Origin of the sequence: Rhodococcus sp. IEGM 1408 (assembly GCF_033142235.1) — a bacterium.
In the GTDB taxonomy this organism is placed as follows: domain Bacteria; phylum Actinomycetota; class Actinomycetes; order Mycobacteriales; family Mycobacteriaceae; genus Dietzia.
Genome location: NZ_JAWLRW010000007.1, coordinates 56,578 through 102,205 on the forward strand (window position 1 = coordinate 56,578; position 45,628 = coordinate 102,205).

Genomic DNA, 45,628 nt, shown 5'->3' on the forward strand with positions numbered 1-45,628 from the left:
GGTTTAATCGCAGGCATGGCGCTTCTCTTTGACCCGATCCGAATCCGCGACCTCGAGATCCGTAACCGCGTCTGGCTACCGCCGATGTGTCAGTACTCGTGCGAAGCCCGCGACGGGGTCCCGACGCCGTGGCATCTGGTCCACCTCGGGGCGCGGGCGCAGGGCGGGTTCGGGCTCCTGATCGCGGAGGCGTCGGCCGTGGTGCCGGAGGGCCGCATCAGCCCCGAGGATGCCGGGCTGTGGAACGACGCGCAGCGCGACGCGTGGGCCCCGATCGTGGACTTCGTCCACTCGCAGGGGGCGGCAATCGGTATCCAGCTGGCGCACGCCGGTCGTAAGGCGTCGAACTACCGGGCGTGGCCCGGTTACCCCTCCGGCTCGATTCCCGTCGAGGAGGGCGGGTGGAGCACGGTCGCTCCATCGGCGATCCCGTTCGGCGACATGGCCACGCCGGTGGCGCTGGACCCGGCCGGGATCGCCGCGGTGGTCGACGCCTTTGCAGCTGCTGCCCGACGCGCCGACCAGGCCGGATTCGACGTGGTCGAGATCCACGCGGCCCACGGCTACCTCATCCACGAGTTCCTCTCTCCGCTTTCCAACGAGCGGACGGACACCTACGGCGGCTCGCGGGAGAACCGCTCGCGCCTCCTGCTGGAGGTCTGTGACGCGGTGCGGCACGTCTGGCCCGAGGGCAAGCCGCTGTTCGTCCGGATCTCGGCGACGGACTGGGTGACCGGCGGCTGGACCCCGGAGGATTCCCGCTGGCTGGCGGGCCGCCTGGCGGAGCACGGCGTCGACCTGGTGGATGTCTCCTCGGCCGCCAACACTCCGGACAAGCCGCCGGTACCGCTCGAGCAGGGCTATCAGGTGCCGCTGGCCGAGGAGGTCCGGGCGTCCGGTGCGGTGCTGGTCGGCGCGGTGGGGCTGATCAGCGACCCGCAGTACGCCGAGCAGCTACTGGCCGACGAGCGCGCCGACGTCGTCTTCCTGGGCCGAGCCGCCCTGCGCGAGCCCGCCTGGCCTCAACGCGCGGCCGCCGAGCTCGGGCTGGACTGGCGAGACGCGCCGTACCCACCGCAGTACACCCGGGGGAAGTGGGCCTGATGACCCTGTTCGAGGCGCTCAGGGATCGCTGTCGCCCCGAGTGGGAGGCATACACCCGGCACGAGTTCGTGGAGCAGCTCGGGCAGGGTTCTCTGCCGCTGGCGGTGTTCCGCGACTACCTGATCCAGGACTTCCACTTCCTCGTCCAGTTCGCGCGCGCCAACGCGGTGGCGACCTTCAAGAGCCGCACCCTCGCGGACATCACCGCCGCCCACCGGGCGACCGGGGCGATCCTCGCCGAGACCGAGCTGCACCTGCGGCTGACCGAGCGTTGGGGCATCCCGCGCGCTGAGCTCGAGGCCGCCGCGGAGAAGCAGGCCACCGTCGCCTACTCCCGCTACGTGCTGGACTGCGGGATGGCCGGGGACCTGCTCGACCTCCACGTCGCCCTGGCGCCGTGCACGATCGGCTACGCCGAGATCGGGGCCCGGCTGCAGCCGCGGCTCACGGAGCACGGCGGGCCCGACGGGGAGGGCGACGAGCACCCGTATGCCGAGTGGATCAGCGAGTACTCGGGTGCGGAGTTCACCGCCGCGTCCCGCGCCTCGAGCGCCCAGTTGGACCAGCTGGCCGCGGGCGGACTGACCGAGCGAAGGCTCGACGAGCTCACGTCCGTGTTCTGTACGGCCACCCGCCTCGAGGCCGATTTCTGGCAGCAGGCACTCGACAGCGCGGGACCACCTTCATCGGTCGGGGCCCGCCCGGGCTCGATCGATGTACGCTCAGCTCATCCTTAGTCGGCTAGTGAAAGGACGAGAAGATGATCATCCTCGGTGCAATTCTGTTGATCCTCGGATTCCTCTTGGACATCCCCATCCTCTGGACGGTCGGTATCGTGCTCGTGGCGATCGGCGTCATCCTCTTCCTGCTCGGCGCAGCAGGCCGCACGATCGGCGGGCGCAAACACTGGTTCTGACCACCGGGCCCGGGTCCCCTCCAGGGTTCGGGCCGTCGACCAGAGCGTCCGGCGCACGTTCCGCGAGTAGCGGGTGCGCCGGACGCTCTTTTCGTTGGTCGACGGTCGGTCAGATTCGGCCGGGGGCGGGTCCGCCGGAGGCGAGGGTGACCTCGTCGTCGTCGCCGGGTTGATTGCCACCGGGTCGCTCACCACCGTGCGGGTCGCCGCCCGCCGGGTCGGTGCCGGCTCCGGGTGCAACCGGCACGGCCTTGCCGTCGTCCCACACGGCCTCGCCGCGGGCGACCATGCCGGCCTCGTCGCTGAGTTTGACCTGGGGCAGGAAGAACGAGAAGAGCAGGGCGAGTCCGAGCACCGGCACGATGTACCAGAGCGCGGGGGCCAGGGCGCTGGCGTAGGAGTCGACGATGCCCTGGTGCAACGGCTCGGGCAGGTTGGCCACGAAGGCCGGCGTGACCGCGCTCGGGTTGAGCCCGGAGGCGATCGCCTGCTCGGGATTGGCGGCGACGGTGTCGGTGAGGTTGGTGATGAGCCGGTCGGTGAACAGCGAGCCGAACCACGCCGTGCCGATAGCGGCGCCGATCTCGCGGAAGTAGTTGTTCGAGCTCGTGGCCACGCCGACCTCGCGCGGATCCACCGCGTTCTGCACCGCCAACACGATGACCTGCATGACCAGGCCCAGCCCGGCGCCGAAGAACAGCAGCATGCCCATGATCTGCCAGACCGGGGTGGAGCCGGTCATCTGGGTCATCACCATGACGGTGAGCACGGTGAGGCCCAGGCCGACGATCGGGTAGATGCGGTAGCGCCCGGTCTTGGCGATCGCCAGACCCGAGCCGATCGAGGTGGCCATGAGTCCCACCATCATCGGGATCATGAGCAGGCCGGATCCGGCGGCGGAGGTGCCGGTGGCCATCTGCAGGAAGGTGGGGATGAAGCCGATCGCCGCGAACATGGCGACGCCCAGCGCGAAGGCGATGAGGGTGGCGATGACGAAGACGCGGCCGGTGAACAGGTGCAGGGGCAGGATCGGCTCGGCCGCGCGGCGCTCGACCAGGATGAGCGCGATGATGCTGGCGACCGTGCCGACGATCATGGCGATCATGCCGGGGGAGTCCCAGGCCAGCTGGTCGCCGCCGAGGTCGGTGACCAGGACCAGGCCCGAGGTGCCCAGGACCATGAACAGGATGCCGGCCCAGTCCACCTTGGCGGTGCTCTTGCGGGTCGGCAGGGTCATGTACTTCCACGCCACGAAGAACGCGATGACGCCGACGGGCACGTTGATCCAGAAACACCAGCGCCAGTGTGCGGAGTCGGTGAAGAAGCCGCCGAGCAGCGGGCCGGCGACTGCGGAGATGCCGAACACCGCACCCATCGGGCCCATGTACTTGCCGCGCTCGGAGGCGGGCACGATGTCGGCGATGATCGCCTGCGACAGGATCATCAGGCCGCCGCCGCCCAGGCCCTGCACACCGCGCCACGCGACTAGCTCCCAGAAGCCGGCCTCGGTGGCGGGGTCGGTGAAGAGGCCGGCTGACCCCGAGCCGACCGAACCGATCGTGAAGATCGCGATGGCCAGCAGGAAGAGGTTGCGGCGGCCCACGAGGTCGCCGAACTTCCCGTACAGCGGCATGGTCACGGCCACGGCGAGGATGTAGATGGTGATGATCCAGGCCTGCGACTCGACGCCGTTGAGCTCGCCGACGATCGTGGGCAGCGCCGGTCCCAGGATCGACTGGTCGAGGGAGGCGAGGAACATCCCCGCCATGAGGGCTCCGAAGATGATCCAGACCGTGCGCGGAGTGAGCGTGATCGGATCGCTCTCGGCAGACGCCGGTGGCGTCGTCGAGGTTGTGGTCATGAGGTCGTGCCTTTCGTGAACGGGGAGCGGGGAGCCAGTGCGGACTCGAGGAGGTCGAAGTAGTGGGCCACGCGGTCGGCGATGGGTGCCTGGGACCGGCCGTCGCGGGCGTCGAGCATGGCGGTCTGGGTGAGCCCCAGCGCGACGCTGAGCCCCACCCGCGCGAGCTCCTGGTCGCGGACGGTCGCGTACCGCGAGGCGATGGCGGCCTCGAACTCGGCGCCGATCGTGTTCATGGAGGCGTGCAGGGCGCCGAACAGGGACGGGTCGCGCTCGAGCGCCGAGCGCATCAACTCGTCGTCGGAGGCGGTGCCGGGGTCGGCCTCCCCGAGGAACCGCAGCATGACGTCGCGGATCTGCAGGACGGGATTGGCGGATAGTTCGCCGTCATCGGCGAACAAGCTGCTGAGCAGGCACCGGAACCGGTCCGTGCTCAGGTGGACGACCGCGTCGTCCTTGGAATCGAAGTAGTTGAAGAACGTGCGCGGGGAGACCTCCGCGCGGGCGGCGATGGCCTCCACCGTGGTGGTCTGCATGCCGTCCTCGGCGACCAGCTGGAGCGCGGCGCGGGCCAGCGAGGCCCGGGTGCGGGCCTTCTTTGCCTCGCGCAGCCCGGCGGGGGCATGGTCGGCGCCGGGCAGGTCGGCGCCGGACCGGTCAACGCCGGTGGGGTCGTGAGTGGTCACCGGACGATGATGCGCGGTTATTGCATCATGTGCAAGTTTGCAGATCGTGCACGGTTGTTGAGGCGGGCCCGCTCAGAACAACTGCCGCAGATTCGCCCTGGCCAGGTCCACGAGCTCGTCCCCGCGCCCGGAGAGGACCGTCCGCAGGGAGTAGAGGGTGAACCCCTTGGCCTGCGCGGCACTGATGGTGGGCGGGATGGTCAGCTCCTGCCGCTCGACCACCACGTCGAGCAGCGCCGGCCCGTCGTGGGCGAGGAACTGCTCGACGGCCCGGGGCAGGTCAGCGGACTCCTCGACCCGGAAACCCCGGATGCCGACGGCGTCGGCGACCCGGGAGAAGTCGGGGTTGGTGAGATCGGTGCCGAAGTTGACGAACCCGTCCGACTTCATCTCTACCTCGACGAAGTTGTACGAGGAGTTGTTGAACACCACGATTTTCAGGGGCAGCTCGTGCTGCACCACCGTGAGCAGTTCGCCCATCAGCATGGCGAGCCCGCCGTCTCCGGCCAGCGCGATCACCTGCCTGTCGGGCGCGGCCATCTGGACGCCGATCCCCTGGGAGAGGGCGTTGGCCATGGACCCGTGGGTGAACGAGCCGACGATCCGCCGGCGGCCGTTCATGGTCAGGTACCGGGCCGCCCAGATCACCGGGCTCCCGACGTCGGGCAGGAACACCGCGTCACCGCTCGCGGCGTCGTCGATCAACCGCGTGAGGTACTGCGGGTGAATGGTCCGCTTGGAGGGGGTGGCCAGGTCGTCGAGCCGCCGCCTGGTGGAGGCGTAGTGCTTGACGGCGTCGTCGAGGTGCGACCGGTTCTGGTGGGTACGCAGCATCGGTGCGAGCGCCCGGACGGTCTCGGCGACCCCGCCGACGAGCGGCACGTCCACGCGGGTGCGGCGGCCGATGTTCTCGCCCCGGATGTCAACCTGCACCACCGTGGCGTCCGGGTAGAACTGCTGGTAGGGCAGGTCCGAACCCAGTACGAGCAGGGTCTCGGCGGACATCATGGCGCGGTAACCGGAGGCGAATCCGAGCAACCCTGTCATGCCCACGTCGTACGGGTTGTCGAACTCCACCCACTCCTTGCCGCGCATCGAGTGGACGATCGGCGCCTTGAGCAGCTCGGCGATCTGCAGCAGCTCGGCGTGGGCGCCCGCACACCCGGCACCGGCCAGGATGGTCACGTCGTCGCATCCGTCGAGCACGTCGACGGCGCGACGGAGATCCTCCTCGGACGGGACCACCTGGCTGGAGGTTGGTCTGATCGCGGTCACCTCGGCGGTGACGTCGTCGAGCGCCACGTCCCCGGGGAGCACGAGAACGGCCACGCCGCGCTTCTCGATGGCCGCGCGCATCGCGATGTGCAGCATCCGCCGCATCTGCGCGGCCGAGGAGACGTGTTCGACGTAGACGCTGCACTCGCGGAACAGGTCCTGCGGATGCGTCTCCTGGAAGTAGCCGGATCCGATCTCTTCGGTGGGGATGTGGGCGGCCAGCGCCAGCACCGGGACCCTGGAACGCTGGGCGTCGAACAATCCGTTGATGAGGTGCAGGTTTCCGGGCCCGCAGGAGCCGGCGCACACTGCGAGCTCGCCGGTCAGAGCGGCCTCGGCCGAGGCGGCGAAGGCGGCGGCCTCCTCGTGCCGGGTGACCACCCAGTCCACGTCCCCGGCCTGCCGGATGGCGTCGGTGACGCCGTTGAGCGAATCCCCCGGCACGCCGTACACGCGCCGGACGCCGGACTCCCGGAGGGTGTCGAGGATGTGTCGTGCGACCGTGCTGGTCCGTGCGGTCATGATGCCTCCGCGTCTTCAGGCGATCTCGTCGCCGCCGGACCGGGCCGATCCGCGGCCACCACGAGCGTATGTGCGCCAGTCCCCGAGGGATACCGGTCGCCGGGACCGGCCCTACAGCGGCAGGACATCGACCTCGGTGCCGGCGGGCAGGTCGGTCACGTCCGCCGGGATCTCGACCAGCACATCGGCCCGGGCCATCGAGGCCACTAGGTGCGAACCCGGCCCGGAGACCGGCTCCGCGGCGAGCGAGCCGGTCTCATCCCGCATCAGCGCCGCCCGGAGGTACTGCGTCCGGCCGCCGGGGGAGGCGACGGCCCGCGAGAGCCGGGCGCGGCGGGTCCCGAGCGGGGCGCGGCCCACCGCCTCGAGGATCACCGGACGCACCAGCACGACAAAGGACACGAGTGCGCTCACCGGGTTGCCCGGCAGACACACCACGGGCGTGCCCCGCCACGTCGAGATCCCCTGCGGGCCGCCGGGTTGCATGGCGATCGGGGCGAAGCGGGCACCATCCCGATCCTCGAGGACCTGGCGCACCACCTCGGCATCGCCCATCGACACGGCCCCGACGGTCACCACGAGGTCGGTGCCTCTGGTGGCGGCGTCGAGCGCGGCGGTGAAGTCGTCACGGGCGTCGCTGCTGACCACGGTGGTGGTGACCTCGCACCCGCAGGCCTTGAGCGCGGCGGCGAGGGTGATTGAGTTGGATTCCCAGATCTGGCCGGGCTTCAGGGGTCGACCGGGGGCGACGAGTTCAGAACCCGTGGCCACCACGCCGACCCGCGGGCGAGGCCGGACGTCGAGGCCGGACATCCCGAGGGAGGCGGCGGCGGCCAGATGCCGCGCCTCGAGCCGGACCCCGGCGGGCAGCACCACGTCGCCGGCGCGGACGTCGTCGCCGGGGCGGCGGATGAACTCGCCGGCCCCGCGCGGCGCGTAGACCAGCACGGATGTCGTCCCGCCGGCTGAGTCGTCCGCCACCTCGACGGTGGTGTCCTCCACGGGGACCACACAATCCGCGCCCTCGGGAACCGGCGCACCGGTCATCACCTTGCGGGCCTCGTCGTCGTCGATCCCCGGTCCCGGACCGTGGCCGGCGTGGGTCGTCCCCACCACGCGCAGCCGCGCCGGCACGTCCGGACGGGCCCCGGCGACGTCGGCCGCCCGCACCGCATACCCGTCCATCTGGGAGTTGACGAACAGCGGCAGGTCCACCGACGCGCGTAGATCCGCCGCGAGCACCGACTCCGCGCACGCCGCGATCGGCAGGTGGGTGCTCCGCGTCGCCCGCTCCAGCATCGGCGCCACGTGCGCGCGGAGGAGCTCTCGGTACTCGGTGGGCGACGGGCGGGTCGACCGGTCGGGATGGGAAGCCATGACCCCACGGTAACTCGCGGTAGCGTGCCTACCGGCGCGCTCGGTGTGCGGCCGTTGGAACCCGAGGGAGTGTGGGAGAAGTGGCACGCAAGGTACTGGGGTCGGAGCCGGGGTCACGAGCGCCGGGGTCACGAGCTCTGGGGTCACGAGCTCTGTGGTCGGTTCACGGCGACGGCAAGAACATCAGACCCGGCGAAGTGGTCGCCCCCATGGAACGCCTGAGCTGGCCGCGGACCATCGGGATCGGCGCCCAGCACGTGGTCTCCATGTTCGGCGCGACGTTCGTCTTCCCCATCATCATGGGGCTCAACCCGCAGCTCGCGATCCTGTTCTCCGGCGTGTGCACCCTGCTGTTCCTGGCCGTGGTCAAGGGGCAGGTCCCCAGCTATCTCGGCACCTCCGTGGCGTTTGTCGGGGCGGTCGCCGCGATCCGCGCGCAGGGGGGCACGAGTGCGCAGGTCACCGGCGCGATGCTGGTCGCGGGTGTGGTCCTCGCCGTCGTGGGCGTCATCGTGCACATCGTGGGCGGACGGGTGGTCACCGCGATCCTCCCGCCCGTCGTCACCGGCGCGGTAGTCATGCTGCTCGGCTTCAACCTCGCGCCCGTCGTGGCCGAGACCTACTGGCCGCAGGACCAGTGGGTGGCACTGACGGTGATGATCGCGCTGATCGGAATGACCGTCGGACTGAAGGGGTTCGCGGGGCGGATCGCGATCTTCCTCGCGCTGATCTTCGGCTACGTCCTCTCGTGGGTCCTCGACCTGGTCGTCGGCCCCATCACGTCGTTCAACGCGGGAGTGGGAGAGGTGACCGAGCACCTGCGAGTGGACTGGTCGGGCGTCGCCGAGGCGGCGTGGCTCGGCCTGCCGCCCATGACCGACGAGGCCGCGGGAGTGGTGGGCATCCACGCGCCGGACTTCTCGCTGGCGTTCGTGCTGCTGATCGTGCCCGGGATCATCGCCCTGATCGCGGAGAACGCCGGGCACGTCAAGGCGATCGGCGAGATCACGCGCACGGAAACCGACGGGCTGATGGGCCGCGCCCTGGCCGCCGACGGCGTGGGCACCGTGTTGGCCACGTCGTTCGGTGGATCGGCGACGACGACGTACGCCGAGAACATCGGCGTGATGGCCGCGACCAAGGTGTACTCGACCGCCGCCTACGTGGTGGCCGCGTTCACCGCGATCCTGCTGGGCTGCTCGCCCAAGCTCGGCGCCGTCATCTCGGCGACCCCCGGCGGCGTGCTCGGCGGGATCACGGTGGTGCTCTACGGCATGATCGGCCTGCTCGGCGCCAAGATCTGGAAAGAGAACCGGGTCGACTTCGGCAACCCCCTCAACCTGGTCCCGGTGGCGGCGGGCGTGGTGATCGCGATCGGTGACACGACCCTGCACGTGACCGAGGACTTCCAGCTCAGCGGCATCGCGCTGGGCACGCTGGTCGTGGTGATCGGCTACCACCTCGGCCGGGTGATCGCACCGCAGCTGCGCGACCAGGCCCGACGTGACGAGATCCACGAGCTCACGCTCCTCGGGCCGAACCCGGACGTGGGGGGCACGGCCCGGCCCTAGTCGGAGGTGATCCCTAGCGCACCCACACAAACAAGGGTTGCGCGCATAGACTCGCCGGGACTACTGCCGAGGGGAGGCGCCCGGAATGACGACCCTGGATGCGCACGCCCCCCGCCCCGACACTCCGCTGCTCGTAGACACCTTCGGCCGCACCGCCCGCGACCTGCGGGTGTCCCTCACCGAGAAGTGCTCGCTGCGGTGCACGTACTGCATGCCGGAGGAGGGGTTGCCGCCCATCCCGGACGCAGCGCGGATGACGACGGACGAGGTCATCAGGCTGGTGGCGCTGGCGCATCGGGAACTCGGCGTCCGCGAGGTCCGCTTCACCGGGGGTGAGCCGCTCATGCGGCCGGACCTCGAGCGGATCGTCGCCGGCACCCGGGCGGAATGCCCGGACCTGCCGATCGCGCTGACCACCAACGGGGTCGGACTCGAGCACCGCGTCGGGGCGCTGGTCAGTGCCGGACTCAGCCGGATCAACATCTCCCTCGACACGGTGAACCGCCTCGAGTTCGCCCAGCTCACCCGCCGCGACCGGCTGCCGTCCGTGTTGCGTGGGGTGCGGGCCGCGGTCGAGGCGGGACTGGACCCGGTCAAGGTCAACGCCGTCCCCCTGCGGGCGACCCTCCACGGGGCACCGGACCTGCTCGAATGGGCGTTGGCCGAGGGCGTCCAGCTCCGGTTCATCGAGGAGATGCCGCTCGACGCGGACAACACCTGGTCCCGGGTGGAGCTGGTCACCGCGCAGGACGTGCTCGACTCCCTGGCCACGCGGTTCGAACTCGTACCGGCGGGTCGTGAGGATCCCTCGGCCCCGGCCGAGCTGTGGGAGGTCGTCGGCCACACCCTGGCGGGTGCTGCCGCCCACGTCGGGGTGATCGCCACCGTCACCCGCAACTTCTGTGCGGCGTGCGACCGGACGCGGTTGACAGCCGAGGGAACGGTGAGATCGTGTCTGTTCAGCGACGACGAGACCGACGTCCTGGGCGTGCTGCGTTCGGGTGCGGACGATCTCGAGGTCGCCGGGGTGTGGCGGGGGGCCATGTGGGGCAAGCAGGTCGGTCACGGGATCGGCGGGACGGCGTTCCACCGGCCCCGACGGTCGATGGGCGCGATCGGAGGCTGACATGTCGGACTTCCCGGATAAGGTCGTCGATGTGAACAGCACTCCGAGAACGGTCCCGCAGACGGACCCGGGCCAGGCCCCGAGAACGCTCACCGTGGGGTACTACGCTGCCGCGGAGGACGCCGCGGGGTCCGCCCGCGAGCGCATCCACACGCACGCGACGACGGTGGGGGAGCTGGCTCGCGAGATCTGCGAGCGGCACGGGGAGCCCCTGGCCGGCATCGTCGCGGTGTCGTCGTTCCTGGTCGGCGAGGAGACCACGCGCGATCCCCACGCGTCGATCGTCGGCGTCTCGGTGATCGACGTCCTGCCCCCCTTTGCCGGGGGCTGACCGGTGATCGGACGTCGGGTGACCGCGGTGTTGGTTGTGGCTCTGGCGTGCGGGGGAGTCTCCGCATGCACGGCGGAGGAATCGGAGCCCACCGTCATATCGATCGGGGTCGCGGCCGCGCCTTCGCTGTCCGGGGCGTTCACCGAGCTCATCGGGATCTTCGAGCAGGAGAACCCCGACGTCCGGGTGCACCTCGAACTGGGCCGGTCCCATACCATCGCCGAGGGACTGGCCGACCGGACCGACATCAACGTCTTCGCCTCCGCGAGCGAGCAGGCCATGACGCTCGCGCTGGAGCAGGGCACGGTCACGGACACTCAAGTGTTCGCCCGGAACCACGTCGTCGTGGCGGTCCCGTCCGGCAACCCCCGGGAGGTCACCGGACTGGCGGACCTCTCCCGCCCGGACCTCCGGGTGGGACTGTGTGAACTGGAGGCCCCGTGCGGCCAGGCGGCCGACCTGCTGCTCGGCGCCGCGGGCGTGGTCACCCCGGACGTCGACCGGGATGAGGGCTCGCGCGGACTCGCCGCCCGTCTGGCGGACAACGAGCTCGACGTGGGGCTCGTCTACCGCACCGATGTCGCCTCCTCGAACGGCTGGGTGACCCTGGCCGACGTCGACGAGCGGGATCGCGCGTTGATCCAGGCGACGGGGATGACCCGGTACGTCCTGGCCCGCGTACCCGGCGGGGAGGACGGGCCGGACGCGGGCGCTGAGCGCGCCGCGGCCGGCGCGTTCCGCGAGCTGGTGACCTCGGACCGCGGACGCCGCGCGCTCGAGAACGCCGGACTGGACGCACTGCCGGACTGACCGGGGGTAATTGACGTATCACGGAATAGGCGATGGGTCTCGTCGGTTGACATAGATGACACATCACTAAGAACGTCGACCGCCATCTAGGAGAACCTCATGCCCGTCTACGTGCAGAACCCCGATCCCCGCAGCCTCGTCGAGCGGCCCGCCGACGACCTGCTCGCCCCTGCCACCCGCATGGGCGCAGTGGAGTTGCTGGTCCGCGACCTCGAGGCGATGATCTCGTTCTACTCCGACGGCATGACCCTCGAGGTGCTGGAGCAGGTCGGCGACACCGCCGTGCTCGGCCGGGCCGGGCGACCGATCGTGCGGATGCGCCGCATGGCTGAGCTGCCCCCAAAGAAGCCCGGCCAGGCAGGCCTCTTCCACACCGCGGTCCTCTACGACGACGAGCCGTCACTCGCCGCGGCCGTCGCGTCCGTCGCGCAGCACGCGCCCAGCGCGTTCACCGGTAGCTCCGACCACCTCTACAGTCAGGCCTTCTACTTCGATGATCCCGAGGGCAACGGCGTCGAGATGTACGCCGACCGTCCCCGCGAGACCTGGGCGACCGAAGCCCACGGCCTGCTCAAGGTGGCGACCAATCCGCTGGACCCCAACGCCTTCCTGCGCACCCACCTCGCGCAGCCGATCGCCGGACCGCCGCCCGCCACGCTGGGGCACGTGCACCTGCAGGTCGGCGACATCGGCGTGGCCCGCGACTTCTACGTGGACGCGCTGGGCTTCGAGGTGAGGAGCGACGTCGGCTCCGCGCTGTTCATCGCCGCCGGGGGGTACCACCACCACATCGCCGTCAACACCTGGGGCACCGCCGGGGCCGGGGCCCGCGCCGCCGCGCTGGGGCTCGGCCAGGTGAACATCGACCTCCCGACCGACGACGACGTGGCCGCCCTGCAGCAGCGGTTGGCCGACCACCGGGTGGACGTCCGCCACGACGGCGCGGTCCTGCGGTTCGACGACCCGTGGGGCACCCTCATCCAGGTCGGTGTGGACGCGCGTTGAGCACGGCGTTCGCGTGCCGCCGCAGGGAGCTGTCAGAGCCAGTCGACCGACAACGGCGAACGCCGTCCCCAGCCGACGGTCTGCAACAGCGGTTCGTCCAGCTCCAGGGCCGGATAGCCGAGGCACAGGTACGCCAGGGGGCGCGCCCCCTCCGGTAGCGGCACGCTCTCGGAGAGATGGTCGGGCTCGACGAGGCTCACCCATCCCATTCCCAGGCCCTCGGCCGTCACCGCCAGCCACAACAGGGTGATAGCGGCGACCACGCTGTACTCGGTGGCGGCCGGGACGCTGGTGGTCCCGAGGGTCGGACCCGGCGGCAGGACGTGGCTGACCACCAATCCCACGGGCGCCTGGAGGATGCCTTCGAGTCGGAGCGAGTCGTAGAGTTCGCGTCGCTCGCCGGTGAACCGCTCGGACTCCGCCGCCCGGACCGCCCGGAAGCCCGCGTGGACAGCCTCTCGGGCGCCCCGGTCCCGGACCACCGTGACGTGCCACGGCTGGCTCAAACCGACACTCGGTGCCACGGCAAAGACCGCGAGCAGTCCCTCGATGGTCTCGCGGGGGACCGGCGTCGGGTGGAAGTGGCGATGGTCCCGCCGCGTGGCCAGAGTGCGCCACAGCGCGGCGCGGTCGGCCCCACGATCGTCACCGGGGGCGCCGCCCTCTCCGCCCGCCGACACCTCCGTTTCTGCAGCCATGCCCAGAGTGTGGCATGCGCCTACACTGGCGCTCCCCCGACACATGGAGGTGCACGATGGGATTCCTACGCAACGCACTGCGAAGCGGAGTCGCGATCAAGGCCGTTCAGGTGGTCAAGCGCGAGGCCTCGAAGCCCGAGAACCAGCGCAAGGCCCGCGAGTTCGCGGAGAAGGTACGCAACCGCAACCGCCGACGCTGACGATCCGAGGGCGGGAGTCGAACGACTCGGGTGTGGGACGGAAAGTTACGCCCGTGCGGGCCCCGCCGAGGTGATCACCTCTGTCGGGGCCCGCAGCCGGGGACTACAGCAGCCAGTCGTTGGGCGCGAACAGCTCCGCGTGGAGTCGCTCCTCCGGGACGCCGGCGCCGACGAACGCCGGCCGCAGCGACTGGAGGAAGGCGCTCGATCCGCAGAGGAAGACGTGCGCACCCTCGGGGATGGCGACCGTCGAGAGGTCCATGAAGCCCTGGTGGACCGCGCCCGGTCCGGAGACGGTGTCCGCGCCCTGCTCGTACCAGGTGTGCACCTCGGCGTCGGTGAGCAGCGAGGACTCGCCGGCGACCTCGTCGGCCAGGACGTGCTGGTCGGGCGAGCGGTCGGCGTGCAGGACCAGCACCCGGCGGGGATCCTCTGTGGCCGACAGCTGGGCGAGCATGCCGAGCATCGGGGTGATCCCGATGCCGGCCGAGCACAGGACCACCGGGGCGCCGTCGTCGTCGGCTCCGATCCCGGCTGCATCCAGGACCAGGTCACCGAACGGCAGCGTGACCTGGAGCGTCGTGCCCACCGAGGCGTTGGCGTGCAGCCAACCGGAGACCTCGCCGGCAGGACAGCCGGAGACCTCGCCGGCCGGGCACCCGGTCCCGCCCCCGGTGACGGCATCCACCCGCCGGATGCCGATCCGCCACGTCCCGTCACCGGGCGCGGTGGACAGCGAGTACTGGCGCAGCTGGCGCGCGCCGTCCGGCAGGACCGCCCCGACCGAGGTGTACTGGCCGGCCCGGAAGCCGGGGAGCGGCTGGCCGTCCGGCCCACCGAGGGTGACCACGGCGACGGAGTCGGTGACGTCCTCGCGGGCGATGACGGTGGCGGTCCGGAAGACGTCACCGGGCTCCACCTCTGCCTCGGCGTACAGGACCTTCTCGTAGTCCACCAGGACCGCGGCCATGATCCAGTAGACCTCGTCCCAGGCGGCGGCGACCTCCGGGGTGACCGCCTCGCCCAGTACCTCGACGATCGCGGCGAACAGGTGGTCGTGGACCACCTGGTACTGGTCCGGGGTGATGCCCAGGCTCGCGTGGCGGTGGCCGATTCTGGCCAGCATGTCGACCGGGCTGTTCCCGTCCACCAGGAGGGTGGCGAAGGTGGCGATCGAGGCCGCGAGCGCGCGCTGCTGGGCGCCGAGCTTCTGGTTGCCGCGGTTGAAGGTGTCGCGCAGCAGTTCGGGGTGCTCGTCGAACATGGCCGAGTAGAAGACCGGGGTGATCTCGTCGATGTGGGCACCGATGACCGGGAGGGTCGCGCGGACGACGGCGACGTGCTCCGTTGAGAGCTGGCGGGGATGGGCGAGGATCGATTCCAGCGTGGCGAGCGAGGTGGTCATCAGAGATCTCCTTCTTCCTGTGGGCGTGACGGGGTGGTCCGAGCACCAGACGGGTCGGACTGCGATGGGGAGTGGATGGGTGGTCGGCGGGCTGCGGCCCGTCGGTGGCCAGGGCTGTGGGACTAGGGGTCGGGCCCGGATCCCGGACCTGGGCCGGAGCTAGGGCTGGAGCTCGGGCCGGAACCCAGGCTGAGCAGAATCTGCCGGGTCGGGGAGTAGACGATGCCGGCGACCGTGAGGGGGTCGAGGGCGGCGAAGAACGCCTCGCGGGCAGCGGCCAGGGCTCGCCGCAGACCGCAGTTGCCGGCCAGCGGGCAGGGCGTCGGGCCCTCACACTGCACGACCTCGCCCGGTCCCTCCAGCTCCCGCAGCAGTCGCCCGACGGACGCCTGCCGCCCGGCCTCCGTGATGGCGAGTCCTCCACCGCGGCCGCGCCGGGATTCGGCCATGCCGAGCTCGACGAGCCGGGAGACGATCTTGGCCACGTGAGAAGTCGAGGCGTTCACCGACTCGGCGATCCCCGCAGCGGTCATGCGGTCTCCGCGCTCGTCGGCGACGGCGAGGCGCATGAGAGCGCGGAGCGCTAGATCGGAGGACCGGGACAACTGCACGAAGCCCAGCGTGCCATATTGCGAACCGGCCCAGCGCATTTGAGGGCGGTGACCTTAAATACCTTCTGAACTGGTCATTTGCGGAGCCGTCCCGTCGTCGGAGGCGAGGAGGGGCTCATGGCGAGAACTCGAGGTGCCCCGTTTTTCGTCAGAGAAGGGCGTGGTGGTCTCCGTGGCTGGCGTGGTAAATTCCTAAAGAAATTTTAAAGAAACGGAGTTCCAGCGTGACCTCTCGCCGCCTGCCCGTCGTCTTGACCTCACTGTTCGCTGTAGTCGCACTGGTTGCGGCGGGCTGCTCGTCGGACTCTGATGGTGCTTCAGCCACCACCTCGACCTCGTCACCGCCGGCCGGGTCCGCTGCCGGGGTGGACGTGCCGGACGCGTTCACCGCGCTCACGCTCATCCCGATCGGTGATTCGCCGCTGCCCTTCCGGGGAACTGACGGCAAGTATCACCTCGCCTACGATCTGCAGCTCACCAACGCCACCAAGGTGCCGGCAAGTCTGGAACGGCTCGATGTGGTCGACGGCGCCGATCCGACCAGAGTCATCGCCACCTTCTCCGGTTCGGCACTGGTTGATCCGACGTGCGTCTTCGGTGACTGCAACCGCCTGCGAGACCTGCCGGCGGGATACGTCGACAGCGACTCGATCCCGCCCCAGGAGAGTCGGGTCCTGTTCATCGACTTCAGCTTCAACGCGCTCGACGAGGCGCCCAAGGCGGTCGCGCATCACCTCTACGGGACCGGCGCCGCCTCTCCAGCCTTTGGTGAACCGGTGCCGATCGACTATCTGACGACGCCGGTCGCCTTCTCCACGCGAACTGTGCCGACCATCGCGCCGCCGGTCCGTGGTGACAACTGGGTAGCGCTCAACGGGTGTTGTGAGCCGGGTTTTCCGCATCGCAGTTCGGTGATGTCGGTCAACGGCAAACTGAACAACAGCCAGCGCTTCGCGATCGACTGGAAGCGCACCAACGACCGGGGCGACTTCTACGCCGGTGACAGGACCCGCAACGAGAGCTACGTCGACTACGGAGCGGAGATACTCGCCGTCGCCGACGCCACGGTGGTCTCGATCCTCGATGGTATGGAGGCCAACGCGCCGGGCGTACTCCCCGCCAGCGACCCGGCACTGGCGGCCGAGTTGACTGTCGAGAACGTGGACGGGAATCACGTCGTGCTGGATCTGGGTGACGGCGTGTACGCGATGTATGCCCACATGATCTCGGGATCGGTCACGGTCAAGCCGGGTGACACGGTGACCGAGGGGCAGGTGCTCGGAAAGCTCGGGAACACGGGCAACGCCAACGCCTCCCACCTGCACTTTCAGCTGATGAACGGGCCGAGTCTGCTCGAGGCGGATTCGTTGCCCTACGAACTGACGAGTTTTGACTACGACGGACAGGTCTCCCCGCAGCGGATAGCCGATGCAGACGACTACCTGTCCGGCACCTTCGTCGACCAAGCGGTGCTCCGGCGGGAACCGCGGACCAACCAGATGCCGCTCAACCTGGCGGTCGTGAACTTCCCCTGGTGAGGCCGGTGAGGCCGGCGAGGCGGGTGAGCTCGGTGGCTGGTCAGATCCAGTCGATCACCTCCACTTGATCGGCCCGGTCGGCCTCGGCCGCGTCGGGGACCACGGCCAGGGCCGGCGCTCCCGCCAGATCGGCCAGGTGAGCGGTGCGGACCCGATCCGCGAGTGCCCAGCCGCCGGTCCCGTCCGGGCGGGCGGGCAGCACCCGGGCGCGTCCCGGCGCGGCGAGAGCGGCCAGTCCGTCGACCCGCGTCAGGACCCGGGCGCGCTCCCGGCCGGTGAGCGCATCGACCAGCGCGCGCCCGGTGGTGGCGGCCGCGCACACCGCGGCGAGCGGGTTGCCCGGCAGACCCAGCAACACCCGACCGTCGGGGAGCACCGCGACGATCTGCGATCCCCCGGGCCGGACCCGGACGCCGTCCAGCACGACTCGGGCACCCGCGCGCGTCAGGGCCGGTCGGAGGTGATCCGCCACGCCCCGCCCGGTCGCGCCCACGAGCACGAGGACGTCCCCGTGTCTTGCCCGTACCACCGCGTCGGGGGCGCCGCTGACCAGTGCATGCACCGCCTCGGCGGTGTCCGGGCAGTGCGCGTCGAGGTCGTCGGAGTCGGCGCCGGCGGCCGATCGGCTGAATCCCGCCCGGGCGAGCACTGCGCCCAGCAGGGGCCCCACCGTGTCGCGGATCCGGCCCGGCGGCAGCGGCGAGGGAGTGTCGGCGGGCACGACCTCGTCGCCCGTCGTCACGATCACCGCGCGCACCGGCCCCCGGACCGTCACCTCGGCCACGCCCGCCGACAGCGCGGCGGAGGCGAGCGCGGCGTCGAGCGTGGTCCCCGCACGGGTCAGCTCGTGCCCGGCGGGCCAGTCCTCGCCGACCGGGCGCAGATCACTGATCCCGTCGGCCTCCGGGAGAGCGGCGACGGTCGCCGGGACGGGATCGTCGCAGTTCACCTGCACCAGCTCGTGACGGAGCACGCGGTCGGCGCCGCCCGGGACGAGTGCGCCGGTCCCGATGGCCACCGCCGTGCCCGGGGGCAGGTCGCCCTGCGGGCCGTCGCCCGCGCGGCGGGCGGGTCCGGTCAGCCGCCAGGGCCCTGTCCCGGCCAGGGCGTAGCCGTCCATCGCGGAGACCGGGGCGCGGGGCATCGGATCGGCCGCGAGGAGCGGTTCGGCGAGCACGGCGCCCACGGCGTCGAGGGGTGCGCGCGCGGTCGGTGGCAGCGGGGTGAGCTCGGACCGGAGCACCGCGGCGACGTGGGCGAGCGCGACGGGGCCGCGACTCGCCAGGTCGGACCACGTGTCGACGTCCCGCGCGGCGTCGCCCACGGTCACGCGCGCGACCACCTCGTCGTCGTACAGGGCTCGAACCGGTCGCCCGCCCAGGCCGCCGGACCGCTCCAGGGCGTCCAGTCGCGCGGCGAGGGCGCGCCGGTCCCACGCCGCGAGGAGGTATTGGTCGCGGCCCGCGGCGTCCACGGCGAGCACGGACCCACGACCAGCGCCCGCCGGCCCGCGGAGGGTGGCGACGACGGCGCGCAGAGTGGCGGCGTCGAGGTCGGGGAGGTCACAGGCGACGACGACGACGAGGTCGGCCGACCCCGGGAGCGCCGCCAGCCCCGCGGCGATCCCGGCGACCGGCCCCGAGAAGGGCGGGTCCTCGCGGGTGTCGCCGCCGGGGCCCACCGTGATGACCGGGTCGGCTACCGCGGCGGCGGCGCCGACCACGGTCTCGACCATCTGTCGGCCGGCCACCGTGATCCGCGCTTTGTCGATCCGCGCCTCGTCGGTCCCGCCGAGTCGGCTGCCGCGGCCCCCGGTCAGGACGATCGCGCCGACCGGGCCGGTCACGAGTCGGCGCCCGCGGCGCCCGCGCCGGTGAGCCGGCCGCGGAGGAAGTCGTCGACCAGGGTCTCGACGTCGGCGGCCGAATACGGGCGCAGGCCGATCATCCGGGCCAGCACGACCGGCCCCGCCAGCTGGGCAACCGCCAGGTCGCGGTCGCCGGGGGTCAGCGTGCCGTCTGATTCGGCGGCGGTGAGCACCGCGTGCAGTGGTTCGGCGTAGGAGTCCACGACGCCGCGGCGGAGTTGGCCGACCTCGTCGTCGTCGCTCGCTCCTCGGCCCATCGCCAGCCACCCGAGCATGGACTGCTGCAGCGGAGCCTCCTGGATCAGCCGCGTCATCGACGTGCACAGGTGTAGGAGCTGCTCGCGGACCGGGATATCGGCCGGCGGCGGGTCCGGGGTGGGCAGCAGGCGGCGGAAGGCCGCGGCGATGAGCGAGTCGGTCGACGGGAAGTTGCGGTACAGCGTGGTCCGGGCGACCCCGGACAGGCGGGTGACCGCGTCCACCGTCACCGCGGCGGCGCCACCGGAGACGAGCAGAGACGCCGCGGCGTCCAGCAGCTTGCTCCGGGAGCGGGCGCGTCGCGGGTCGGTGGGGGAGTGCATGAGCCCATTGTGGCAACCATCTGCGGCAACCATCGGGGGTTACGGTGGGCGGTCCGAAGCGATACCATCAGTATCGTTTCTGGTCCGAGTCTCGAACCGCACCCACCTATCGCAGGGAGTCCCCGTGCTGGAACTGACCGCCGGACGGCGCCGCTGGCTGCTGTGCGTCAACATCGTGGCGGTGTCACTGGTCGTGGCCACCATGTCCGCGCTCTACACCTCGCTGCCGGACATCGCCGTGGCCACGGGCGCGACGCAGGCCCAGCTCACCTGGATCGTCGACTCCTACACCCTCGCCCTGGCCGCGCTCGTGCTCACCGCCGGCGCCCTGGGCGACCGCTTCGGCCGCCGGGCCACCCTCATCGTGGGGCTGGCCCTGTTCACCGTCTCCTCGGCCCTGCCCATCTGGCTGGACTCGCCACTGTGGGTGATCATCCTGCGCGCGGTGGCCGGGGTGGGCGCGGCGTTCGTCATGCCCTCCACGCTCTCCCTGCTCACCGCCAGCTTCCCGTCGGAACGGCGCGGCTCCGCCGTGGGCCTGTGGGCCGGGTTCGCGGGGATCGGCGGGATCGTGGGCCTGCTCAGCTCGGGGCTCATGCTGCAGGTGTGGTCGTGGAAGTCGATCTTCGTGGTCTACTCGGCCATCGGTCTGCTGGTGCTCCTGGCCGCCTTCACGATCGGGGAATCCGTGGCCTCCCGGCACGGCCGGCCGGACGTGCCGGGGGCCGTGTTCTCTGCGCTGGCGGTCGGCGGGGTGGTCTTCGGGCTCATCGAGGGCGCGCACACGAGCTTCGCCGAACCCCTCGTCGTCGTCGCCCTGATCGTGGCGGTCGTGAGCCTGATCGGCTTCGTCCTGGTCGAACTCCGGGCCACCGACCCCTTGCTGGACGTCCGGTACTTCCGCCGCCGGGGCTTCACCACCGGCTCAGTGGCGGTGGGCATGCAGTTCCTCACGATCTTCGGGTTCTTCCTGCTGATCGTGCAGTACCTGCAGCTGGTCAAGGGCTACGACGCGATCTCGGCGTCCCTGGCACTGGCGCCGATGGTGATCCCGGTGATGGTCTTCTCGCTGCTCTCACCGCGGATCACCGCGTTGGTGGGCCTCCGCGTGGTCACCGTGCTGGGGCTGGCCGCGATCGCGGCCGGCTTGGTCCTGCTCTCGCGACTGGGGGTCGACTCGAGCTACTGGGACATCCTGTGGCCGATGGTCGTCACCAGCGTGGGCCTGGGCCTGTCGACCGCCCCGGCCACCTCGGCGATCGTCTCCGACATCTCCGCGGACGAGCAGGGCGTGGCGGCCGCGGTCAACGACGCGATGCGCGAGGTCGGTGCCGCGATCGGCATCGCGCTCTCGGGCAGCATCCTGGCCGGCCGCTACGCCTCCGGGATCGTGGACGTCCTGCCCGCCGTGCCCGAGGCCGGGCGGCAGGCGGTGGAGAGTTCGTTCGCGGGCGCGGTGGAGTTCGCCGCCGTGGCCGGACCCGGGGCGCAGGGCATGGTCGACGCCGCCGCCGCCATCTTCGCGGGCGGGATCTCGGACGCGCTGTTCGCGCTGGGGCTGGTGGCGGCGGGCGCGGCCGTGCTGCTGATCTTCGTGGCCCCGGGACGGGGCTACGTCCCGCACGGGGAATCGGAGACCGCGGATACAGCCGCCGCGGCTGCTGCGGCAGATACCGGGGTTGGTAGCGCCGGCGCCGGCGCTGACGACGCCCGGGCGGACGTTCCCGCGGGCATGCAGTAGCGTCCCGCCGGACGTAGCACCCACCCCGGCAGCGCGGGACGCTTCCCGCCGCCCGCCGATCCGCCTGCTAGCGCGCGCTACGCGGCTCGAACCGGACGGTCACCGCCTTGAAGCCCGGCGTGTTGGACTCGCGCGCTACGAGTCCGCGGTGCACCAGGTTATTGGCCTCGGGGAAGTACGCCGCGCAGCATCCACGGGCCGTCGGGTAGGACACCAGCCGGAACTCGTCGGCGCGACGCTCGCTGGTCACGCCGTCCGAGCCAGTGAACACACTCACCACGTCGACGAGTTGCCGGTCCTCCAAGCCCAGGTCACGCAGATCGTCGGGATTGACGAGAATCACCCGCCGGCCCTCGGAGATGCCGCGGTAGCGGTCGTCGACGCCGTAGAACGTGGTGTTGTACTGGTCGTGCGACCGCACGGTCTGCAGGATCAGATGCCCGGCCGGCGCCTCCAGCCACTCCAGCGGGGACACCGTGAAGTGCGCGTGGCCCGACGGGGTGGCGAAGGACCGGGTGTCGCGCGGCGGGTTGGGCAGCACGAAGCCGGACTTCTGGCGCACCCGCCGGTTGTAGTCGGAGAACCCGGGGATCACCCGCGAGATGTGGTCGCGGATGACGTCGTAGTCCTCGGCCATCGCCCGCCAGTTCACCGTGTGGTCGTGTCCGAGGATCGCCTCGGCCAGGCCGGCCACGATCTGCGGCTCGCTGAGCAGCTGCTCCGACACCGGTTCGAGGCGGCCCGTCGAGGACCGGATCACCGACATCGAGTCCTCCACCGAGACGAACTGCGCGCCGCCGGGATGCCGGTCATCGCGATCCGTGCGGCCCAGCGTGGGCAGGATTAGCGAGGTCTGCCCGTGCACGACGTGCGAACGGTTGGGTTTGGTCGACACGTGCACGGTGAGCCCGGTCCGCTGCATCCCCGCCTCGAGGACGTCCGTGTCCGAGTTGGCCTTGGCGAAGTTGCCGCCCATGGAGACGAACACGTCCACGTCGCCGCGTTCGAATGCGCCCAGCGCCTCGGTCGAGTCGAACCCGTGCTCCCGAGGCGAGGTGATGCCGAACTCGCTGTCGAGCCCGTCCAACAACGCCGGCCCCGGCTTCTCCCAGATCCCCATCGTGCGGTCGCCCTGCACGTTGGAGTGCCCGCGGACCGGGCAGGCGCCGGCGCCGGGCTTACCGAAGTTGCCTTGCACCAGCAGCACGTTGACGATCTCCCGCAGCGTGTCCACCGAGTGCGGCTGCTGGGTGAGCCCCAGCGCCCAGCAGATGATCGTGCCCTTCGAGTGCACCAGCAGCGTGGCCAGGCGCTCGATCTGGTCGCGGCGCAGTCCCGTGGCGCGCTCAGTGGTCTCCCAGTCCAGGTCCGCGCGGGCGACGGCGTAGGACTTGAAGCCCTCGGTGCACGTCTCGACGAACTCGCGGTCCACCACCGTGCCCGGCGCGGCCTCCTCGGCGCGGAGCAGCAGGTGGCCCAGCGCCTGGAACAGTGCGAGGTCGCCGCCCACCTTGATCTGCAGGAAGTCGTCGGCGATCGTGTCGCCGGACCTCCCCGCGAGGTCCTTGACGATGCCCGTCGGGGACTGGGGGTCGGCGAAGTTCAGCAGCCCGGCCTCCGGGAGCGGGTTGACGGCCACGACCCGGGCTCCGCGCCTGCGCGCGTCGGCCAGGGTGGAGAGCATCCGTGGGTGGTTGGTGCCGGGATTCTGTCCGACGACGAGGATGACGTCCGCGTGCTCGAAGTCCTCGAGCGAGACGGTCCCCTTGCCGATGCCGATCGTGGGCGTCATGGCCGACCCCGAGGACTCGTGGCACATGTTCGAGCAGTCGGGCAGGTTGTTGGTGCCGATCGAGCGCGCGAGCAGCTGGTACATGAACGCGGTCTCGTTGGCGGTGCGGCCCGAGGTGTAGAACACGCAGCGATCCGGGGTGGTGGCGCCCACGTGCTCGGCCACGAGAGCGAAGGCGTCGCGCCACGAGATCGGCGAGTAGTGCTCGTCGCCAGGGCGGAGCACCACCGGCTCGGTGATCCGGCCCTGGTTGCCCAGCCAGTACTCGGTCTTGTCGCGGAGTTCGCGGATGGGGTGCGCGGCCCACCACCCGGGCGTGACGACCCGGGTCGTGGACTCCTCGGCGACGGCCTTCGCGCCGTTCTCACAGAACTCCGCCGGCTTGCGGGGCCCGGTGATGGACTCGGGCCAGGCGCAACCGGGGCAGTCCGTGCCCCCGCGGTGGTTGAGGCGGGCCAGCGCCCGAGCGGTCCGGGTGACGCCGGCCTGCGAGATCCCCCGCTCGAGCGCCACGGAGACTGCTGTGAGCCCCGCGGCGCTGGTCTCTGGTGGGGTGACCCGGAGTGCGGTCTCGTCGATGTCCGCGACGGGCGCGGACCGGCGGATGCGGGGGATCAGGCTCATGGGCCCATTGTGCGCTGGAACACCCGCACCCGCAGCCGCAGCGGTCGGCCGACGGCCGACGTCCGACGTCCGTACGCGGGTGCCCGGTCAGTCGCCGATGCGCCCGGGGTGGGTGTAGAGGGTCGCGCGGTCCCCGCGACTGAAGCCGACCAGGGTCACCCCGGTCTCCGCGGCCAGGTCGACGGCCAGCGAGGACGGCGCGCTGACCGCCGAGAGCACCGGGATCCCCGCCATCGACGCCTTCTGGACGAGCTCGAACGAGGCCCGGCCGGAGACCTGGAGGATGGTTCGGCGCAGCGGGAGCCGGCCTTCGCGCAGCGCCCAGCCCACCACCTTGTCCACGGCGTTGTGCCGGCCCACGTCCTCGCGCAGGCAGAGCAGCTGCCCGTCCGGGGTGAACAGTCCCGCCGCGTGGACGCCGCCCGTCTTGCCAAACAGGACCTGCCCGTCGCGGAGCAGGTCGGGCAGGGCGAGCAGGCCTGCGGAGTCGATCAGCGGCGCGACCGGGTCGGCGGGGAAGTGGGTGGCCCTGCGGACCTCGTCGATCGAGTCCACGCCGCACACCCCGCAGGCACTGCTCATGGTGGTGGCCCGGGCGGAGCGCGGCTCGGGGACGTCCGGGGAGAGGGTCACCGTGAGTGTGTTGTAGTCCTGCACGGAGCGGCCGCTGACCTCTGTGCAGTAGCAGATCTCGGGGAGGTGGTCGCGGTGCCAGATCGCGCCTTCGGAGACCAGGTGTCCGGCGGCCAGGTCCATGTCGTCGCCGGGGGTCCGCATGGTGACGACGAACGGTCGGCCACCCAGGCGGATCTCGAGCGGCTCCTCGACGGCGAGGGTCGCCACCTCTCGCCCGGCGTCACCGGCGGCGCTGATCCTGCGCGCCGGGTGACGACTTGTCCGTCGTCCCATATCCGCGCAGCCTAGCGTCGTCCGGACAGGACGCGTCGGGCCGGGACCGGCCGCCACAGCAGCAGCGCCGAGAGCGCCACGCTGACCAGCCACACGAGCGGGTAGATGTTGGTGATCACGCCGTACACCACCGGCGGGATGTCCCCGCCGAGCATGAACAGGCCCATGGCCACCCAGCGGTCGTCGGGGAAGTTCATGTCCGGGAAACTCTGCGTCCAGTTCGCCGACGCCGCCCAGAGCAGCGGCGGGAGCAGCCAGAGGTACCAGCGTCCCCCCGCGATCGCGTGGTGCACCGACAGCACCAGCAGGGGGACGAACCACACCCAGTGGTGTCCCCACGTGAACGGCGACACCATGGTCATGGTCATCCCGGCCAGGGTCAGCCCGAGGAGCTGGTGCCCGGCGCGGTGGGCGAGCGCGGCGACGCCCAGGCCGACGGCGGCCACGACCGCCGCGCCCACGAGCCACGCCCAGGTGGGCGCCATCTCGACCCCGGCCAGACGAGCCATGGCTCCCCGGAGCGACTGGTTGGCGAGCATGGAGTCCTGGCCGATCCGCTGGGAGTCGAACAGGGTCCCCGACCAGTAGCGGACCGCGTCGCGGGGGATCACCACAAACCCGAGGGCCACGGTCCCCAGGAACGTCGCCGCGGAGACGGCCGCGAGTCGCCAGCGGCCGGTCAGCACCCAGTGCGCCCAGAAGAACGCCGGGGTGAGCTTGATGCCGGCGGCCAGACCCGCGCCGATCCCCGCCCACCGCCGGCCGGATCTCCACGCCAGGTGATCAGCCAGGACCAGGACCAGCAGCAGGACATTGACCTGCCCGAGCCACAGGGTGGACCGCACCGGTTCCATCGAGAGGGCGATGAGCGCCAGGCACACCGACACCTGCGTGGTGACGCGGTCGGGCCGGTAGTCCAGCGCGCGGAGACACATGCGGACGGCCAGGAAGAGCAGCACCAGCGTGAAAGCCAGCCACGCCGCTTCCATCAACCGGGGGGTGACCAGGTCCAGCGGCGTGAACAGGAGAGCCGAGAAGGGCGGATAGGTGAACGGCATCCCCGGGTAGAAGCGACCGGAGTCGTCGCCCGAGAGCAGACCCTCGTACAGCGGGATCGAGTTGAGGACGGCGTGACCGCCCCAGCGGTACACGTTGACGTCGAGGAAGTTCCCGGTGATGCCCCACCACGGGGTCCGCTCGTCCGGTGCGCGCAGCACCATGACCACCGACGCGAGTGCCAGCAGCGCCAGGGGGACGCGCAGCAGCGCGGTGGTGGGCAGAATTCGCACGGGGGGAGCCTAGCCCCCGGGAGACCGGGAACCCGAGAGCCCGACCCGCCGGGGCGGCAAGCCCCGACGGGTCAGCTCCCGACGGGTCAGATGTAGATCGCCGGGTCGATGTAGAACTGCGCCTCGCGCAGCTCCTCCTTGGAGGACTTCGCGGGCTTGGCCACGCCGGGGATGCCCACGACGATCGAGTTAGCGGGTGCGCTCTTGACCACGACCGCGTTGGCGCCGACGGAGGAGTCGTCGCCGATCTCGACCGGGCCGAGGATCTTGGCGCCGGCTCCGACGGTCACGCGGTCACCCAGCGTGGGGTGACGCTTGACGTGCTTGAGCGAGACGCCGCCCAGGGTGACGCCGTGGTACAGCATGCAGTCGTCACCGATCTCGGCGGTCTCACCGATCACGACGCCCATCCCGTGGTCGATGAAGAAGCGGCGGCCTATGGTGGCGCCGGGGTGGATCTCGATGCCCGTGAGGAACCGGGTGAACTGACTGAGTACGCGGGCGACCGGACGACCGGTCCCACCTGCGACCCACAGCCGGTGGGCCAGCCGGTGGGACCAGATCGCGTGCAACCCGGAGTAGACGACCGCGTTCTCGAGGTCGCCCCGGGCGGCGGGGTCGTGCGCGCGCGCCGTGGCGAGGTCCTCACGCAGGGTGCGCAGGACCCCGACCGGGCGCTCGGAGGTGCCGGACATCAGTCGCGGTAGTCCTCGAAGAGCATGGTGGAGACGTAGCGCTCGCCGTAGTCGCACACGATGACGACGATCGTCTTGCCGGCGTTCTCGGGGCGCTTGGCCACCTCGAGCGCGGCCCAGACGTTCGCGCCCGAGGAGATGCCCGCGAGGATGCCCTCCTCCTTGCCGAGGCGCTTGGCCACGACCAGCGAGTCCTCGAGGGTGACGTCGATGACCTCGTCGTAGATCTCCCGGTCGAGGATCTCGGGGACGAAGTTGGCGCCGAGGCCCTGGATCTTGTGCGGGCCGGCCTTGCCCTCGGTGAGCAGCGGGGAGTCCTTGGGCTCGACGGCCACGATCTGGACGTCCGACTTCTGGTCGCGGAGGTAACCGCCGGCGCCGGTGATGGTGCCGCCGGTGCCGATGCCGGCCACGAAGATGTCGACCTCGCCGTCGGTGTCCTCCCAGATCTCCGGGCCGCTGGTCCGGCGGTGCACGTCCGGGTTGGCGGGGTTGGCGAACTGGCGGGCCAGGACGGCGTTCTCGCGGGTCGCGGCAACCTCCTCGGCCTTGGCGACCGCACCCTTCATGCCCTCGGAACCCGGGGTGAGGATGAGCTCGGCGCCGTAGGCGCGCATGACGGCGCGGCGCTCGACCGACATGGTGTCGGGCATGACGATGACGGACTTGAACCCGCGCGCGGACGCGACCATGGCGAGGGCGATACCGGTGTTGCCGGAGGTGCCCTCGACGATGGTGCCACCGGGCTTCAGGGCGCCCGACGCGACGGCGTCGTCGATGATCGCGGCGCCGATGCGGTCCTTGACGCTGGCCGCCGGGTTGGCGGACTCGAGCTTGGCCAGGACGGTCGCGTGGAGACCCTCGGTCAGGGAGTTGAGCCGGACCAGCGGGGTCTTGCCGATGGTCTCGCTGATGTCGGAGTAGATCTGAGCCATTGGTGAGTTCCGTTCTGAAGAATGAACCGATCTGTCTATCGGTCAGTGTACGTGATCGGGTCCGCGTCCGGACCTCGCCCGGGCGAAATCGCGGACGGGCCAAATGCCCCGAGCGCCCGGACCCCGCGGGGTCCGGGCGCTCGGGGGTTCGCGCCTCAGTTCTCGGCGTAGAGCGCCTCGATGTCGCTGCCGAAGCGGTCGTGCACGACGTTGCGTTTGAGCTTGAGCGTCGGGGTGAGCTCGCCGCTCTCCACCGAGAACTCCGCCGCCAGGATCTTGAACTTGCGGATGGACTCGGCGCGGGAGACGGACTTGTTGGCCCGGTCGACGGTCTCCTGGATGGCAGCCACGAGGTCGCCGTCTTGCAGCAGGTCCTTCACCTCGCCGGTCTTGCCGTGCTTGTCGCGCCACGCCGGGAAGGTCTCCGGGTCCACGGTGATCAGGGCCGCGATGTAGCTACGGTTGTCGCCCACCACGACGGCCTGGCTGATCAGCGGATCGGACGAGAGCAGGTCCTCCATCTGCGAGGGCGAGACGTTCTTGCCGCCGGCGGTGACGATGAGGTCCTTCTTGCGGCCGGTGATCGACAGGTAACCGTCCGCGTCGAGCTCGCCGATGTCCCCGGTGTGGTACCACTCGCCGGTCCACGAATCCTCGTTGGCCTGCGGGTTCTGCCAGTAGCCCTTGAACAGGGTCTTGGCCTTGGCCAGAATCTCGCCGTCGTCGGCGATCTGGATGGTCACGCCCGGGATCGGGCGGCCGACGGACCCGATCTTGGCCTGGCCGATCGGGTTGACGGTCAGCACGCCGGAGGACTCGGTGAGGCCGTATCCCTCGAGCAGGTCGAAGCCCGCGCCGCGGTAGAAGTGGCCGAGTCGGGCGCCCAGGGGGCCGCCGCCGGAGATGATGCGGTTGCACTCGCCGCCCAGGGCGTCGTGCAGCTTGGAGTAGACCAGTTTGGAGTAGAGCTTCCGCTTGAGGGCCAGCCCGGCCGACGGCTTCCCGCCATCCTCGAGGGCCTTGGAGTAGTCGATCGCGGTCTGCACCGCGGCCTTGAAGATCTTGGCCTTGGCGCCACCGGCGGCCTCGGCCTTGCCCGCGGCGGAGTTGTAGACCTTCTCCAGCACGCGCGGGACCGACACCAGGAAGGTCGGGTGGATCTCGCCCAGGCGCTCGACGACCTTGGTGGTGTCGGGCTCGTGGGCCACGGCGACGCGCTTGTAGAAGCAGGCCACCTCGAGGATGCGGGCCAGGACGTGGGCCAGCGGCAGGAAGATGAGGGTGCGGCTGTTGGGCACGAACGCGTCCTTGAGCTGCTCCTCGACGGCCACCACGACGCCGCCGAACCCGCCGTGCAGGATCTCGCAGCCCTTGGGGTTGCCGGTGGTTCCGGAGGTGTAGACGATCGCGCAGGGATCCTCGTGTCCCATGGCCAGTGAGGCCTGCTCGACCTGCTCGTCGGAGATGTCCGCGCCCGCCGCGGTGAGCTGCGCGACCAGGTCGTTCTCGATGACGAGGATGTCGCCCTGCCACTCGGTGCTCGACGTGAGCACCTCGCGGAGCTCCAGGTTCTCGACCACTGCCACGGATGCGCCCGAGTCCGTGAGGATCCAGTCGCACTGGCCCGACGAGGAGGTCTCGTAGATCGGCACGGTCACGGCGCCGACCGCCCAGGAGGCCCACGCTATGAGCGACCACTCGTAGCGGGTGTGGCTCATGATGGCCAGGCGGTCCCCCGGCTTCACCCCGCGGGCGATGAGCCCCTTGGCCACGCCCTTGACCTCCTCCAGGTACTGGGCGCAGGTGACCTCCTTCCAGTCCGTCCCCACGAGCCGGAGCACCGCGACGTCGTTCGGGGCCTCCTCCGCGTTCTTGAACACGAGCCTGGAGAGATTCTGGACGGGGAAGGGCTTGGTGGCTGGAGGGGTGGCGAACTCGGTCGTCATCGCGATCCTTAGGTCAAGTGTGGCCTGTGTCACTGGCAAGTCTAGAGGTTGGATTCCGTCCGGTGTCGGGCACGGTCTATTTAGATCCTTATGTGAGTCTCCCGTCAGGTTTGTGATCTCGGTTACACTCCCGACATGTCCGGCGGAACGGGAACCGCGACAAATGCCCTGGTGGCCGAGTCGTGGGAACGCAGCAGGCGCCGGGGGATCGACCCCGCGGCGGCGGATCTGCTCGTCGACCTGCAGGGGGCGGAACTCGCCTCCCGCCTGGCCGCCCATCCCATGGCCGCCGTCCTGCCGCTGGTGGAGAAGGTCCTGGTCTCCGGGGTGGTGGACAGTAACCACCTGGTCGCTGTAGCCGACGAGAGCGGCCGCCTGCTCTGGTTGTACGGGAACCGCGGCGTGCGCTCCCGGGCCGAACGTATGGCCTTCGTGCCCGGAGCACTGTGGAGCGACGACGCGGTGGGGGCCAACGCTCCCGGCCTGGCCCTCCGGCACGACGTCCCGGTCCGGGTGCGCGGGGAGGAGCACTACCTGGCCCCGGCCCATGCGTGGAGCTGCTCCGCCGCGCCGGTCCACGACCCGGTGACCGGCCAGGTGATCGGCGGCATTGACGTGACGGGCCGGGACTCCGCGGCGTCCGACGAGATGTTCGCCCTGGTCAGGGCCACGGCACTGCTCGCCGAGGCCGAGCTGCGCTCGGCACGGGCCGGCGTGCTCGTATCGGGGGTCGACGGCAACGCTGGCGGCAGCGCGGGTGGCGGCAGCAGCATCGCGCGCCTACTGGCGGCCCTGGGCACGCTGCGCCCGACCCTGACCGGCCACGGGCCGCTCACCCGCCGCCACGCGGAGATCCTGGTCCTGCTGGCCGCCCACCCCGGGGGGCTGTCGGGCGGGTTGCTGGCCGAACTGCTGGCGGAGGGGCGGCTGGACGAGGTGAGCGTCCGGGCCGAGCTGTCCCGGTTACGCCGCGTACTGGGACCGGAGTCGCTGCACTCGCGGCCGTATCGGTTGGCACCGGGCCTGATCAGCACTGACGCCGCCGCGGTGAGCGCGCTCCTGGGATCCGACGTGGCGGCCGCCGTGGCCGCCTATCCGGGCCGGCTGCTGCCGGCCTCGGACGCGCCCGGCGTCGTGGACCTGCGCGAGGAGCTGCACGCCCGGGTGCGCGGGGCGGTCCTGTCGGCGGACTCCGTCGACGCGCTCCGGGACTGGGTCGCGGGTCCGGGGCGCGACGACGCCGGTGCGTGGCGGGCCCTCGCGGCGACCCCGGACGCTCCGCCGGCGGCGCGGTCCACCGCCGCGTTCATGCGACGGGTCCTGGACAACCGACTCGGAGCGTGAACCAGGGCGGCAATGGCCCGTCCGCCGTGCAACGTTGGTGCAACCCCCGGGAGATTAGTGTCCTGGGTCACAGGCGCCGGCCGCTCGGGCGGGTGCCCGCAGCCACGCGAGAGGTGCCAGACATGACCGTCTTCTCCCAGCCCGGTTCCGCCGATGCGGTGATGTCCTACGAGAGTCGGTACGGGCACTACATCGGCGGCGAGTGGGTCGCGCCGGTCAAGGGCGAGTACTTCGAGAACGTCACCCCGATCACCGGGCAGGTCTTCTGCGAGGTCGGCCGCGGTACCTCCGAGGACATCGAGGCAGCCCTGGACGCCGCATGGGCCGCCGCCCCGGCGTGGAACGCCACCTCTGCCGCCGAGCGCTCGCTGGTCCTGTTGCGCATCGCCGACCGGATGGAGGAGAACCTCGAGAAGATCGCCCTGGCCGAGTCCTGGGACAACGGCAAGCCGATCCGGGAGTGCCTGGCGGCCGACATCCCGCTCGCGATCGACCACTTCCGCTACTTCGCCGGCTGCATCCGCGCGCAGGAGGGCGGCATCTCGCAGATCGACTCGGACACGGTGGCCTACCACTTCCACGAGCCCCTGGGCGTGGTCGGCCAGATCATCCCGTGGAACTTCCCTGTCCTCATGGCGGTGTGGAAGCTCGCCCCCGCCCTGGCCGCGGGCAACTGCGTGGTGCTCAAGCCCGCCGAGCAGACTCCGGCGTCCATCCTGTTCCTCATGTCGGTGATCGGCGACCTGCTGCCGGCGGGCGTGCTCAACGTGGTCAACGGCTTCGGCACCGAGGCGGGCAAGCCGCTGGCCTCGAACCCCCGGATCCGCAAGATCGCCTTCACCGGCGAGACCACCACCGGGCGGCTGATCATGCAGTACGCCTCGGAGAACCTCATCCCGGTGACCCTCGAGCTGGGCGGCAAGAGCCCCAACATCTTCTTCGAGGACGTCATGGACGCCGACGACGACTTCCGCTCGGCCGCGCTCGAGGGCTTCGCGATGTTCGGCCTCAACCAGGGCGAGGTGTGCACGTGCCCCTCGCGCGCGCTGGTGCAGAAATCGGTGTTCGACGAGTTCACCGAGCTCGCGATCGCGCGCACCGACAAGATCACGCAGGGCAACCCGCTGGACACCGACACGATGCTCGGGGCCCAGGCCTCGGGCGATCAGCTGGAGAAGATCCTGTCCTACATCGACATCGGCAAGCAGGAGGGGGCGGACGTCCTCACCGGCGGCGCCCGGGCGGAGCTGGACGGTGACCTGGCCGGCGGTTTCTACGTGCAGCCCACCGTGTTCCGCGGACACAACAAGATGCGGCTGTTCCAGGAGGAGATCTTCGGGCCGGTGCTCTCCCTGAGCTCGTTCACCGACTTCGACGACGCCATGACCATCGCCAACGACACGCTCTACGGACTCGGCGCCGGCGTGTGGTCGCGCAACGGCACCACGGCGTACCGGGCCGGCCGCGCCATCCAGGCCGGCCGGGTGTGGACGAACACCTACCACCAGTACCCGGCCCACGCGGCCTTCGGCGGCTACAAGCAGTCCGGCATCGGACGCGAGAACCACCGCATGATGCTCGACCACTACCAGCAGACCAAGTGCCTGCTGGTGAGCTACTCGGGCAAGCCGCAGGGCTTCTTCTGAGCAGGGCGGGCACGGATCCGATCGGCCGACAGGAGTGACGATGGACGCGATGGGCGACGTGTGCGGGCTGCCCTCGGGCGGGAGCGTGCCCATCGCGGCGCGCGCCCTCCCGCCCGACGGGACGCCGCCCGACCTCCCGCCGCGCGTCGTGGTGACCGAGCCGGCCGCCCGGCTGATCCTCGAGCTCGTCGCCCGGCACGGCCCGGTGATGTTCCACCAGTCCGGCGGCTGCTGCGACGGGTCCGCGCCCATGTGTTACCCCGACGGGGAGTTCCGCGTGGGTCAGCGCGACGTCCTGGTGGGGGAGGTGGACCTGTCGGACGTGGGTGCGGGAGGTCGTCAGGGGAGCGCCGGACCGGGCGACGACGACGAGACGCTCGTGCCCTCCTCGTCGTCGTCGGCCCGGTTCCGCGTGTGGATCTCGGGCCCACAGTTCGAGACCTGGAAGCACATGCAGTTGGTGTTGGACGCGGTACCGGGCAGGGGCTCGGGGTTCAGCCTCGAGAACCCGACCGGGAGGCGTTTCCTGTCGCGGGCGCGGATGTTCACGGGCGAGGAGCAGGAGCTGCTGGGCGCGCACCCGCCGCTGCTCGGATCGGATCTCGAGGACTAGCCCGAAGCGTGCTGCCGCAGGGGGGTCCGGCGGTAGAGTTCGACCATGAACACCGACCGCTCGGCAGCCGCGGACCCCCTCGACGTCGAGGTCGAGTTCCTCACCCCTGACCTGCGCTCCGACCTGCTGAAGCGGTGGAACGAGCCGCTGCGCCGCTACCACAACGAGACGCATCTCCGCGCCGTGCTCCACGCCATCGACGCGCTGGAGGCGGACGGTGAGGCGTTCGACGGCACCGCTGTCCGGCTGGCCGCCTGGTTCCACACCGCGGAGTTCGACCCGACGGAATCGGAGAACAACGACAAGTCGGCGGCGTTCACCGAGAAGACGCTGGACCCGGCCGCTCCGGTCGAGGAGGTCACGCGCCTGGTCCGGCTCATGGGCGGGCACCGGGTCGAGGCGGGAGACCTCAACGGCGCGGTCCTCTCGGACGCCGACCTCGCGGTCCTGGGGTCCGACCCGGACACCTACGAGGCGTATTCGCAGGACGTGCGCCATGAGTTCGCGCACGTGCCGGGCGAGCGGTTCGTGGCCGGGCGAGTCGCGGCGCTGGAGGGGTTGCTCGAGCGCCGGTCGGTCTTCCAGACCCGTTCCGGGCGGGACGCGTGGGAGAAGCAGGCCCACGCCAACCTCAACCGCGAACTCGGGATGCTCAGGGCCGGCAGCCAGATTCCGGGCGGTCAGATACCCGGCGGCGTGTAGGCGGCGGTGTGTTCGGCGGTGCCGCCCGCGACCATGATGGCGGTGATCTCCCGGATGTCGGTCGCGCCGGGCAGGCCCCATCGCTGCTGGTACCCGTAGACCTCCGCGAGCGTCGCCGACGACCGCGTGCCGCTGGCCAACTCGATGTCCTCCGGCCCGATCAGTGACGGGTGGGGGACCCCGATAGCGCCGGAGATCTTGATGAGCTCGCGTCGCAGTGACCGGATGTAGGCCGCGCAACGCACTGCCTTGTCCGTGGGGTCCACGCCGCGGGTCAGCCACGGGTGCTGCGTGGCGACCCCGGTGGGGCAGCGGTCGGTGTGGCACTTCTTGGCCTGGATGCAGCCGATCGAGAGCATGGCCTCGCGGGCGACGTTGATCATGTCCACGCCGAGGGCGAACGCGACCGCCGCGTTCTCGGGGATGCCCAGCTTCCCGGAGCCGATGAAGACGATGTCGTCGGTGAGCCCGGCCTCGGCGAAGATCCGGTAGACGCGGGGGAATCCCAGCCGGAAGGGCAGGGACACCGCGTCGGTGAACACCAGGGGCGCGGCACCGGTCCCGCCCTCGCCGCCGTCGATGGTGATGAAGTCGACGCCACGCTCCCGCGGCACCATGGCGGCGGCCAGTTCCTCCCAGAACCCCAGGTCGCCCACCGCGGACTTGATGCCCACGGGCAGACCGGTGCGCTCGGCCATCACCTCGACCAGGTCGAGCATCGAGTCGACGTCGTGAAACGCGGTGTGCCGCGAGGGGCTGGCGCAGTCCCGGTCCTTGGCGATGCCGCGGATCCGGGCGATCTCGTCGGTGATCTTGGCCGCGGGCAGCAGGCCACCGAGCCCGGGTTTGGCACCCTGGCTGAGCTTGATCTCGATCGCCCTGATCGGATGCTTCTCCGTGAGGGCGACCAGCTTGTCCATGTCGAACCGGCCCTGGTCGTCCCGCACCCCGAAGTAGGCGGTGCCGATCTGGAAGATCAGGTCGCCGCCCTTCTGGTGGTACGGGCTCAGGCCGCCCTCGCCGGTGTTGTGCAGCGCGCCCGCGAGGGCCGCGCCGCGGTTGAGGGCCTCGACCGCCGGGGCCGACAGGGCGCCGTAGCTCATCCCGGAGATCGCGACGAGGGACTCCGGCCGGAAGGCCCGGGCGCGGCCGCGGGCGGCGCCGAGAACTTTGGCCGGCGGCAGCGGCAGCTGCTCGGCCGAGTGCTCGTGCGCGGACACCGTGACCCCGGTGAACGTCCGCTGCTTGATGATCGGATAGCCCTCGAGGTACTCGACGTTGTTGTCCGTGCCGAACCCGAACGTGGTGGCCCGACCCTCCGCCGACTCGTACACCCAGTTCCGCTGGTCCCGGGTGAACGGGCGTTCCTCGTCGTCGCTCGCCACGATGTACTGGCGCAGTTCCGGGCCGATCGAACTGATGGCCTTGCGTGCGTGCCCGAGGACGGGGAAGGTCCGCAGGATCGGGTACCGGGTCTGCCGCAGGTCCGCAGCCGCGACGGCGGCCAGGGCGGCGACGGGGGCGCCGAGGAGCCACTTGCGCATGTCGACCTCCGGAGACTTCTCAGGCGGACCGCCTCGGGCCGGGGACCGCACACTCACCATTGTGTACCGCCTCCCTCGAGGACGTGGTTCGATGAGGGCCCGGCCCCGGGACGCCGAGCCGCCGAGGTGCCGGGCCGCCGTCGTCAGGAGTCGTCATGGGCCGTGCACCCGTCGATCGTGACCGGCTGTGGTCCGCGATCCACCTCGAACGGGGCGCGCTCGCGTCCGAACTCGAGCGGCTGGACGACGCCGACTGGCACGCGACGTCGCTCTGCACGGAATGGACGGTCGAAGAGGTGGTCGCCCACCTCACGGCGGTGGCGCGGACCGGCCGGGTGCGGTGGATCCGCAGCTTCGCCGGCGCCCTGTTCGACACCGATCGGCACAACCGACGTCGGCTCGACGAGCAGCTCGGGAGCACTCCCGGGGGGACGCTGGAGAACTTCCTCCTCTCCTCGGGCCTGCGGGTCGCACCCTTCGGGGATGTGGCGGCCTGGCTGGGCGAGACGATCGTCCACGCCGAGGACATCCGGCGCCCGCTCGGCCTCCGCCGTGACCACCCGATGGACGCGCTCACCTCGGTCGCACGGTTCTACGCCGCCCGCGACTTCGCGGTGAACAGCGCGACCGTGGCCGCGGACCTGCGGCTCCGCGCCACCGACGGCCCGTTCGAGGCCGGCAACGGACCCGCGGTGGAGGGACCGACCCTCGCGTTGGTGATGACGATGGCGGGTCGACCGGCGTACCTGGATGACCTGTCCGGCGACGGGGTCGGGGAACTACGGCGACGGATCGGCTGATTCCAGGCGACGGAAGCCCGCAGGGCGGGGCCCACGGCCGGGTGTCGTACGGTATGCCCATGCCGGTCAGGGTGACAGTGGTCAACGACTACCTCGTCGTCGTCGCAGGTGTGAACGCATTCCTGGCCCCGTTTGCCGACCGCGTAGAGGTGGTGGAGACGCACACCGTCGACAGCGGCCCCACCGTAGTGGATGTGGCGTTGTACGACACGTTCGCGGCTCCGGTCGGCAAGCACGCCCGGCTGCCCGCGTTGGTGGAGGATCCCACGATCGGTGCGGTGGCCGTCTACTCGTTCGCCGCCGACCCCAGCTCGGCGCGGGACAGCCTGTCGATGGGAGCTCGCGGCTTCCTCACCAAGTCCTTGTCCGCTCCGGACCTGGTCCACGGCATCGAGCAGATCGCCGCTGGGCACCAGGTGACGATGCTGGGCCCGGGAAGAGCAGTGTTGAGCGCGGCCAAGTGGCCCGCCAAGGAGTCGGGCCTGTCCGCCCGGGAGGCCGAGGTGGTCGGTCTGATCGTGCAGGGATTGTCCAACGAGGACATCGCGGCCAAGTGCTATCTGTCGCACAATACGGTCAAGACCTATATCCGTTCGGCGTACCGGAAGATGGGGGTCACGACCCGCGCCCAGGCGGTGGCCTGGGGTATCGCCCACGGACTCAAGCCCGACCGCGAGCCGTGACCCGGCCACCAGCACCCTGAGGGGCCTCGCGGATCGGACGATCGAGAGGACGAATCCGATGAGTGACGTAGTCCACGACCCTCGTCTGCACCCTCTCCCCGAGCCGCCGTCAGCGGAATCGGGTTTCTCCGCCTCGCTCAAGGTGCGCACCGGCGACGTCGATCCCCAGCTGAGGCTGAGGTTCGACAGCATCGCCCGGTACCTCCAGGACCTCGCGACCGACGATCTGGACGCCGCCGGCCACACGCGGTCCGACCCGTTCTGGATCGTGCGGCGGACCGTCATCGACGTTGTGGAGCCGATCACCTGGCCCGCCACCGTGCACCAGCAGCGCTGGTGCTCGGGCCTGTCCACGCGGTGGGCGAACATGCGGGTGCGGCTGAGCGCCACCCACCAGACCAACCCCCTCAATCCCCGGGAACGACCTGACGGACTGGTGGAGACCGAGGCCTTCTGGATCAACGTCAATCCGCGCGGCGTCCCCACCCGCATCAGTGCGGACGGCTTCGACACCCTCGCCGCGACGACCGACACGCACCGACTGCGGTGGGAGTCCATGACCGCGGCCCGGTCACCTGAGGTTCCCGGACCGCAGGCGCCAGCCGATCGGGGCCACATCCTCCGCAGCACGGACTTCGACCCGCTGCAGCACCTCAACAACGCCGCCTACTTCGCCGCCGTGGAGGATGAGCTCCTGCTCCATCCCGACCTGCTGCGACGCCGCCACCGCGCGGTGATCGAGTACTTCCGCCCGGTGGTGCCGGGCTCGGCCATGACGATCAGGCGGAGGCGGCAGGGGAACTGTCTGCAGCTGTGGATGGCCGTCGACGACCAGGTGGTGGCGGCAGCCACCGTCACGGGGTCAGGACAGGATGCGTGAGACGACCTCGGCGGCCACGTCCTCGAGGAGGGCGCCCGCGTTGGCCATCGACCTGTCCAGGTCCGGTTCCACCTCGGTCAGCGCCGCGGCGGCGGCGAAACCGGCCTCGGCCACACGGTCGGCCTCCAGGTCCAGCCGGCCGCACACCGCCACCACGGGCACCCCATGGGACCGGCAGAGGGCGGCGATGCCCATCGGGGTCTTGCCGTGCATGGTCTGGTCGTCCAGCCGGCCCTCGCCGGTGACCACCAGATCGGCGGCGGACACGACGTCCTCCAGGCCGGTGAGCGTGCCGAGGACCCCGAAGCCGGGGTCGAGGCTCGCGCCGAGCAGTTCGCGTGCGGCAAAGCCGACGCCGCCGGCGGCGCCGGAGCCCGGTGCGTCGGGGTCCGTGTCCAGACCGTGGTCGCGCAGGACCTCGACCAGGCGGGACAGGCCCGCCTCGAGGCCGGCGACCTGGTCGGGCGTCGCGCCCTTCTGGGGCCCGTAGACGCGAGCAGCACCCAGGGGGCCGAGCAGCGGGTTGTCGACGTCGCAGGCCACGAGGATGCGGGAGACGAGCACTGCCGGGTCGAGGCCGTCCAGGTCCACGCTGTCCAGGTGGACGAGAGCGCCGCCGCCGTCCGGGAGTTCGACACCGGAGGAGTCGAGGAAGCGGGCACCCAGGGCGGAGAGCATGCCGGTGCCGCCGTCGGTCGAGGCGCTGCCACCGATGCCGAGGTGGATGTTGCCGCGACCGGAGCGCAGCGCCGCCAGGATGACCTCGCCCACCCCGCGGCTGGAGGACTCGAGGGGGCTCATCCGCCCGCCGGGTAGGCGCAGGAGGCCACAGGCATCCGCCATCTCGACGAACGCGGTGTCCGGGTCGATGGCGGCGAAGGAGGTGTCGACGGTCTCGCCGGTGGGGCCGGAGGCGGTCACGGGGATCCGTCGCGCGCCGCCGGCGACCATCACCTCGAGGCTGCCGCCGCCGCCGTCCGCCACCGGACGCTCGAGCACGTCGGCGTCCGGGTAGGCCCGGCGAGCGCCTTCGGCTGCGTGGTGGCAGGCCTCTATAGCGGTGAGGGAGCCCTTGAAGGCCCCACAGGCCACGACGATGGTCACCACGACATCATTCCCCATCGTGTCCGCGGACACACGACGGCCCGGGGTCGTGACGGGTGAGCGTCACGACCCCGGGCCGGGGGGTGGCATCCGAACTGAGCGGATGCCGCGGGGTTGTCAGCCCAGCGAGCCGGTGGTCGCGGCAGCATCGGCACCTGCATCGACGCCCGCGTCGGCCTCGATCGCGCCGGAGCTCAGGCCGGCCAGCGCGCCGTTGAGCGAGCCGGTGTCGTCGGCATCGTCAGCTGCCGCGCCGGCGACGGTGTCGTCGGCAGCGGAGCCGGAGGCGGAACCGGTGTCGGTGCCCTCGGCCGCGACGTCGGCGGTGGCCTCGGTGGCGGCGTCATCGGAGCTGCCCTCGCTGAGCGAGCCGGTGCTCAGCGAGCCGCTGTCAGCGCCGGCGTCGCCTTCGGCGGAGCCGCCGTCGAGGGCCTCGCTACCGGTGTTGGGCGAGACGCCCAGGCTGCCGAACTCGACCGAACCCGGGGTGGGGGTCTCGGCGTCGAGGTTGAGATTGAGGGCCAGGCTGCCCAGGTCGAGGTTCAGGTCGGTCCCGAGCGCGCCCTGGAGGCTGCCCTCGTCGCCGGTGAGCTCGGCGAGGCTGCCGTCCTGGGCGGTGAGGCCCTCGAGGCTGCTGGTGGCCGGGGGCGCGTCCTGGGCGGCGGCGAGGCCGGGGGCCGCGATGGCGGCGCCGATGCCGAACGCGCCGACGGCGGCGATCTTGGCGGTGGTGCGGGTGGTGGTCTTCCGGTGGGTGTTCGTCATATCTGAACCACTCCGATCTGCATAGTCCCCGATGAATCTCACCGCGGGCACCTCGGTCGGAGCGAGGTGCGTTTTCGACCCTACAAGCGATCCCCGGCCCTGTCAGGGGGGTCGGAACCTGAGTGTTGTCTCAGGTAACACGTCGGCCGCCGGGTGCGATGGGGGCCGATCCGGACAGCCCCGCGGTCCGGGCGCGAACCGCGTCATGCCTGCCTAGGCTGGGGTCATGGACACCCCCGGACGCATCGGCCCGGTGACGAGCGGCCGGCCCGCCGTCATCGAGACCCACAGCTCGCTCATCGTGCTCTGGGGTGATCAGGCTCACAAGATCCGCAAACCGGTCGACCTCGGATTCCTGGACAACAGGACTGTCGAAGCGCGGGCCGAGCAGAGCCGGCGCGAGGTCGAGCTCAACAGCCGCTTGGCACCGGACGTCTACACCGGCGTGTTGGAGGTCCGGGGTCCCGACGGCGAGGTGATCGACCACGTCGTCCGCATGCGGCGCCTGCCCTCCGAACGGAGCCTGGACTCACTGGTCCGCCTCCGAGCGGCGGACACCGGCCGTGTCGGCCATCCGGACCTGGTGGCCGGCGTCCGCGAGGTGGCCCGGCAGCTCGACCACCTCCACGCGGCGAGCCCGCACACCAGCGAGATCGACGCCACTGGCACGAGGGCGGCGGTGGCCGGGCTGTGGAGGGACTCGCTCGATCACCTGCGCCGCCTTAGCGTGGGTGAGGACGCACCGGTGATCGTCGACGACATCGAGCGCCTGGCGGGGGAGTACCTCCGTGGCCGGGAGCGGCTGCTGGAGGCCCGGGTCACCGCGGGGCGGGTCGTCGACGGACACGGGGACCTGCTCGCCGCCGACGTCTACCTGACCGATGACGGGCCGCAGGTGATCGACTGCCTCGAGTTCGACGACCGGCTCCGGTACGGCGACGTGATGCTCGACGCCGGGTTCCTGGCCATGGACCTCGACAGGGAAGGAGCACGGGACCTCGCCGTGGCGTTCCTGACCGCCTACCGGGACTTCTCCGGGGACGATGCGCCGACGTCGCTGGTCCACCACTACATCGGCTACCGCGCGCTGGTCCGGGCCAAGGTGGCCGCGATCCGAGCCGAGCAGTCCGACGACGGCGGGGCGGACGCGCGGCACGCACTCGAGTTGGCGGACCGGGCCGTCGACGCGCTCCTCCGGGGACGGGTGAGATTGCTGCTGGTCGGCGGGGTGTCCGGGTCGGGCAAATCCACGCTGGCCGCGCCGCTGGCCGATCTGCTGGGCGCCGAGCTGCTCCGGACAGACGTGCTGCGGACTGACCCTGGCCCCGGCGGTCGATACTCAGAGGAGGCGGTATCAGGCGTCTACGCCGAGCTGCTCGAGCGCGCGGCGGAATCGCTCGCGCTCGGCCGCAGCGTGGTCCTCGACGCCACCTGGTTGGACCCGCGCCGCCGGGCCGAGGCCGAGACCGTGGCCGCCGACGCCCACGCCGAGCTCGTGGAGATCTCGTGCACGGCCCCCCGCGCGGAGCTGGTGCGCCGGATCGAGGAGCGGGCCCGCGCCGGCACGGACCCCTCGGAGGCCACGGTGGCGGTGCTCGACGCGCAGCTCGCCGGCCTGGCGCCCTGGCCCGACGCGATCGAGGTGGACACCACCGGGCTGGACCCGCGCGATGCCGACGTCGTCCGCGGGTGGGCGCAGCGCAACCTCGGCCCCCTGCCCTGGGCCTGAGCTAGCCGGGCGGGCGGGGGATCGATCCGACGAACTGCATCGAACGGTAGGGCCAGCCGGCCGGCCCGGCCGCCGAGTCGTGGGTGTTCCACTGGCTCACCACGAAGTGCCAACGCTCCGGCGTGGAGCCGGGGATGGGGCAGCCGCAGTAGAGCTGGGCGACGCGGGCCGGGCCGGTGGCGGGGTCGGTCCCGTCGGACTGGTCGTCCCAGGCGCACCCGGTCAGGAGCGTGGTGTGGGTGGTCACCGAGCGGTTGAGGAGATCCGCCTCGATGTGCGGGAAGGTGAGGCAGTCGATCCGGTAGTGCTCGGCGTCGAAATAGGTCAGGGTCCAGAAGTCCTCGCAGCGGCGCAGGTACATCTCACCGATGCGTCCCGGGAGCACGATGGTCGTGGGGTGACCCCAGGCCCATGTGCCCTTGCGGAAGCCCCACGACTGCCAGCGGCTGATGTCGGGATCGGCGAGATGCTCCTCGCGGACCCGCATGAGGATGACGCCCTTGTCGCGCTGGAACCCGGTGGAGAGAACGTAGACGTAGCCGTCGTCACCCTTCTCCCACGTCCACAGCTGACGGTGGCCGCCCTCCAGTAGAGGGGAGAACGCGGCACCGGTCGGCTCCCACGTGCGGCCGTCGTCGGTGGAACGGTGGATCTCGGTGCGGGTGACCGTGCCGAGCCCCTCGTTGACCATGACGTGCAGGTACATGACGTCGCCGAGCGTCAGGACGTCGCTCGGCAGGACCGTGGAACACCCCCGGCCGTGGACGTAGTCGATCAACTGCGCCGCGTAGTCCTGCGGTCCGGGGCCGGCGGCGTCCACCCAGTCGACGCCCGCGGACAGGTCGTCCGGGTCGGAGAACAGACCCACCGGGGACCGCCAGTCGGGATTGCCCGGTCCGGGGCGCTCGTCGGTGGTGGGGGAGCACTCGGCGATCCCGGGGTGGGGCCGGCCCACATGCGGCGCACCCATGCCCGCGCCGGCGAAGGTGTCGCCGAAGACCGCGAGAAGGCGCCCGGAGGGCGTCCTGGCGGTGATCCCCAGATCCGTACCCTCCACGCCGAACGCGGTCGTGATCCCGGGTCCGGTGAGGTCGCGGATCTTGCGGGTGCCCGGGAGCGGGGACGTGGCCGGCGTCGGCGGGTCGGTCATGACATCGACGCTACCGCGCCACCTGTGGCCGATCGAGGGTTAGTTGTGGCCATGTCACGATTCGGTGACTGTGCCCGCGAAACGGGGACCTGTCGGCGTAGGGTCGTCCGAGTGACACATCCCCTCTTCCGGGCGAGGCGAGATCTCGCCCCCGGCCACTGGCTCGGGCCTGCCGCCGTCGTGGCGCTGGGATGTGCGCTCGGGGGGAGCCTCGTCGGGCTCGGGCACGGCACCTTCCTCGCGTCGGTGGTCCTGGTGGTATCCATCGGTGTGGCGGTGTGGAACTCCCCGCTCCGGTCCAGCGGACACGAGCCCATGATGTCGGTCCGCACCATGGCCCGGATCCAGAACACCGTGGTCGTGCTGTGGCGCCCCGGTTGCCCGTACTCTGCGGCGCTGCGCAGGCGGGTCACCCGCGAGGGTCTGGAGGTGCACTGGGTCAACATCTGGCGCGACGAGGACGCCTATGAACTCTGCCGCAGCATCAACAAGGGTCTGGAGGAGACGCCCACGGCGATGCTGCTCGACCCGACACTCGCCGGACCTGTCGTCATCCCCGCCTCGGTCCCGGGCATCCGCGAGGCCACGGCCGTAGAGCTCCCCCGGGGACGGGCACGACGCGCGCTCTAGGTGAACTGACCCTCCAGGCCGCGGCACGCTCGGACGCGCGGGCCCGCCTCGTCGTCGTCACCGCCCGTAACGCAGGGACCCACGCACGTCCCCGCACTCTGCTCCCAACATCATGTCGGCGATCCGGCCCGCGTCACGCAGCTCGGCCAGCCGCGGCGCGACGCGGTCGCGCAGGCTCCACGGGTCGATGGTGTTGACAAAGATCCCGGTCGCGCCCTCGAACCCGGCCGGGTTGGAGATCCGCCACTTGAGCACGATCCGCCACGGCATGGCCACCCCGACCCCCGGTGGCCGGGCGTGCCACTCCTCGTTGCACGGCACCAGGGGGCCGGTGGCCGCGTGACACGCGTGCAGCAGGTCGGAGATCCCGCGGACCTCCTCCGGGGAGTGTTCCCACGGCAGGCTCGCGACGGATCGCGAGTAGATCACCAGGGCGGGGTAGCGGTGCCCGACGCCGACCACGGCGACCGCGTGCTCATTGGCCGCCAGCACCAACCCCTCCGCGGCCGCGACGTCGACCCCGAGGGTGTTGTACAGATCCGGGACGATCGAGAGCGCGGCCAACTCACGGTCCGTCTTGGCCGGGGCCTGGTCGATCGCCACCAGTTGCTTGTGGAGATGCGCGAAGGAGGCGCCCGCCGGCTTGAGCCAGTTCTGGAACACCGAGACGTACCGGGCGTGGGGGTTGTCGCGGTACAGGCACCGCATGGCGCGGACGGTGAAGGCGACAAACTGCTCGTGCTCGTCCGGGGTGAGTGAGCCGGAGGAGGCGTGGCGATCGGTCCTGGTGGCGCCGTCGGTGAGGTGGCGGCGGGCCGCCACGACGTCGTGGCAACCGCCGAAGAAACTCTCCGAGTGGGCGGCCAACTCGTCCGTCGTCATGGAGTCGACCGCCGCCGGGTCGCCCTGGGCCGCGGCGATGCGGGCGCGGACCAGCGCCCGGACTTGGTCGGCACCGGCGGGCGAGGCGAGGTAGGCCCGCTGGTGGGTGGCGGCCCGGTCGGACATCCGGTAGCCGTGGACCGCCTTCCAGTAGTCCATCGAGACGATCTCGAAGAGGTTGCCGAACAGCCGGAACTCGGGGGTCGTGCGGTCGAGGTGGTCCGGTGCCACCTCGTCGAGCACCGTCCAGGTGCTGCCGTCGCGGACCAGGCGGGCCTTCTCGGGCGTCGTCTCTCTGAGGCGGGTCACGCAGAACGCGCAGTGCGCCTCAGCTGCGTCGGGGTCCACCGCGGCGACGTGGTCGGGGGCGTGGTCGATCGGCCGGTTGGCGCGACCGGGCACCGTCCACACCTCGGTGCCGGTGAAGGGGTTGATCTGCTTGACGGTGCCGTCCGCCATCCGGCGCAGCGGCGGGACCGGGGGCGAGGGGACGTCGGGCGTGGTGGTCACCCCGGCGAGCCTAGGTGCTGGCCGGGGAGAAGGACGACGACGACGAGATGGTCGTCCGGCTCGTCGTCGTCCTACTCCCGGGAACCTACTTAGCCTCCACATACTCCACGCGGCGGATCGGCGGGCGGGTAACCGAAACTAACGGTGGAACTGTGACGAAAGTAACAGTACTCTGAGCGCGAGCGATACCCACTCCACGAGGCGATCAGCGCCGGGACAGTGAGTGACCTTCGAACAAAAGGGGACCGACTATGAAGATGCATCGCCCACTCCATCTACGTATCGCGGCCGTCACTGGCACCGCGGTCCTCGCCATCGCCGGGGCCACCGGCGTCTCAAACGCCCAGAGCGCAGGGCTCGACCTCGGGCTCGGCGCCGCCGTCGAGGGTTCGATAGGGGCCCTCGGTCTCGATGTCGGACTCGGAGCCGCGCTCGGCTCCGCCGGAGACGGCGGTTCGGGCGACAGCTCCGAGGGACTCGGTTCCCTCGACCAGCTCTCGTCGGGATCGGCTGGCTCCGATTCCCTGGACCCGGCGTCTCTGGGTCCGCTCTCGTCGGGGTCGGACACCGATTCGCTGGACCCGGCGTCGCTCGCTCCGCTCTCGGCCGGGTCGGACGCGGGTTCGGGTGACACCGGCTCCCTGGATCCCGGTTCACTCGCACCGGGTTCGCTCCAGGCGGGTTCGGACGGCGCGGGATCCGACGACCTGGGTTCGGACGGAGGGTCCGCGGGGCCCGGTTCGACCGAGGGTGGCTCCCTGGCCAGCCTGGTCGTGCTCATCGAGGCGGGGTCCACCGGAGTCGGGTCCGACGAGGGTTCGCTGGAGGCGGGGTCGCTCGACGCCGCGTCTCTGGAGGCCGGTTCAGCGGCCGGGTCGGCTGAGGGTGAGTCGCTGGGCCAGCTGTCCTCGGGTTCCGGTGAGGGCTCGGGTGAGGGTTCCGGCGAGGGTTCGCTCGAGGCGGGTTCGCTCCAGGCCGGTTCGGAGGCGGGTTCGGCTGAGGGTGAGTCGTTGGACCAGCTGTCGTCGGGTTCCGGTGAGGGCTCGGGTGAGGGTTCTCTGGAGGCGGGTTCGCTGCAGACCGGTTCGGAGGCGGGTTCGGCTGAGGGTGAGTCGTTGGACCAGCTGTCCTCGGGTTCCGGTGAAGGTTCCGGCGAGGGCTCGGGTGAGGGTTCCACGGAAATGGGTTCACTCGGCGGGTCGCTCGCCCTGCTCATGGCCGGTTCGTCCGG

40 protein-coding genes and 1 pseudogene are annotated in these 45,628 nt (G+C 71.0%); 21 read left to right on the forward strand and 20 right to left on the reverse strand.

What is annotated here, in order from left to right; translation table 11 throughout:
- Nucleotides 1-15 precede the first annotated feature (15 nt).
- The 3 genes from R4P08_RS12200 to R4P08_RS12210 are packed head-to-tail and all read left to right on the forward strand — an operon-like array spanning nt 16 to nt 2,020.
- Nucleotides 16-1,104, forward strand: a complete 1,089-nt coding sequence (locus R4P08_RS12200) for an NADH:flavin oxidoreductase/NADH oxidase (RefSeq protein WP_317814150.1) — start codon at nt 16-18, stop codon at nt 1,102-1,104.
- A complete protein-coding gene (locus R4P08_RS12205; protein WP_317814151.1) occupies nt 1,104-1,841 on the forward strand; it encodes a TenA family protein in 738 nt (245 codons plus the stop codon). Before R4P08_RS12200 ends, R4P08_RS12205 begins: the two co-directional genes overlap by 1 nt.
- A gap of 23 nt (nt 1,842-1,864) precedes the next feature.
- Nucleotides 1,865-2,020, forward strand: coding sequence for a DUF6131 family protein (locus R4P08_RS12210; RefSeq protein ID WP_317814152.1), 156 nt, complete (start codon nt 1,865-1,867; stop codon nt 2,018-2,020).
- Between the two features lie 109 nt (nt 2,021-2,129).
- On the opposite strand, the gene R4P08_RS12215 is transcribed toward R4P08_RS12210, so the two are convergent.
- The 4 genes from R4P08_RS12215 to glp all read right to left on the reverse strand — a co-directional run bounded on the left by R4P08_RS12215 (nt 2,130) and on the right by glp (nt 7,741).
- Complete coding sequence (locus R4P08_RS12215) at nt 2,130-3,881, reverse strand: MDR family MFS transporter (protein WP_317814153.1); 1,752 nt, start codon at nt 3,879-3,881, stop codon at nt 2,130-2,132.
- On the reverse strand, nt 3,878-4,567 hold the full coding sequence (locus R4P08_RS12220; protein ID WP_317814154.1) for a TetR/AcrR family transcriptional regulator: 690 nt from the start codon (nt 4,565-4,567) through the stop codon (nt 3,878-3,880). The genes R4P08_RS12215 and R4P08_RS12220 overlap by 4 nt, the downstream gene beginning before the upstream one ends.
- Nucleotides 4,568-4,639: 72 nt before the next feature.
- A complete protein-coding gene (gene poxB, locus R4P08_RS12225; protein ID WP_317814155.1) occupies nt 4,640-6,364 on the reverse strand; it encodes a ubiquinone-dependent pyruvate dehydrogenase in 1,725 nt (574 codons plus the stop codon).
- A 111-nt stretch (nt 6,365-6,475) separates the two neighbouring features.
- On the reverse strand, nt 6,476-7,741 hold the full coding sequence (glp, locus tag R4P08_RS12230) for a gephyrin-like molybdotransferase Glp (RefSeq protein ID WP_317814156.1): 1,266 nt from the start codon (nt 7,739-7,741) through the stop codon (nt 6,476-6,478).
- Between the two features lie 209 nt (nt 7,742-7,950).
- On the opposite strand from glp, the gene R4P08_RS12235 reads away from it, so the two are divergent.
- From R4P08_RS12235 to R4P08_RS12255, 5 genes are all read left to right on the forward strand, one after another.
- Nucleotides 7,951-9,312, forward strand: a complete 1,362-nt coding sequence (locus R4P08_RS12235; protein ID WP_317814157.1) for a uracil-xanthine permease family protein — start codon at nt 7,951-7,953, stop codon at nt 9,310-9,312.
- An 85-nt stretch (nt 9,313-9,397) separates the two neighbouring features.
- The gene (moaA, locus tag R4P08_RS12240) at nt 9,398-10,438 is read left to right on the forward strand and encodes a GTP 3',8-cyclase MoaA (RefSeq protein ID WP_317814158.1); all 1,041 of its coding nucleotides are present in this window, start codon (nt 9,398-9,400) and stop codon (nt 10,436-10,438) included.
- 31 nt (nt 10,439-10,469) lie between these two features.
- The gene (locus R4P08_RS12245) at nt 10,470-10,769 is read left to right on the forward strand and encodes a hypothetical protein (protein WP_317814159.1); all 300 of its coding nucleotides are present in this window, start codon (nt 10,470-10,472) and stop codon (nt 10,767-10,769) included.
- Nucleotides 10,770-10,772: 3 nt separating this feature from the next.
- Entirely contained in the window at nt 10,773-11,579 is an 807-nt protein-coding gene (locus R4P08_RS12250) for a molybdate ABC transporter substrate-binding protein (RefSeq protein ID WP_317814162.1), read from the forward strand.
- A 99-nt stretch (nt 11,580-11,678) separates the two neighbouring features.
- Nucleotides 11,679-12,584: a VOC family protein gene (locus R4P08_RS12255; protein WP_317814163.1), complete on the forward strand. Its 906-nt coding sequence runs from the start codon at nt 11,679-11,681 to the stop codon at nt 12,582-12,584.
- Nucleotides 12,585-12,616: 32 nt separating this feature from the next.
- Here R4P08_RS12255 and bluB read toward each other — a convergent pair whose 3' ends face one another.
- On the reverse strand, nt 12,617-13,282 hold the full coding sequence (gene bluB, locus R4P08_RS12260; RefSeq protein ID WP_317814164.1) for a 5,6-dimethylbenzimidazole synthase: 666 nt from the start codon (nt 13,280-13,282) through the stop codon (nt 12,617-12,619).
- A gap of 56 nt (nt 13,283-13,338) precedes the next feature.
- On the opposite strand from bluB, the gene R4P08_RS12265 reads away from it, so the two are divergent.
- A complete protein-coding gene (locus R4P08_RS12265; protein ID WP_317814165.1) occupies nt 13,339-13,482 on the forward strand; it encodes a hypothetical protein in 144 nt (47 codons plus the stop codon).
- Between the two features lie 103 nt (nt 13,483-13,585).
- Here the strand turns inward: R4P08_RS12265 and R4P08_RS12270 are convergent, their stop codons facing one another.
- Both R4P08_RS12270 and R4P08_RS12275 read right to left on the reverse strand, forming a co-directional pair.
- A complete protein-coding gene (locus R4P08_RS12270) occupies nt 13,586-14,887 on the reverse strand; it encodes a globin domain-containing protein (protein ID WP_317814167.1) in 1,302 nt (433 codons plus the stop codon).
- Between the two features lie 122 nt (nt 14,888-15,009).
- Nucleotides 15,010-15,498: an Rrf2 family transcriptional regulator gene (locus R4P08_RS12275; protein WP_317814335.1), complete on the reverse strand. Its 489-nt coding sequence runs from the start codon at nt 15,496-15,498 to the stop codon at nt 15,010-15,012.
- Between the two features lie 224 nt (nt 15,499-15,722).
- Here R4P08_RS12275 and R4P08_RS12280 point away from each other — a divergent pair, with 224 nt between their 5' ends.
- On the forward strand, nt 15,723-17,036 hold the full coding sequence (locus R4P08_RS12280) for a M23 family metallopeptidase (RefSeq protein WP_317814169.1): 1,314 nt from the start codon (nt 15,723-15,725) through the stop codon (nt 17,034-17,036).
- Nucleotides 17,037-17,076: 40 nt separating this feature from the next.
- Here the strand turns inward: R4P08_RS12280 and R4P08_RS12285 are convergent, their stop codons facing one another.
- Nucleotides 17,077-18,882 (reverse strand): NTP transferase domain-containing protein, encoded by a 1,806-nt coding sequence (locus R4P08_RS12285; protein ID WP_317814170.1) that lies wholly within the window; start codon nt 18,880-18,882, stop codon nt 17,077-17,079.
- Nucleotides 18,879-19,484: a TetR/AcrR family transcriptional regulator gene (locus R4P08_RS12290; RefSeq protein ID WP_317814171.1), complete on the reverse strand. Its 606-nt coding sequence runs from the start codon at nt 19,482-19,484 to the stop codon at nt 18,879-18,881. The genes R4P08_RS12285 and R4P08_RS12290 overlap by 4 nt, the downstream gene beginning before the upstream one ends.
- A 124-nt stretch (nt 19,485-19,608) precedes the next feature.
- Here R4P08_RS12290 and R4P08_RS12295 point away from each other — a divergent pair, with 124 nt between their 5' ends.
- A complete protein-coding gene (locus tag R4P08_RS12295; protein WP_317814172.1) occupies nt 19,609-21,225 on the forward strand; it encodes an MFS transporter in 1,617 nt (538 codons plus the stop codon).
- A 67-nt stretch (nt 21,226-21,292) separates the two neighbouring features.
- On the opposite strand, the gene R4P08_RS12300 is transcribed toward R4P08_RS12295, so the two are convergent.
- From R4P08_RS12300 to R4P08_RS12325, 6 genes are all read right to left on the reverse strand, one after another.
- A complete protein-coding gene (locus R4P08_RS12300; RefSeq protein ID WP_317814173.1) occupies nt 21,293-23,641 on the reverse strand; it encodes an FdhF/YdeP family oxidoreductase in 2,349 nt (782 codons plus the stop codon).
- An 87-nt stretch (nt 23,642-23,728) separates the two neighbouring features.
- Nucleotides 23,729-24,550, reverse strand: coding sequence for a formate dehydrogenase accessory sulfurtransferase FdhD (gene fdhD / locus R4P08_RS12305; RefSeq protein WP_317814174.1), 822 nt, complete (start codon nt 24,548-24,550; stop codon nt 23,729-23,731).
- 11 nt (nt 24,551-24,561) lie between these two features.
- Nucleotides 24,562-25,839 carry a glycosyltransferase 87 family protein gene (locus R4P08_RS12310; protein ID WP_317814176.1) on the reverse strand — a complete coding sequence of 426 codons (1,278 nt, stop codon included), beginning with the start codon at nt 25,837-25,839 and terminating at the stop codon, nt 24,562-24,564.
- Between the two features lie 86 nt (nt 25,840-25,925).
- Entirely contained in the window at nt 25,926-26,534 is a 609-nt protein-coding gene (gene epsC / locus R4P08_RS12315; RefSeq protein ID WP_317814178.1) for a serine O-acetyltransferase EpsC, read from the reverse strand.
- Nucleotides 26,534-27,469 (reverse strand): cysteine synthase A, encoded by a 936-nt coding sequence (gene cysK, locus R4P08_RS12320; RefSeq protein WP_317814179.1) that lies wholly within the window; start codon nt 27,467-27,469, stop codon nt 26,534-26,536. Before cysK ends, epsC begins: the two co-directional genes overlap by 1 nt.
- A gap of 155 nt (nt 27,470-27,624) precedes the next feature.
- Nucleotides 27,625-29,415: a long-chain fatty acid--CoA ligase gene (locus tag R4P08_RS12325; RefSeq protein ID WP_317814180.1), complete on the reverse strand. Its 1,791-nt coding sequence runs from the start codon at nt 29,413-29,415 to the stop codon at nt 27,625-27,627.
- Nucleotides 29,416-29,550: 135 nt separating this feature from the next.
- Between R4P08_RS12325 and R4P08_RS12330 the strand changes: the two genes are divergently transcribed.
- The 4 genes from R4P08_RS12330 to R4P08_RS12345 all read left to right on the forward strand — a co-directional run bounded on the left by R4P08_RS12330 (nt 29,551) and on the right by R4P08_RS12345 (nt 33,720).
- A complete protein-coding gene (locus R4P08_RS12330) occupies nt 29,551-30,759 on the forward strand; it encodes a helix-turn-helix domain-containing protein (protein WP_317814181.1) in 1,209 nt (402 codons plus the stop codon).
- Nucleotides 30,760-30,881: 122 nt separating this feature from the next.
- Nucleotides 30,882-32,405 (forward strand): aldehyde dehydrogenase family protein, encoded by a 1,524-nt coding sequence (locus R4P08_RS12335; RefSeq protein ID WP_317814182.1) that lies wholly within the window; start codon nt 30,882-30,884, stop codon nt 32,403-32,405.
- A gap of 49 nt (nt 32,406-32,454) precedes the next feature.
- On the forward strand, nt 32,455-33,018 hold the full coding sequence (locus R4P08_RS12340; protein ID WP_317814336.1) for a DUF779 domain-containing protein: 564 nt from the start codon (nt 32,455-32,457) through the stop codon (nt 33,016-33,018).
- Between the two features lie 45 nt (nt 33,019-33,063).
- Nucleotides 33,064-33,720, forward strand: coding sequence for a hypothetical protein (locus tag R4P08_RS12345; protein WP_317814184.1), 657 nt, complete (start codon nt 33,064-33,066; stop codon nt 33,718-33,720).
- On the opposite strand, the gene R4P08_RS12350 is transcribed toward R4P08_RS12345, so the two are convergent.
- Complete coding sequence (locus R4P08_RS12350) at nt 33,699-35,264, reverse strand: FMN-binding glutamate synthase family protein (RefSeq protein ID WP_317814186.1); 1,566 nt, start codon at nt 35,262-35,264, stop codon at nt 33,699-33,701. The two genes, R4P08_RS12345 and R4P08_RS12350, sit on opposite strands and share 22 nt — an antisense overlap.
- A 155-nt stretch (nt 35,265-35,419) precedes the next feature.
- On the opposite strand from R4P08_RS12350, the gene R4P08_RS12355 reads away from it, so the two are divergent.
- Genes R4P08_RS12355 through R4P08_RS12365 form a run of 3 tightly spaced genes read left to right on the forward strand, consistent with a single transcriptional unit; the run spans nt 35,420 to nt 37,627 of the window.
- Nucleotides 35,420-36,064, forward strand: coding sequence for a maleylpyruvate isomerase family mycothiol-dependent enzyme (locus tag R4P08_RS12355; protein WP_317814188.1), 645 nt, complete (start codon nt 35,420-35,422; stop codon nt 36,062-36,064).
- A gap of 59 nt (nt 36,065-36,123) precedes the next feature.
- Complete coding sequence (locus R4P08_RS12360; protein ID WP_317814190.1) at nt 36,124-36,747, forward strand: response regulator transcription factor; 624 nt, start codon at nt 36,124-36,126, stop codon at nt 36,745-36,747.
- 58 nt (nt 36,748-36,805) lie between these two features.
- Entirely contained in the window at nt 36,806-37,627 is an 822-nt protein-coding gene (locus R4P08_RS12365) for an acyl-[acyl-carrier-protein] thioesterase (RefSeq protein ID WP_317814191.1), read from the forward strand.
- On the opposite strand, the gene R4P08_RS12370 is transcribed toward R4P08_RS12365, so the two are convergent.
- Nucleotides 37,610-38,749, reverse strand: a complete 1,140-nt coding sequence (locus tag R4P08_RS12370; protein ID WP_317814192.1) for a glycerate kinase — start codon at nt 38,747-38,749, stop codon at nt 37,610-37,612. The two genes, R4P08_RS12365 and R4P08_RS12370, sit on opposite strands and share 18 nt — an antisense overlap.
- A gap of 99 nt (nt 38,750-38,848) precedes the next feature.
- On the reverse strand, nt 38,849-39,496 hold the full coding sequence (locus R4P08_RS12375) for a hypothetical protein (RefSeq protein ID WP_317814193.1): 648 nt from the start codon (nt 39,494-39,496) through the stop codon (nt 38,849-38,851).
- Between the two features lie 226 nt (nt 39,497-39,722).
- Here R4P08_RS12375 and R4P08_RS12380 point away from each other — a divergent pair, with 226 nt between their 5' ends.
- On the forward strand, nt 39,723-41,225 hold the full coding sequence (locus R4P08_RS12380; RefSeq protein ID WP_317814195.1) for an AAA family ATPase: 1,503 nt from the start codon (nt 39,723-39,725) through the stop codon (nt 41,223-41,225).
- A gap of 1 nt (nt 41,226) precedes the next feature.
- On the opposite strand, the gene R4P08_RS12385 is transcribed toward R4P08_RS12380, so the two are convergent.
- The gene (locus R4P08_RS12385; RefSeq protein ID WP_317814196.1) at nt 41,227-42,375 is read right to left on the reverse strand and encodes a DUF4185 domain-containing protein; all 1,149 of its coding nucleotides are present in this window, start codon (nt 42,373-42,375) and stop codon (nt 41,227-41,229) included.
- Between the two features lie 111 nt (nt 42,376-42,486).
- Between R4P08_RS12385 and R4P08_RS12390 the strand changes: the two genes are divergently transcribed.
- A complete protein-coding gene (locus R4P08_RS12390; protein ID WP_317814198.1) occupies nt 42,487-43,005 on the forward strand; it encodes a hypothetical protein in 519 nt (172 codons plus the stop codon).
- 57 nt (nt 43,006-43,062) lie between these two features.
- Here R4P08_RS12390 and R4P08_RS12395 read toward each other — a convergent pair whose 3' ends face one another.
- Nucleotides 43,063-44,397 (reverse strand): DUF4921 family protein, encoded by a 1,335-nt coding sequence (locus tag R4P08_RS12395; RefSeq protein WP_317814200.1) that lies wholly within the window; start codon nt 44,395-44,397, stop codon nt 43,063-43,065.
- Nucleotides 44,398-44,648: 251 nt separating this feature from the next.
- On the opposite strand from R4P08_RS12395, the pseudogene R4P08_RS12400 reads away from it, so the two are divergent.
- Nucleotides 44,649-45,628 (forward strand): annotated as a pseudogene (locus tag R4P08_RS12400) (hypothetical protein); the annotation flags it as partial.

What these genes read in the sequence shown, in the direction of transcription:
- R4P08_RS12200 (WP_317814150.1), top strand. Translation starts at nt 16, where the DNA reads ATGGCGCTTCTCTTTGACCCGATCCGAATCCGCGACCTCGAGATCCGT.
- R4P08_RS12205 (WP_317814151.1), top strand. Translation starts at nt 1,104, where the DNA reads ATGACCCTGTTCGAGGCGCTCAGGGATCGCTGTCGCCCCGAGTGGGAG.
- R4P08_RS12210 (WP_317814152.1), top strand. Translation starts at nt 1,865, where the DNA reads ATGATCATCCTCGGTGCAATTCTGTTGATCCTCGGATTCCTCTTGGAC.
- R4P08_RS12215 (WP_317814153.1), bottom strand. Translation starts at nt 3,881, where the DNA reads ATGACCACAACCTCGACGACGCCACCGGCGTCTGCCGAGAGCGATCCG.
- poxB (WP_317814155.1), bottom strand. Translation starts at nt 6,364, where the DNA reads ATGACCGCACGGACCAGCACGGTCGCACGACACATCCTCGACACCCTC.
- glp (WP_317814156.1), bottom strand. Translation starts at nt 7,741, where the DNA reads ATGGCTTCCCATCCCGACCGGTCGACCCGCCCGTCGCCCACCGAGTAC.
- R4P08_RS12235 (WP_317814157.1), top strand. Translation starts at nt 7,951, where the DNA reads ATGGAACGCCTGAGCTGGCCGCGGACCATCGGGATCGGCGCCCAGCAC.
- moaA (WP_317814158.1), top strand. Translation starts at nt 9,398, where the DNA reads ATGACGACCCTGGATGCGCACGCCCCCCGCCCCGACACTCCGCTGCTC.
- R4P08_RS12255 (WP_317814163.1), top strand. Translation starts at nt 11,679, where the DNA reads ATGCCCGTCTACGTGCAGAACCCCGATCCCCGCAGCCTCGTCGAGCGG.
- bluB (WP_317814164.1), bottom strand. Translation starts at nt 13,282, where the DNA reads ATGGCTGCAGAAACGGAGGTGTCGGCGGGCGGAGAGGGCGGCGCCCCC.
- R4P08_RS12265 (WP_317814165.1), top strand. Translation starts at nt 13,339, where the DNA reads ATGGGATTCCTACGCAACGCACTGCGAAGCGGAGTCGCGATCAAGGCC.
- R4P08_RS12270 (WP_317814167.1), bottom strand. Translation starts at nt 14,887, where the DNA reads ATGACCACCTCGCTCGCCACGCTGGAATCGATCCTCGCCCATCCCCGC.
- R4P08_RS12290 (WP_317814171.1), bottom strand. Translation starts at nt 19,484, where the DNA reads ATGCACTCCCCCACCGACCCGCGACGCGCCCGCTCCCGGAGCAAGCTG.
- R4P08_RS12300 (WP_317814173.1), bottom strand. Translation starts at nt 23,641, where the DNA reads ATGAGCCTGATCCCCCGCATCCGCCGGTCCGCGCCCGTCGCGGACATC.
- fdhD (WP_317814174.1), bottom strand. Translation starts at nt 24,550, where the DNA reads ATGGGACGACGGACAAGTCGTCACCCGGCGCGCAGGATCAGCGCCGCC.
- epsC (WP_317814178.1), bottom strand. Translation starts at nt 26,534, where the DNA reads ATGTCCGGCACCTCCGAGCGCCCGGTCGGGGTCCTGCGCACCCTGCGT.
- cysK (WP_317814179.1), bottom strand. Translation starts at nt 27,469, where the DNA reads ATGGCTCAGATCTACTCCGACATCAGCGAGACCATCGGCAAGACCCCG.
- R4P08_RS12325 (WP_317814180.1), bottom strand. Translation starts at nt 29,415, where the DNA reads ATGACGACCGAGTTCGCCACCCCTCCAGCCACCAAGCCCTTCCCCGTC.
- R4P08_RS12330 (WP_317814181.1), top strand. Translation starts at nt 29,551, where the DNA reads ATGTCCGGCGGAACGGGAACCGCGACAAATGCCCTGGTGGCCGAGTCG.
- R4P08_RS12335 (WP_317814182.1), top strand. Translation starts at nt 30,882, where the DNA reads ATGACCGTCTTCTCCCAGCCCGGTTCCGCCGATGCGGTGATGTCCTAC.
- R4P08_RS12340 (WP_317814336.1), top strand. Translation starts at nt 32,455, where the DNA reads ATGGGCGACGTGTGCGGGCTGCCCTCGGGCGGGAGCGTGCCCATCGCG.
- R4P08_RS12345 (WP_317814184.1), top strand. Translation starts at nt 33,064, where the DNA reads ATGAACACCGACCGCTCGGCAGCCGCGGACCCCCTCGACGTCGAGGTC.
- R4P08_RS12350 (WP_317814186.1), bottom strand. Translation starts at nt 35,264, where the DNA reads ATGCGCAAGTGGCTCCTCGGCGCCCCCGTCGCCGCCCTGGCCGCCGTC.
- R4P08_RS12355 (WP_317814188.1), top strand. Translation starts at nt 35,420, where the DNA reads ATGGGCCGTGCACCCGTCGATCGTGACCGGCTGTGGTCCGCGATCCAC.
- R4P08_RS12360 (WP_317814190.1), top strand. Translation starts at nt 36,124, where the DNA reads ATGCCGGTCAGGGTGACAGTGGTCAACGACTACCTCGTCGTCGTCGCA.
- R4P08_RS12365 (WP_317814191.1), top strand. Translation starts at nt 36,806, where the DNA reads ATGAGTGACGTAGTCCACGACCCTCGTCTGCACCCTCTCCCCGAGCCG.
- R4P08_RS12370 (WP_317814192.1), bottom strand. Translation starts at nt 38,749, where the DNA reads ATGGGGAATGATGTCGTGGTGACCATCGTCGTGGCCTGTGGGGCCTTC.
- R4P08_RS12375 (WP_317814193.1), bottom strand. Translation starts at nt 39,496, where the DNA reads ATGACGAACACCCACCGGAAGACCACCACCCGCACCACCGCCAAGATC.
- R4P08_RS12380 (WP_317814195.1), top strand. Translation starts at nt 39,723, where the DNA reads ATGGACACCCCCGGACGCATCGGCCCGGTGACGAGCGGCCGGCCCGCC.
- R4P08_RS12385 (WP_317814196.1), bottom strand. Translation starts at nt 42,375, where the DNA reads ATGACCGACCCGCCGACGCCGGCCACGTCCCCGCTCCCGGGCACCCGC.